The sequence below is a fragment of the Synechococcus sp. ROS8604 genome (assembly GCF_014279655.1).
Taxonomy (GTDB): domain Bacteria; phylum Cyanobacteriota; class Cyanobacteriia; order PCC-6307; family Cyanobiaceae; genus Synechococcus_C.
Genome location: NZ_CP047946.1, coordinates 391,558 through 445,325 on the forward strand (window position 1 = coordinate 391,558; position 53,768 = coordinate 445,325).

Here is a 53,768-nt window from a genome sequence, read left to right on the forward strand (position 1 = left end):
ACAACGGTGTGGTCGCAAGCCTGACGGCCAGCAAAATGAGCCATCGAAAGATCAGGAGCTTGAGTGCGCACTGTCGAGGAAGCCTTGTAGAAACTGATTTTCTAAATCACACCTTGCATATTCATCGGCGTGCCCATGAGTGGTATTCCGCTGATCACGGTGAGCTTTTGTATCGCAACGATGGATTCATTGAAGAGGTGAGCACCACGTCGATTGAGCCGCTTTACGCCGAGTTGGAGCATTTTTTGCAGTGCGTTCGCGGCCGTGAAACCCCTGCCGTGGATGGCCAGCAGGCTTCTCGTGCCCTGCGCCTCGCCGACCTCATTGAGCAGGCGGTGGAGCGGCCTGCTGGAGGCGTCACACTTTCTTCGCCTATTTGAGCCTTCTGGGAATGACTTCGATAGGACCGATTTGAGACGCTGGCCCATTCAGAGAATTGTTGAGATCTTCAGTTTCCTGTCAAATCTGATTTTGGACCAGATAGTAAGTCAAGGTTATTGAAACTTAAAGCCTTTGCTGAGAAATATAGGTTGTCTCGTTTTGCTGAATTGTCTATACGTTATCCCGATTGTTTGAACTTTTCCAAAGTGAACTTCTTTGATTAAATTGTTTACGATTACAGGTTTCACCTGGATTGAATTAGGGAGACTCTGTACATCAAAAGCTGCTGCGACGGTAATACCTGCCGAATGAACACAGGAGAAATGATCAGACTGGGCCAACCTCTTTGTTGAGCTTATATTTATGGCTGTATTGATAAAAGCTTTGCGTGAGCTTGGAAGGACTGCAAAGCCTTGATTGTTATCCCCAAGGCTGTTGATGTTGATTTCTCTAAGTGAAGAATGAAAATGCTACCCCTTCTAGCCATTCCTCACTCAGCAAAAAACCTTGATGGTCCCCAGTGTGATGAATAAAGGATCGGACACTGGTTAGAGCAGCCCTGAAGGAGAGGTGCTGAGATGTGCACTTGAATCAAGTGATGCATAGTAGATATATTAAATTGTGTTGGCTTAGTTATGCTAATGAATAGACCGCAAGATATCAATTTTGTTATAGTTACGTCTCTTTTGGAGGAAAAGCAGGCTCTTCAAAATTGCTTAGGTATTGAATTTGAAGCAATAGCGAAAAATAGAATTCACTACAATTTGGGCACAGTAAAGCATAAAAAACGAGCTATCAATGTTGCTATAGTCCAGCCGATTGACATGGGGCCAATACCAGCGGCTGTCATTGCTACAAAATCAATAATAGAGTGGCAGCCTGTCGTCATTGCGATGACCGGAATATGTGCAGGGAAATATTACTGTCTAAAGCTAAGTCTTCGACCACATAGCCGGAACGTACAAAAATGGCTCTATTACACCCTTTCAGCAATCAATAGGCCAAGATCAATGGGTACTGCAATTTATTCAATCAATAATAGATGACGAAAAATATAGAAGAGATCTCTTTGAGTCACCCTAAACCTAAAAGCGCTACTGGAAAAATTGATTCCCACATCGGACCAATGGCATCTGGCAGCTTTGTTGTCAAAGACTCGGAATATATAAAAGATCTTCTTGACAAGGCCTCTAAGCTTTATGGCATCAATATGGAATCTTATGGAGTTGCATCAGCAGCAAAAATTTGTAGTTCACCGTTCAGCAATGTCACGTGGTTGGTCACTAAAGGAGTCGTGGATTATGTTGATAATAAGAAGAAAGATGACTGGCATTCGTACTGTGCATTTGCAAGCACAAAATTTCTGATAATTATAATTAACGAAATGCTGAAGAGAGATAATGCTTGCGCATGGCTAGAGAATCAAAGAAAAGTAAAAATACTAAAAACCAGCGGCATCTGTCTGATTAATAGAATGGATTCGTTTGGCAAATAACGGAGAATAATGGAATCAGCGATCTGGGCTTGAGATTTGCCTAAGCCCCTTTTCTAGCACTTGTTTCTTCTCAGTCATGTGCCTAGTATCTTTCACTTAGGGAAGCTCTGGGAAGAATTGTTCTTAGCTGTCTAGGCAACGAGTAGCACGCTTTGAATAGGTGATCTGGCTTGGACGGTCTCAAAAATCTGTTCGCCGAGCCCATGCTTCTCAAGCAGATGGCGGAAGGTGAGGATTGTTGTCTCATCGAGGATCCGGTCGCTGATCAGCTCGATGCCAGCAAAGCGGCGCATGGTGGGCACCTCAATCAGGGCCTCTTCCAACGGCCTCCGGCCCACTCCGCTTCGCTCCGTAAACGCCGGGGCACTCAGGGAATACCACTGCTGCAGCAGGTGAATCAGCAACATGGTGCCGAGCGGATAGGGAGGCCGCCCTCTTTTCTTGCTCGCCTTGGTGTATCGGGGCTTGATCAAAACTATCAGCGCCTGCCATGGCACGATCGCCTCAATCTCAAGGAGAAATTTCTCACGCTTGGTCTGCTTCTTGTCTGTGGTCAGCTCGTAATCTGAGAAGCCGAGCTGCTTGCCACCCATCAATCCAGTTCTGGATAGCGATCACAGGTCCATTGTCGCGTGGATCGCCTGGGTTTCCCAGCGTCTCCTTAGCAGCAGAGTGAAAGTTGATGAGTATTTGTCACGATATATTCTTTTTGTCCTGCTCGCTAAAATAGTGATTTTGAGAGAATTGTAGATTGATCTATTTTGGACTCTGCATTAAACTATTTCAGAAATTAGTGGACCTAGAAGCTATTTCTACTTTCGGTATGAGCATGATCTGAGACAGAAAAAGATATTACTTTGCAAGCAAATAGTGTCAATAATACTTGTTTTTTGGACAGCAAGTTAGGCGCTGGGTTCATCATTGATTAAATTGTGTTGCGTCGTTTATGTTACATTGGTTTTATCTAGTCAATGAATGAAGATGGCTGATCAAAACTTGAAAGCTTCCCAGGTTTCGTATCCTTGGTACGATTCGAGATGGCTGCAAAAATACAAGCTTGCATGTCGTGCAATCAGCAGTCATCATCCAGGTAGGCTGCAGGAATTCAAGAATGCATTCAATGCTCTCAGAACTCGATCTGATTTTAAGACATTAGAGTATAAATCAATTTTTGACGAGAGCACTCTTACAAGGATACGTGAAATTATTAAATCAATTCGTCCAACAGAAATTGAGTTGCATGAGCTTAGGGATTTTCGACGCTTTATTCTGCATGATCATCCTTATATGACCATGTTGCAGAACAACTTAATTGATTTAGTTAGCGAGGGAGCTGGAGAGGAAGTTGAACCGGCTTATAATTTTCTGTGTCTTTATCGTTCCGGTGGTGTTTGTAAGGTGCACATGGATGCGCCAGTAGCTAAATGGACTTTAGATGTTTGCGTCGAACAGGATGAACCTTGGCCTATTTACTTGAGCCAGGTTTTGGATTGGCCTGAAAATTATATTCAACCGCGTGGTGATTGGGAAAAGCAAATTAAAATGTCCTGCGCTAACGAATTTGATAGTTACTCTCTGGATGCAGGAACGGGAATCCTATTCTCTGGTAGTAGTCAATGGCATTATCGGGATAAGAAACCAATGTCTTCATCCCCAAAATTGTCACCTTTTTGTGATTTAATTTTCTTTCATTATATCCCAGTCGGAATGAGTGAGATCGTAAAACCAATGAATTGGCATCGAATCTTTGATTTGCCCGAGCTCTCCGCTCCTTCCTTTGAATGTGATTAACATCTATCCTGATAGATATTAAGGATTAATATTCAGGAAGGAAAGGGACTATTTGCATGCTTAAGTTTTGCAATCGTGATAAGTAGATTGATTTCTTTTCGGCGCAGGCTATTATATTTTGTAATCGATTGCTTTTCTGCTAATGATTGACCATGTCAACGCAAAAAATAGTTACGTTGGGTCAATTTTACGTAAAATTGTTTCAATTGTTGTTGAGGCGGGTGCCGAGCTTCATCCCTCTCTCCTGATAGTTGAAAAAGATGGTGAATTATCACTGCATTCAAGTATGCCTTTGAAAGTAAAAGATTATGCTCAATTGTGCAGTCTTCCCCGTGTCTTGTTGTTGCCTACGAATGGAGCAGACTGGCAGATTTGCTCTGAACAATTATTCTTAAAAAGGGCTCCTGATTCTTTGAGTTTAATTCAAGAAGAGTTGCTTTGCCTTCATGTTGAAATTTACAATGCAACATGTAAGATAAAAAATAGTTCCAAGCATAATCTCTCGCAGCTTGTTTTGGAGCGGCCAGAGATATTGGAAGCTGTTCAACAGATCCAGCCTTATAGGACATTCGATTTATCATTAGCCGATCAGTTTGTATCAAACCGATTGTGTTGGATTGATGATGTATCCACAAGCGCAGAACATGTGGAGCAGATAAATAATTCGGATTCAGGGGAGCCTGGGATCTTTCCAATAATGGATTTTTTGAATAATCATCATGATGCAGGTAATTTTGAGTTTGATGACTATTCAGTTAAGATGGAAATTTCCAGGCCAAATAATACTAGTGAATGTTTTTTGCGTTATGGAGGGCGGCGTGACGTACTCGACTATGCATTAGGAATGGGTTACTTCGACCAAACATCACCGTATGCACACTCCGCTCCGTTTTCAGCCGAACTGAACCATCTTGGTGCTCTTCAGATTGAATCTTTACTTTCAAGACCTAAAAGTCGTTTTGATCCACCGCATGTCCAATTTACAGATGATGGCATCCGATTAAGTCATTTCACATGTCATCTAAAGAAGCCCAATCGCTCTCTTCTGGCCTTTTCTTTAGCGATTGAGGGGCTTTCGCGTCGCTCTGGCGGCACACCATCAGAGGCCAAAGAGCTTATATTGCTTGCAAAGGATGCCTTACTTCAAGAAAACCTGATTCGTCTTGAAAAATTACGATCAGCTGCTAATCCTTATGCCATTCATTGTCCCTCGGCCCAATTGTTGATGGATGCTGCACGGCGGCAGGCGAATATTCTTCAGGTTGTTTTGGGGTCGAGCTCAAGAAAAACTATTAATTATACTTTTCCACGCGATTGAATTTTCTTTTAATGTTAATTTGATTAAGAATAAAGTTTTTGAGTTGTCCCAGAATTCGAATCGATATTTTTTTATTGTTGGTCGAGGTAAATTGCTATTGGCAAGCACAACTGTTAGTGGTGAATACCGTATATTCTATAATGTTAAGATATGGCAATCGTCGTTAGCATTAATGCCTGGGGTGAGCTCCTTGCCTAAGCTTGTAAGCCAAGCGTGAGGAATTCGGAGATCTTTCCTTACTGCTGTCATTCCTATGTGAAGTTCATTTTGTACGCCTAGAATATCAAGTAATACTCTGCCAAGAGTCGACCGACTTAGGCAACTAGAAAACATCTTGGAATGGCAGCTTCTCTGCATTATAAGGCTTTTGACTCTAGGGATTAAAAAAGCAATCAAACGCTTTTGGCTCTTTAGCGTTAATTTTTTCCAAGGCCTGTTTTTGATTAAATTAAAAACCACATAGTCAGGAAGTAAATTGATAAGAAGCCATATGTTAGCGTCTGCCAGACTGAAGAATAGATACGAAGCGGGCCTTAAGTTCATCGATTTATTGCTTTGATCATGCCTTTATTTACTGCTTCTTGGAGGAAATTAGCTGTCTCTTTCGTGCATTGATCAGGTTCAACGTCGAATTGGTTCAGCAATTCAGAGATGATGTCTTCTATAGTTTTAGGTACGCTTATTGCATTCCATATGGCAGTCCCTGATGAATTCAAATTTAAATATTCCGCAGTGGAAGGATCAAAGAGGCATGCCGTGCCATCCAGCTCGGCAGAGCAAACATCAGAACTCCGAGAATAAAGCTTCATGAATCTAAGTTTTTCATTATTTTATTGGGCTGTGATTCCTTGTCAAGTTCTTTGAAACGTTTTCGCGCGGGATATTAATCAAAGACCCGACTAAAAGTGGTGTGCGGAATTTTTTTTAAGCCGCTGAAAGTACTTGTGCCTCTAGCTCCTATGTTCCCTTGCCTTAAACGCCTGTTTGAGCAATCTCTTTGCGTTGTCAACGTAAAGAGATTAATTATCTACTTGATGCTCTAATCGAGCAATTGCGGCGTTGGGTCTCTGAGGGGATTCTCTCCATTGCTTATGGCCTTAAGTCTCGGCTGATTGCTGCCTTTGATTGTTGAAAAGCTTGTTGAACTTGGAGATGATATTTGATGGACTGATTGTGCTTTGATTGCTTTTATTTGTGTCATTTGCTGGCAGGCTACGATTTTTAAGACTTATTTGTTATTATAGTATTCCTTCTTGTTCGGTTAGTTCACGCATTGCTTCGATCAGCCATCGGCGGCATCGAGCAGGGGATGCTTGATAAAACTGACTCCAAGCCGCGGCTTTGTGTTGGTTGTAGCTGCCAATGTCTTGATCGGGATGGGTGCTTTGCCAGCCCACACGCACGGCATGGCCAATCACCACATCCAGTGCAATGTCGTCCTCAAATCGCATGTCAGGATTAGTCATCGCGAAGGCCATCAGAGAGAGCAGGCTTTCCGTGCACAGTTGGCGGTACTCAGCAGCTTCAATACGACTGAGCAGGTGCTCGACCTGAATGGCGAAGTTGCGTTCGCCTGGGGTTTTTTCCAGCACCAAAGCGCTGGTTAGACGGTTGCGTCGCTCCAATTTGTCTCCGATTACCAGCCCACGGCAGTGATGCAGGAGGGACCAGATGCCGGCATAGAACTCCTTCGGGACTTGTTGCAGGGAGCCCAAGCGCATGCGGTGTTGCAGCCAGTCGGATCCGCTGGGTCGTTCCTCAAGGGGCTCAGGCACGGTCCACTGCACATGTCCGCGCAGGTGAAGCAGCTCTCGTCGCTGTAGGGCTGCGCGGGCGTGGTCGACGTCGTTTAGCAGGGCTTGAAGGCGCAAGCTGATCGCATGGGGGGCTTCGCTGCACAGGGCTTCAAAGGCTTCGTCCTGACTCAGTTGCCTCTCGGCTGCGAGTTCTGAGGTGAGCAGAAGCAGCAATTGCCCCAGCTGCAGGGTGAGCGTGCCCTTGAGTTTTTCTGGTTCTCGGCGGGCAAGGCCATCAAGAGCCACGAGCAATTCCTGCTGCAGCATCCGTTCTCGGCCGTCATTGCCACAGGTGCGTTCAATCAGCGCGGCAATGGCCGGGCTGGAAGCCGGGGCGCTGAGACGGGAGTCGCTGGTGTAGTTCCTTCCCACCACCACTTGCTTTTGGCGGCTGAGTAGGTCGATCACAGCATCCTCAAGCTGAGGATGGACCTGCCCCATTGCACCTGCACAGCGGCGTGCCACATTCCAGTCACCCTGGCTCAGCCCGCGGTGGTAGATCTCCTCCAGCAGGGTGACCAGCTCAATCGGTGTGCCTTGAGGGCCACTGAGAATCGCTCGAGGCCCCAGTTGGCGCTTGAGCAGTTCAAGCACTTCGGCTTGTTCTCGGAGCGAGTGGCTGCTCCAGAGGCGATTGCGGAGCTGAGCGAGGGGGATGTCATCGAGCTCCTGCTCCTGGGCTGCGGTGAGGTCGCTGAAGTCGGTGGAGTCTTGTAGGTAGCGCGCTGCATTGCTCCGTTGCTGGGCGTTGCTCTTGGCAGTCGTGGTGGGCAGCGTCACCCACTGAGCGCTGAGAGAGAGTGTTTCAAGGTCGCTGAAGCAAACAGGAACATCCTCGATGCGTCCGGATTGCAGACGCGTGGTGAGATCGACCAGCAGCTCAGGGTTGTTCTCAAGAAGGTTGGCTTCCACTGGGATCAGCAAGAGCGGTGAACCTTCACCGCGCCAGTGCCGCTGCAGCAGGTGCAGTTCATTGATGACCGTTTCCATGAGCTGGCGTGGGTCATGACTGACGAAAAAGGTGTCTTCTTCCAACACGGCCGGTAGGACGGCAAGCTGCTCGTCGCCCTGGCGGTAGAGGCGGGCTGTGTCCGAGGTGTCGGCTCGGAGCATCGGCTGACCGCTCAAGCGCAGAGCTTCATCTGCCCCGACGGCGCCGAGGCGATCGTTGAGGTTGCTGGATGGCACCACCTGGATCGGGCAGGCCTGTGGATCGCTGACCGGGAGCCCTCGTGCCTTGAGTTCAGCGGCGAGGGAGCTGTTGGTGGGTGCAAGGGCCACCAGAACCTGTTCGGCGCCGATCTCGGCGGGGAATCGGCGGCCGCAGGGATCCAAGTCCCCTGGCTCGATCAGTCCTGCCATCAGCATGTCCCCCAGCCAGGCAAGGCTCTGGGTCCAAAGCAAAGGCACGTTCTCGTTGGCTAGGCGTTGTTGGCTTCCTGGTGCCCGTCGTTCCAGTTCCACCGCACTGTCTGGGACCAGATAGAGCTCGGGGTAGAGCTGCTGTCCATGGCGTTCGACCTGCAGGATTTTGAGCCGTTCTTGCCAGTAATGCGCGTCGGTCCAACGCTCTTCGCAGCAGGCTGTCAGCTGCTCATAGGCCAAAAAAAGAGGCCATTCCGATTCCACGCCTTCGAAATTCACGAGTTCGGCCCGTTCGTAATGCAGCCGACTGACGTCTTCGACAACGGTTTGATGGCCGTCGCGGCGGAAGCGTTTGTATCCATAGGGGCCACCGAGCTCGCGGCGGATGCGTTGGACGGTTCGCTCCACCAGCTCGTGCTCTTCCACCGCCCAGGCTGGGTAGCCGATGATCGAGAGACAGGCGCTGTCGACCTCCTTGCTGGCGGATTCCCTGGGCAGAAGTCCTTGCAGGGCCCGACGCAAGCGGACGACAGCCCCTTGCGGCACCAGCACCTGCACCGATCCATCCCCGTGGGAGCTGAAAAGATCCACGCCATCAAGGGCCTCAAGTGCCGCTTTGGCCATGCCAATGGAACTGGCGTTGCGTTCGGGCAAGCCTTGATTCCCCTTGTCTCCCCGCTCCCAAATTCCGTAGTCGGGCACTCGGTAGGCCCGGGCTACGTAGTAGACGAGGTTTTGGATGAACGCCACTTCATGGCGATTGCGAATCACGGCGAGACCGCCGCGGCTGAGTTGAGCGAGCTGCAATAAGAACAGCGATGTCGCATCTAGTTGCAGATGTCCCCAGCCGTCATCGGCCACAACCTGATCGCCATTGGCGCTGTTGTATTTGGCATGCAGGGCGTCGAGCGGATCGAGGCTGTACTTGAAGCGCTCCACTTTTGAGGCTTGGCGCATCATGCTGTTAAGCAAGCCGCGCATCAGCCCCAGAACCCGTTGTTCGAGTTCCCAGCTGCGTTGGCTGCTGCCTCCGTGAAGGCGACGATGGGCGATCGCCAGGCCCCAAACGCACTGAATCGAGTACACGCAATCGCGAACCCAGGCGTCTCCGTAGTTTCCGTGCACGGTGTTTGCCGTGCTCGCTGGAAGCAATCCGCTCACGGGATGCTGACGTTCTAAGACCACCGCTTCGATGGCCAGATCCAGGCTCTTTAGTTTTTCAAGGCGTAGCTCGTGCTGCTCCTGAGGGGTCGGATGCGACAAAACCGTGGCCTTCCAAGCGACCGGATCTAGATTCTCGCTCGCAGTCGATTTAGGGATGGACATCACCAGCATCGGTCCGCGTGATCAACGTCGCTTCCAAGTGCTGGGGGTGCCAGTCGATGCTTGTCGCGATGTCACGGCAGCAGCCATCGGTGTGCATGCCGACGGGGGAGGTCAGCTCGTGACCCTGAATGCCGAAATGACGATGGCGGCACGTGCCAACCCACGCTTAGGCGCCGTGATTGCTGACGCCGATCTGGTGGTCCCCGACGGTGCAGGCGTTGTTTGGGCTCTTCGTTTGCAGGGTGTCCGGGTTCGCCGAAGCCCTGGCATTGAACTGGCGTGGGACTTGTTGGCTTATGCCGAGGCCCATGGTTGGTCGGTGGCGCTCGTGGGGGCTGCGCCGCAGGTCATGGAGCGCCTGTGTGATCGCTTGGTGGTGGAGCGGCCTGAATTGCGCCTGGTGCTGGCGCAACATGGCTATCTCAGCGAGGAGAAATGGCCTCAGCTGGAAGCCAACTTGTGCAAGCTGAACCCAGATTTGGTGCTTGTTGCTCTTGGCGTTCCCCGTCAAGAAGTTTGGACTCAGCGCTTGAAAGCCACGCAAACCGGCATCTGGATGGGTGTGGGTGGCAGCTTTGATGTCTGGGCTGGCCTCAAGGAACGGGCACCACGATGGGCCAGCCATTTCCAGGTGGAATGGCTTTACAGGCTTTTGCAGGAACCAAGCCGTTGGAGGCGTTATCTCGCCCTACCCCAGTTTGTTTGGGCTGTTTTGGTCAGCGGAAGCCGACGGAAGCCTGCCAAACAAAAGCAAGCAACAGGAAGAACAAGGGAATGATCGGCAGGATGTCGATCAGCGGACCAAAGGCTTGATAGGCCTCAGGTAGCTGGGCCAGCAAATCGAGGGTGTAAGCAGCCATCCCGGCGAATTCAGGGTCGGAGCACGGACGCTACCACGTGTGATGGGCTCTGGAGCTCGGCTCCCACGGAGCGAAATCCTCTGAAAAGCAACCATCACGAATGGCTTGCCCCATGGCGGTGGTGAATCGGATCAGATGGGTGAGGTTATGGAGACTCAAGAGTGTGAGTCCGAGCAGTTCCTCACTACGGATCAGATGGTTCAGGTAGGCACGGGTGTGATGGCGGCAGGCCGTGCATGGGCAGCTTGCGTCTAAAGGGGTGTGGTCGTGCCGGAACCGAGCATTGCGCAGGTTCCAGCGCTCGCCTCCCACCAAGGCGGTGCCATGTCTGCCGAGACGGGTGGGCAGAACGCAATCAAACAGGTCAATCCCATTGGCAACGGCGACGGCCATCTCGCGCAGGGTGCCAATGCCCATCAGGTAGCGGGGGCGATCCGCGGGTAACAGGGGTGTGACCTGACGCACGATCTGATGCATCTCCTCCACCGGTTCGCCAACGCTGACGCCGCCGATGGCGATGCCGGGCAGGTTGAAGTCCGCCACCGTGCGTGCGCTGAGATCGCGAAGGTGGGGAAAACAACCCCCCTGCACAATCCCGAAGAGGGCTTGGTCGTCGCGTTGATGGGCGTCTGCACAGCGGCCCAGCCAGGCGTGAGTGCGCCGACAAGCTTCCGCAACATCGTTCTCGCTGGCTGGATAGGGCGGACATTGATCGAAGGCCATGGCCACATCGGCGCCAAGGCGCATTTGGATCTGCATCGACCGCTCGGGGGTCAGCAAGATTCGGCTGCCGTTGCGAGGGTTGCGGAAGTCGACCCCTTCATCGTCAATCCGGTTGAGATCGCCAAGGCTGAACACCTGGAAGCCACCGGAATCGGTCAGCATCGGTCCGTCCCAGCCCATGAACCGATGCAGGCCGCCGGCGTCGGCAACGATCGCTTCCCCAGGCTGGAGATGCAGGTGATAGGTGTTGGACAGCACCATTTGAGCGCCGGTCTCTGCCAATTGAGAGGTGGTCACCCCTTTCACGGTGCCCAGCGTGCCCACGGGCATAAATCGTGGCGTCGTGACGGGACCGTGAGGTGTGTGGAAGCATCCACAGCGAGCAGCCGTGTGTCGGCAAGAGGCCTGAATCTCGAACTGGAACACAGGCCCTCGGGCAACGGACCAATTTACGGTGAGCCCTGTTGGTGCATGGGTCGAGGTCATGGCTTCAGCCCCCTTCTGGCTGCGCGATTTCGTGGGTGCCTGGATTTTTTATTCGGTGCTGCCGGCCTGGCCCTGGCCGCAGCCTCGCTTTGAGCGCATCGCCCGCTTTGCGCCCTGGATCGGCTTGGTGATTGGCGGACTGCAGGCGGGATTGTGGTGGCTTTTGTCCGCTTTGGGATGGCCTCAAGTCGCGCTCGTCCCAGTTGTTTTGGCCTTGGGGTTGTGGTTGACCGGTGGGCTCCATTTCGATGGACTGATCGATACGGCTGACGGTCTCGCTGCAGGACCGGAGCGCTGCCTAGAGGCGATGGAGGACAGCCGTGTGGGTGCTAGTGGTGTGCAGTTGTCTGTCCTGGTGCTGTTGCTGCAATTTGCTGCTTTGGTGCGTTTGGGCTCCCTGGCGCCAATCGCCTTAGTGGTCACGAGCTCTTTGGCAAGGGTCTCGCCCCTTTGGGCGATGGCGCGTTTCGCTTATTTGCGCGTGAATGGAACGGCTGGGTTTCACCGTCGTCACCACCAGGGTCTTGGCGATGCTGTCCCAACCCTTGTTTTGTTGGTGGTGATGAGCCCCCTGCTTGGGCAGCTGCCGCTCTTAACGGTTCCTGTTTGTTTCCTTAGTGCACTGATTGGCGCTGAGTGGCTCGGCCGGCGTCTAGGGGGGATGACGGGAGATGGCTATGGAGCTGTTGTGATGCTCAGCGAGACCTCTAGTTTGTTTTTCATCGCCCTGTTGGCGCCTTTGCTGGGCTCGGGGGGAGGCTGAGAAGGAAGGCATTGCCGCGGCTTGGCAGGCTCGGGTCGAGCTGGTTCGGTGTGGTGTGTAAAACCAGTGATCCACCCCGTTCTTCGGCGAGATGTCGGGCGAGTGCGAGGCCTAGTCCGGATCCGGATTGATCCCTGCCGCTGCTGCCCCGTTCTCCTTTGCGGAAGATCAGCTCTTGTTCTTGATCCGGGATGGGAGGTCCCCCGTCCCAGATCAAGATGCCGCGTTCCAGCAGGCTGAGTCCGAGTGGACAGCCTGTAGGGCTGTATCGAAAGGCATTTTCCAGCAGATTGGCCACGATCTCTGAGATCACGGCATCGTTATCTGGCCGAATTTCTTGTGTCCAGGCAGGCCAGTTGGCTGGTGTTTGCCAGACGCGGTTCTGGAGGGCTGCGGTTGCGGCAGCCCGTTCAATCAGGGGTTGGAGGAGGCGTTCGATCGTGAGCCCTGGGCCCTTCGTTTGCACCTGAGGAAGTAGCAGTGGGGCGGGGGCCTCGGGGCGATGCGGCAGGTTTGCTTGACCGATCAGGTCCAGGGATGTGATGTAGCGGTCGAGCTGGGCCTGCTCTTGAAGGAGTCCCGTTACCAGTGGGCGTTGGAGATGCTCGGGCCCCAAGCGACGGAGCAGAAGCTGGGCATAGGTGCGCAAGGCTGCCAGTGGGTTGCGCAGCTGATGCACCACAAGATTCAGCTGTTGGCGTTGCTGATGGAGCTCCTCCCGTAGGCGACTGCGTTCGAGTTCCAGGCCAAGGCTGTAAGCCAAGGCTGAGGCGCTGGCTTGCAGGCGGCGATCGAGTTGGTCGGACCATTCCGTCTCGCGCTGCTGCTCTGCCCTGATGACTCCCAGCAAGAGGTCGTCATGACGAAGGGGAAACCAGTGACGCTCTGGCGCTGGAATGCGCAGGATGGGGTCGTCGGCAATCTCTGGTAGGCGGCCACCATCGGGAGGCCATTGATCCAGCATCGTGAAGCTGGGCGCATCTCCTTCACTGCTTTGCGCGATGTAGACAACGAGCTTGTCCAAAGCCTCGTCGCCAGAAAAACTCTGCAGTTGTTGCTGGACCAGGGTGAGGAACCGGTTGGACAGCTGCATTCGTGAAGTTGTGTGCCTGGATACAGCCGGGGAGGCAACTCAAGACCTGACCGTCTTGCCAATTCTGGGAAAAGTCTTAAGATCAGATGATCGACCGACGGCGCTCTTCATTGCGGTGCCGGTTTCCTGTCGATTCTGCTCGGGTTGCACTTTCGTTGCTACCAAGGTTACAGCAGAGGTTGATGTGTCTCCTGTTGTCATCGGTTTTATGCCGTTGAAAGCGATGGTGTTTGTCGGTTTGTCTCGCAGCTTTGGTTGCGCGATCGACCCCCCGATTCGCTGACGTCACGATGCTCTTTTGAGTGTCTCACTTGATCGAATGCCGTCTCAAAACGGTGCCGGTCTTTCTTGACACCCCCCTCTCACTCCCTCAACAGGGATTTTTGCCCAATGTCCAAAAAACGGAAGAGGATTAGTCGTCGTCGCCTCGCTGGCCAGCGTGTGCTCGCACACGTGCCGACTCACCATCTCGAAACTGGTGAACACAAGCCTGTGACAGCGGCTCGTCGCTACATCGCTGAGGGCGTGCTTATGCCCCCGGCCCTAGTCAACGTTCGCCGGAACGAACACACCACAGATCGATTCTTCTGGGGTGAAAAAGGACTTTTCAGTGCTCAGTACGCTGAGGAAAATCATTTCCTGTTCCCTTCCCTCCGTTCCATCGTTGATCACGTTGGTGAAGAGGTCATTTTTGAAGGCCTAGATCTGGCGTCTGACGATTGGGAGGAAATGGAAGAGTACGAATACGCCTTCGTCTGATTCCCTTTCATTTCAACTCTTGATCGCAAAGCCCTTAAGCGTTCTGAGCTGTTTGATCCAGCCAGCGCTTGAGGGCTTTTTTCATCTCAGCCTGAGCCTCAACGGGGATGGCATGCCCATTCTCAAAACTAAACAGATCACAGACTTGCTTGCTGGGCGACAGCTCGTTTTTTAGCGCTAAGGCTGCGGAATGCGGCACAACATCGTCATGCCGTCCATGCAGAAGAAGCACAGGAGGGCGAATCACAGGAGTTTGCCAGTGGGGATGGGGATAGGCACTGCATGCGATTAATCCGGCGAGCGGTAAGTCACAGCCCGCGGCCATGGCCATCGCGCCTCCTTGAGAAAAGCCCAACAGCACGGTTGCTTCCAGTGGGATCTCCGCCGAGCCCAGCTTGTTGATGCGTTCTTTTAACCCTTCAACCGCTGCTGGCACGGCGGCCCAGTCGGCTGGGAAGAGGCCGTACCACTGGCGTCCTGAGCCTTGGGTTTGCAGTTCGGGAGCTTGAAGGGCCACCAGTTCGAGGGGTGTCGCGATCGCCTCGGCGAGCGCTTGTCCCAGGGGCATCAGGTCGCCGGCATCGGCGCCCCAGCCATGAAGAAGAACCAGGCGTGCCCGAGCCGGTCCTGAGGGTTGGCAGAGTAGATCGGCGGCCATGGCATCAAGTGCGCGGTTGCTGCGTAGGTTGGCTCAAGCCCAGTCTTTCGTCCTGCTGTCATGGCTCCAACTGCCTTGCTGAGCGTGTCTAATAAGCACGGGGTGGTGCCCCTGGCTGAGGCTCTCCATCGGCTCCATGGCTATCAGCTGCTGTCCAGTGGTGGAACAGCCAAAGTCCTTGAAGAGGCTGGATTGCCTGTCACACGCGTGGCTGACCACACCGGTGCTCCTGAGATTCTTGGCGGTCGCGTTAAAACACTCCACCCTCGAATTCATGGCGGAATCTTGGCGCGAAGAGGAGATCCGGTCCATGAGGCCGATCTCCTCGAACAGAAGATCGATCCCATCGATGTGGTGGTGGTGAACCTTTATCCGTTCAGGGAAACCGTCGCAGACCCTGATGTGAGCTGGAATACGGCCATTGAGAACATCGACATCGGCGGACCCACGATGGTTCGCTCTGCGGCCAAAAATCATGCCCATGTCGCGGTGCTCACCAGTCCTGAGCAGTACGACGGTTTTTTGCAATCGCTGTCGAGATCGGCTGGAGGCGTGGACGCCAATGTGCGCCGGCAGTTGGCTTTAGAGGCGTTTGCCCATACGGCGGCGTATGACGTCGCGATCAGTCGTTGGATGCAAGCTCGCCCTGAGCTGCAACCCGCTGTGGATGCCAGCTCTTCCGTCGAGGCCAAAGCTCCAGCCGAAGCCCTGCCCTGGCTCGAAGCTCTGCCGCTTCGGCAGACGTTGCGCTACGGGGAGAACCCCCACCAGAAGGCGGCTTGGTTCAGCAGCAGCGTGGGCTGGGGGGGTGCCAAGCAGCTTCAGGGGAAGGAACTCAGCACGAATAATTTGCTCGATCTGGAAGCGGCCCTGGCCACCGTTCGTGAGTTTGGTTACGGCTCAGAGGGCCTTCATCGCGCCGAACAACCGGCGGCTGTGGTGGTTAAGCACACCAATCCCTGTGGCGTGGCGGTGGGTGATGGCGTGGCGACCGCCCTCACCCGGGCTCTCGATGGTGATCGAATCAGTGCCTTCGGCGGCATTGTTGCTTTGAATGGCGTGGTTGATGGCTTAGCGGCTAAGGAGCTCACAAGCTTGTTCCTGGAGTGTGTTGTGGCGCCTGGGTTTAGCCCAGAAGCGCGTGAAATTTTGGCCGCCAAAGGCAATCTCCGCCTCCTCGAGTTGGCGCCTGAGGCCATTGATGCGGCAGCCAAAGACCATGTCCGCAGCATTCTTGGTGGTGTTTTGGTGCAGGATCTCGACGATCAACCGATCGATCCTTCCGCTTGGACGGTGGCGAGCCAGCGTCAACCCACCACGGCTGAATACGCCGATCTCCGCTTTGCTTGGCAGCTCGTGCGTCACGTGCGCTCGAATGCAATTTTGGTCGCACGCGATGGACAGAGCCTGGGTGTGGGGGCTGGTCAGATGAATAGGGTTGGCTCTGCCCGACTGGCTTTAGAAGCTGCTGGTGAGCAAGCGCTGGGGGCTGTGCTCGCCAGTGATGGCTTCTTCCCTTTCGATGACACCGTTCGCCTCGCCGCAAGCCATGGAATTAAGGCTGTGATCCATCCAGGCGGCAGCCTTCGGGATGCCGACTCGATCAAAGTCTGCGATGAGCTCGGTTTGGCCATGGTGCTCACCGGACGCCGTCACTTTCTTCACTGAGAACGCGGGCACCTAATCTCGATTCACTCGTCCACTCAACGAACTGCCCCATGACCCTGCCAGCTTTGCCTTTTGCCGCCAGCTTCATGCACCCCCTGATGATGTGGGGGCTTCTCGCTGCGGGTGGCTATTCGATGTTTCTTGGCATCAAAGCCAAAAAGGTTCGGACAGGGACCCCAGAGCAGCGCAAGGCCCTGCTGCCAGGCAAGTTTGCCCAGCGTCATTACCGCTGGGGAAGCGTGATCCTTGCGGTGATGGTGACCGGAATGATCGGTGGGATGGCGGTGACGTATATCAACAACGGCAAGTTGTTCGTGGGCCCGCATCTGCTCGTGGGCTTAGCGATGACCGGAATGATCGCCCTTGCCGCGTCCTTGGCTCCCTTCATGCAGCAGGGCAATGTGATTGCCCGTAAAGCTCACGTTGGGCTGAACATGGGCACCCTCACGTTGTTCCTGTGGCAGGCGGTGAGCGGAATGGAGATTGTGAACAAGATCTGGGTGAACCGCTGATCGTGTTCAGCTGATCGTGTTCAAAAGGCTGCCCGCCTTCTGGGTGGGCATGCCAAACCTTGGCTTGCATGGAAATCTTCTTGCACTTTCCAGGTGAGACGCCTGGAAATTTGCCGCACAATTTGGCGCAAAAGGTGATCGCCACTGGACTGAACCAGCCCGTCAGGGAGCAGGGTGATCATCTTGGGCAGGTGAATCCAAACGGATAGATCAAGATCCCAGCTCACCGCCGTGAGCTCTTCGGAGGCGTCACTCGAGCTGTTGTCCTCAAGGCTGAGGTTGGCCTGGAAATCAACGTCGTACAGATCCGCTAGGGCTGGATCTTGATTGCTGAGAGGCACCGTAGAGATCGCGTAATTACCAGCGTTCTGCGGTAAGAGGCGCAGGCCGATCGTGGGTTCTACCTCAAAACCGAAGTTGCCAAAGCGTCCGAGCGTGAGGGCATAGGCCTGCTCGTCAATGGCTTTCACCTCCATGGGAGAGGCACAACGGCGAAACCAGCCTTCGTGCCGATCGAGGTAGGCCCCGACGGTTTGAAAGTCAGCACGCATCTCCATGCGATCGCGAAATTCACTGCGATAACAGCGGACTTGACGGCTATCGCTACCGCGCAATGTGTCGGTTGAGGGTCTCGTCAAGAGCAGCACGTAGGCAGGTCCCCGGTTGGAGAAGTCTCCATGATGAACCAATGTAAAGGGAGCTGGGGGTCAGTTTTCGCTCAGGGCGATCAGTCTCTGAATGACATGCTCCACGACCCGATCTGGCGTGGAGGCCCCGGAGGTGATTCCGACGGTGACGGGCCCCTCGGGCAGGAACAGCTCTTCAAGGGTGAGTTCTTCGCCAAGGGGCTTGTGTTCAATCGAGTTGTCGGAGTGAATGCGCTCTGGAGTATCGATGTGGAAGGAACGGATCCCTCGGCTAACGGCAATTTCTTGCAGGTGGGTCGTGTTGGAGGAGTTGTAGCCCCCAATCACCACCATGAGATCCACGGTTTCATCAACGAGCGAGAACATGGCATCCTGCCGCTCCTGAGTGGCGTCGCAGATGGTGTTGAACGCTAAAAAATGCTCGTTGAGTTCTGTGGGCCCGTACTTGCTGAGCATGGTGCGCTCAAACAAGCGGCCAATTTCTTCGGTCTCACTTTTGAGCATGGTGGTTTGGTTGGCCACACCCAAGCGTTCAAGATCACGATCGGGGTCAAAGCCTGGGGAAGAAGCGTTTGAAAACCGTTTCATAAACGCTTCGCGATCGCCATTCCCGAGAATGTATTCAGCGACAAGCCGAGCTTCCTCGAGATCGAGAACAACGAGATACGTACCGGCAAAGGAACTCGTTGCCAGCGTCTCTTCGTGTTTCACCTTGCCGTGAATGATCGAGGTGAAGGATTGCTTCTTGTGCTTCTCCACCGTTGTCCACACCTTTGAAACCCATGGACAGGTGGTGTCAACAATGTGGCAACCACGCTCATTGAGAAGTTGCATTTCCTGAACGGTTGCACCAAAAGCCGGAAGGATCACCACATCGCCCGAGGCCACGCCAGAAAAATCCTTAACTCCACCCTCGACGGAGATGAACAACACGTCCATTTCCCGCAGGTGGTCATTCACCGATGGGTTATGGATGATTTCGTTGGTGATCCAGATCCGTTCTTGCGGGTAGTGACGGCGCGTTTCGTAAGCCATGGCGACAGCCCTCTCCACGCCCCAGCAGAATCCAAACGCTTCGGCAAGGCGGACCTGGAGACGGCCATGGGTTAAGCGATACCCGTTGTCTCGAATGGACCCGATCAGGCTGCTCTGGTAAGCCTGCTCCAAACTGCCTGCCACCTCTTCGGCTCGACCGAAGCCTCGCCGGTTGTAGCGGTCGGAATGATGCAGAGAGCGTTTGAAGGCGTGAGTATCCATATCTGTAACAGCAATGAATCAACTCTATGGGCTGTCTGGCACTAGCGACTGACGCAGAGGCCAATAAAAAACCCTGTCCCAGGATGGGACAGGGTGAAGCGCAGATTAAATGCTTCGAATGAAACGGATTATCGGCCTGATGACACGAAATCTGGATAGGCCTCCATGCCGTGCTCACCAATATCCAGCCCTTCCGTTTCTTCCTTCTCGGTGACTCGGATGCCACCGAACAAACCACCGATGACAGACCAAGCAATCCAGCAGGTCACGATCGTCCAAATGGCATAGGCCGCACAGCCCAGTGCTTGGATTCCAAGCTGGCTGATGCCACCTCCCACGAGTAAGCCCAGTGGTGAGCCATCGCCCTGGATGTCAAAACCCCAAAGACCAACCACCAAGGTTCCCCAGACGCCACAGACGCCATGGACGGAGAAGGCTCCAACAGGATCGTCGATGCCTGATGCGTCAAGAGCTGATACGGCGAAGACGACAATGATTCCGCCGATCAGACCAGCAACCCATGAGCCCACAAACGTGAGGTTGCCGCAGCCTGCCGTGATGCTGACCAGGCCGGCAAGGATGCCGTTGATGATCATGGTCAAATCAGGTTTCCCTGATGTCATGGTTGAAATCACGGTGGCTCCGATCGCGCCACCAGCTGCAGCCAAGGTTGTCGTTACGGCGACGTAAGGAACCCACTGATCCATAGCGAGCTGGGATCCGGGGTTGAATCCATACCAGCCAATCCAAAGAATCAGCGCCCCAAGAGTGGCAATGGCCATGTTGTGACCAGGGATGGCCTGAGGCTTGCCATCAATGAATTTGCCAAGACGTGGGCCGAGAAGCATCGCTCCAATCAGTCCTGCCCAGGCTCCAACGGAGTGAACAATCGATGACCCAGCAAAATCAATAAATTCTTTGTCTCCAACGGAATTCAGCCATCCGCCATTCCATTCCCAGCTCCCTGCTATGGGGTAGATGAATGCAGTGAGAATGAGCGAAAACACCACGAATTCGCCAAATTTCACGCGCTCAGCCACGAGTCCTGAGACGATTGTTGCTGCCGTACCAGCGAAAGCTGCCTGAAACAAGAAGTCAACACTTGGAACAAGGCCTGCTTCTGAGATCAGTTCTGGAGTAACAGCGGGATCAAAAAACAACCCATTGAAGTAGAGCCAGCCAGCGGCTATGGCATCGCCATACATCAATGAATAACCAACGAACCAATAGGCTGTTACCGCAAGCGCAAAGACAAACAGGTTCTTAGCGAGAATATTGACGGCATTTTTCTGGCGACACATGCCCGCTTCCACCATGGCGAAGCCGGCGTTCATGAAAATCACCAGGATCGTCGCCACCAACAACCAAAGATTGTTAGCTAAAAAGGCTGCGCTGAGTTCTGGCATCTCTGCGGCATGAGCCGAGAGGTTGAACAGTCCAAGCCCGAACAGGGCCAATGGCACGCAGCCAAGCCACAAGAGTGAGCGATTGGTTTTAAATCCGCGGATGCTTTGGAGAAGCAGCATCGGGCCCTCCAAGAGGCTTGCCTCTTGAAGGAGAGATTTGCGTCGCCTAGTAGGCGACTCGTAAGCAGTTGTCATGGAAAAAAGCAGGACTGCAAATTGAGTTGGACAAGGGGTCCAAATTCACCAACCAAAAATGCTCGCTAGAGCACACTTCTCAAGTGGCTGTTGCTACCAAATCATCAATTGATACCTGTTCTCAGCCCTTTGGCTCCCGATCCATTACGGGCTGGAGGCCTTCCCATGTGATCTGATCAAGCTCGAAGTTGAAGCGGCACGGCAGCACTTCCACTCCTGCCCCAATGGCAACTCTGAACAGATCTCCGTAGTGGGGATCGGCGCTGTCGCCGGGGGCAAACGCATTGACATCCGGCCGGCTTAGGCAGGGAATCAAGACCCCTCTTGCCTCAGGAAGGAGCGCCATGAGTTCCTCCAGGTGTTTTTGTCCCCGTTCCGTCACCGTGTCGGGGAAGAGCGCAACGTCGCCGCAACTCCAGGTGGTGTTTTTAACTTCGACGTAAATGGGGCGTTGATCGTCTGCGCTGTCATCTGGAGTGAGCAATAAGTCGATGCGACTCCTGCGATTGAGTCCGTAGGGAACCTCGGCGCGGATCGACTTGATCGGGCCGAGTTGGGCTTGGAGTCCTCCTGCTTCAATCAAGGCCCGAATCAGTTTGTTCGGCAAGGCCGTATTGATGCCAGCCCAACACAGCGTTCCGTCGCTGCTTGGCACCTCTGCTTGCTCCCAGGTCCAAGCCAACTTGCGCTTCGGGGAAGGGGCATGACGGACCCGGACTCTTCCACCGGGATGGAGCACGCCTTTCATGGGCCCAGTGTTGGCGCAGTGGACTGTGACGACCTGTCCATCGTTGAGTTCCACTTCAGCCAGAAAGCGTTTGTAGCGCTTCAGAAGCACGCCTTCGCGGAGTGCGGGGAACTGAAGGATCGACGTGCCGGTCATGGCTGCTGGCTGAATCAGCCAATAGTGGCCTGGTACAGGGTTGAGAATGCTCTTTAAGAAGGGCTGTGAAGAGACGACGAATGGCGAGATCTCTAAAGCGCATTGCCCTGGTTGTGACCTACGGCACGTTGTTGAGCAAAGTTGGCGGCTTAGTGCGTCAGTTGGTGATTGCGGCAGCCTTCGGGGTGGGTGCTGCTTATGACGCGTACAACTATGCCTATGTGCTTCCTGGATTTTTATTGATTCTTCTGGGAGGGATCAATGGTCCATTCCATAGCGCCATGGTGAGCGTGCTCAGCCGCCGTCCTCGTGAGGAGGGTGCTCATATTTTGGCCACGTTGAACACGATGGTCAGCGCTCTGCTGCTGCTGGTAACGATCGTTCTCGTGTTGGCAGCTGATCCTCTGATCACGCTTGTTGGCCCTGGTCTCAGTCCGGAGTTGCACCGCATCGCCGCGTTGCAACTGCAAGTGATGGCTCCAATGGCTTTGTTGGCTGGTCTGATCGGCCTTGGCTTTGGATCGCTCAATGCTGCTGATGAGTTCTGGATTCCGGCGATTTCACCGTTGATGTCCAGCCTCGCGCTCATCGTGGGCATCGGTTTGCTCTGGTGGCAGGCGGGCTCTGCGATCTCAACGCCCGCTCTCGCGCTTTGGGGAGGGGTGGTGTTGGCCTTATCCACCCTGGTGGGAGCGTTTCTGCAATGGCTTCTGCAGCTGCCTGCTCTGATGAAGCAGGGGCTGGTTAAGTTGCGTCTTGCCTGGGATTGGCGGCATCCCGGTGTTCAGGAGGTTTGGCAGGTGATGGGCCCGGCCACCCTCTCGTCGGGAATGCTGCAGATCAACGTGTTCACCGATTTGTTTTTCGCCTCGGGGTTGCTTGGAGCGGCGGCTGGACTTGGTTACGCCAATTTGCTGGTTCAGACGCCGCTGGGGTTGATTTCCAACGCGTTGTTGGTGCCGCTGTTGCCAACATTTTCACGTCTCACGGCTCCGCAAGATCGCCCAGAGCTGATCGCTCGCATTCGTCAGGGCTTGATGTTGTCGACGGCTTCGATGCTTCCCCTTGGCGCCTTATTCCTGGCCCTCGCCACTCCCATCGTGGCGTTGGTGTACGAGCGGGGTGCCTTCAATCAAGGAGCGGTGGAGCTCGTGACGGGCTTGTTGATGGCCTATGGACTTGGCATGCCGGCCTATCTCGGCCGAGATGTGTTGGTGCGCGTGTTTTACGCCTTGGGCGATGGCACCACACCCTTTCGCCTTTCGGTCATCGGCATTGGCCTGAATGTGGTGTTCGACTGGGCCCTGGTGGGTGGGCCAACGCCTTGGGGACCGCAACTTCCCTTCAATTTCGGAGCAGCAGGTCTGGTGCTGGCCACCGTCTTGATCAATGTGCTGACCTGCGTTGCGTTGTTGTTAGCTCTGCAGCAGCGCTTGAAAGTCTTGCCGTTAAAGCAGTGGGGCTTGGATGGTTTGCGCCTCACGGTTGCAGCCGCTGGAGCTGGGATCGTGGCCTGGGGATTGAGCCAAGGGGTGCGTTGGCCCGTTGATCTAGTGGGCCGACTCTTGCAGGTAGGCCTGTCGGGATCGCTAGGGGGTTTGGTGTTTTTGGGGTTAGGGCAAGCCTTTGCTGTTCAAGAGGTTCGCGAGATCAGCCAAGGTCTGACGCGTCGCTTCATTCGTCGCTGAGGCGGACGTCTCGGTCTTCACGCACCTGGATCGGTAATTCGAGGTGTTGTCGACCGACGAGTTGGGGTCCTTGCACAGACAGGATGCGCGCTTCAATGCCGAAGTCTCGGAAAGCGGTTTCCATCTCTTGAATGAGCGCTTTTTCAACCTGAGCTTCGGGATCAACAACCTTCCCGATTAACCGTTCGCCGAGGCGGCCGATCCGTTGACGGATCACATCGCGGGCATTGGTGACCTCGATGATCAGCACGGCAGAGTCCAACAACGGTTCAATTTTATCGGCAGTGTCCTTCGAGAATCTCTTCGAGGTCTGAAAGTTGAGAGGACGGCAACAGACGCGCCATCGGCAATCGCGTACTTCCTCCCCCAATCGGCACTTGAACCGCCTCCAGGGCTTGTCGTGCTGCCACAACGGCGCCTTGGTCGAGCAGCGCACTGCATTCAATCGCAAGGGCTTCGGCTAAGCCGGCATCTCCCAAATACAAGTGCCATCCAGCCACTTGGATATAAAGACGGTCCGCCAGTGTTGAGGTGAGGGCCCGTAGATCAGCTGAGTCAAGAGTCATCTTTCGTTTGTGTCTGTATCGGTGTCTGCATCTTTGCCTGGGCGCAAACGGATCACCACCAGCAGGTGAACAATCAAGACCCCAAGCCAAGCTTCAGTCCATAGGTCGAGATGGCTCCAGGGGTGACGCATCTCTTGCACAAACCAAAGCCCGCTGTTGACGGCGGCAAATCCCCCGGCGTGGAGGCAGAAATTCACCACCCTGTTGAAATGCCTGTAGGTGGCATTGTTTGGATCGGCGGGCCCGTACCAGCGGAGCGGCATGGGATGACCCCTCGTAACTTCATCGATTTTGACGTGTTGTAGTCCGTTGGTTGACGAAGGGTGCCTTGATACGGTCAGATGGTGGCTTCCAAGCGCTTGTAGCTCAGCGGATTAGAGCATCTGACTACGGATCAGAGGGTCGGGAGTTCGAATCTCTCCAGGCGCGCTTCTGAAAACTGCCGACAGGGCAGTTTTTTTTTGAAGATTCGTGTGTCCAAGGGGCCTGTTCCCTACGATTCATGCATTGGTGTTTGAAACGCATGACAGATCGCTCCGCAGCCCCGATCAATGCATCTCTGAAGGCTGCAGACCCTGCCATTGCTGATTTGATCGATCAAGAGCGGATGCGTCAGGAGACGCATCTTGAGTTGATTGCGTCGGAGAACTTCACCTCCAAGGCGGTGATGGAAGCTCAGGGTTCGGTTCTGACCAATAAATACGCTGAGGGGTTGCCCCACAAGCGTTATTACGGCGGCTGCGAGCACGTGGATGCCATCGAAGAATTGGCAATCACCCGGGCCAAGCAACTCTTCGATGCGGCTTGGGCCAATGTTCAGCCCCACAGTGGCGCCCAGGCGAACTTCGCTGTGTTTCTTGCCCTGCTTCAGCCCGGTGACACGATTCTTGGGATGGACCTCAGCCATGGGGGGCACCTCACCCATGGCTCACCGGTGAATGTCAGCGGCAAGTGGTTCAACGTGGTGCAGTACGGCGTTGACAAAGAGACGCAGCGTCTCGACATGGAGGCCATTCGCAAGCTGGCTCTCGAGCACAAGCCCAAACTGATTATTTGTGGGTATTCGGCCTACCCGCGCTCGATTGATTTCGCGGCGTTCCGTTCCATTGCGGATGAAGTGGGTGCGTACCTGTTGGCAGACATGGCCCATATCGCCGGCCTTGTGGCGGCTGGGGTGCATGCAAGTCCAGTTCCTCACTGTGATGTGGTGACCACCACCACGCACAAAACGCTGCGCGGCCCCCGTGGTGGTTTGATCCTTTGCCGCGATGCTGAATTCGCGCGCCGATTCGACAAGGCGGTGTTCCCAGGCTCGCAAGGTGGTCCGCTGGAACACGTGATTGCGGCCAAGGCCGTGGCCTTCGGCGAAGCCTTACAGCCCGATTTCAAGGCTTACAGCCAACAGGTTGTTGCCAATGCTCAGGCCCTCGCGGCCCGTCTTCAGGAGCGATCGATCGATGTGGTGAGTGGTGGTACTGATAACCATGTGGTGCTTTTGGATCTGCGCAGCATCGGGATGACCGGCAAGGTGGCTGATCTTTTGGTGAGTGATGTGCACATCACGGCCAACAAAAACACCGTTCCCTTTGATCCTGAGTCGCCCTTCGTTACGAGTGGTTTGCGTTTGGGAACGGCGGCCCTTACCACCCGCGGCTTCGACGAGAAGGCCTTCCACGAGGTTGCTGATGTGATCGCTGATCGGCTTCAGAACCCTGAGGATGACGCCATTCAGGCGCGTTGTTTGGAGCGAGTGAGTGACCTCTGCAAACGGTTTCCGCTCTATGCCCCTGCTCTGGAACCGGCTCTTGCGTAACTGCCTGAGGTGCAGTGTCCCTCGGCCCATTTCTGCCTAATATTTGTTCTTAAAAGATTCTTTTTGGTGTCGTTCCGCCGGAGCTTTTTGTGACGTTTGCGAGCACTCCTCTCGCAGTCGCTTCGGCGAGTCTGGTGGTCGCGGCCGTCATTACGACGTTGCTCGTCCCCCTCGTGCGGCAGCTGGGGTTGAAATGGGGTCTGACAGATCAGCCCGATCCCCGCAAACAGCACACCACCCCCATGGTCCGATTGGGAGGCATCGCCTTGGTGCTGGGTTTTTGTTTGTCCCTGGGGGTGACTTGGTGGATGGGCGGTTTTGGGATGTTGGCTCCGGCCCGTGACCAGCTCATTTGGACCACGCTTGCGGGGTCTCTCTGCTTTTTTGTGATCGGTCTTGCGGACGATCTGTTTGCCCTGTCTCCTTGGCCGCGCTTGGCGGGTCAGATCGCTGTTTCGGTGGTTGTTTGGTCCCAGGGCGTCCGGATTGGAGCGATTGATCTGCCCTGGTTAGAGAGCAGTTCCGAAGCCTTGCTGCTTCCGGATCTGCTCAGCTTGCTCGCCACGGTGATCTGGTTGGTGGGGATCACCAATGCGATCAACTGGCTGGATGGTCTTGATGGCTTGGCTGCAGGTGTGGCTGGAATCGCAGCGGTTGGCTTGGTGTCCGTGAGCTTTTCGCTTCATCAGTCAGCGGCTGCTTTTCTTGCTGCCGCGTTAGCTGGAAGTTGTCTTGGCTTCCTCCGTCACAACTTCAATCCAGCGCGCATTTTTATGGGTGATGGCGGATCGTATTTTTTGGGATTCACCTTGGCCGCCGTCAGCATTGTTGGCCCGGCGAAAGGGCTCACAACGGTGAGCTTGTTGCTGCCGTTATTGATTCTTTCCTTGCCCTTGGCCGATATGTCGGCTGTGATCATGGGGCGTCTCAGCGATGGTCACTCCCCCTTTTATCCAGATCGCCGTCATCTGCATCACCGCCTGCTGCGTGCTGGCTTTAGCCATCGACGCACGGTTGTTTTGATCTACGTGTTCACGCAGTGGCTGGCGTCCTTGGCCATGGTGGTGGCCAACGTGGAAATGCGTTTTCTCTGGCTTGGGCTGGCGACGGCCATCCTTGTGGCCACGGTTGTGACCATCAATCGTCAGCGTCATCTCGAAGCGGCAATGGAACCTTCAGGCATGGAACCTTCAGACCCTGATCGCCATGTCTGATCGCTCGGAGCGTTCTGGTGTTGAGATCCTCTGTGTTGGGACGGAGCTTCTGCTTGGCAACATCCTCAATGGCAATGCGCGTTGGTTGTCGGAGGAGCTTGCCTCTCTTGGTCTCCCTCATTTTCGCCAAACGGTTGTGGGAGACAACCGTGATCGCCTGATTGCCCTGGTTCAGGAAATCGCGCAACGCTCCAGCGTGTTGATCGTGACCGGTGGGCTTGGACCAACCCCGGATGACCTCACCACGGAGGCGATGGCTGCTGCGTTTTCTGTTCCTTTGGAAGAGAGAGCCGACGTTTGGTCTGACATTCAAGACAAGGCCCATAGCCGCGGTCGTATCCCTGGCCCTGAAACCCGCCGTCAGGCGCTTTTGCCCGTTGGGGCCGAGGTTCTATGGAATCCAACGGGAACCGCTCCCGGCATGATTTGGACCCCGGTGCCTGGATTCACCGTTCTCACGTTTCCGGGAGTGCCCAGTGAGATGAAAGCGATGTGGAAGGCCACGGCCGCGCCCTGGTTCCGTTCGTCCGGCCTCTCGAAGGGTGTGTTTGTGAGCCGTCTCCTTCATTTCTGGGGAATCGGCGAATCCATGTTGGCCGAACAGGTGGCTGATCTGTTGGAGAGGGACAACCCCACCGTTGCGCCCTACGCCGGCCGCGGAGAGGTGAAGCTCAGGATTACGGCCTGCGCTGATGAGCCTGCGCAGGCTTGGCTGCTGGTGGATCAAACCGAGCAGGAGTTGCGCCAGCGCACGGGCAACCTTTGCTTCGGCGTGGATCAAGATTCGCTTGCCTCTGTTGTTTTGAAGCGGCTGGGGCAAGCCAGCCAAACCCTGTCTGTGGCTGAATCCTGCACGGGTGGAGGGTTAGGCGCTCAGCTCACAGAGGTGCCTGGCGCGTCTTCCGTGATGCTGGGTGGGGTGATCTCCTATGCCAATGCCATCAAGCGAGATCTGTTAGCTGTGTCTGAACAGCTGCTCGAGCAGCACGGTGCCGTGAGTGCGCCAGTGGCGGAGGCGATGGCGCTGGGTGTTCGTCGCCTGACGGGATCGGACTGGGCGCTTTCGGTCACGGGAATCGCTGGCCCTGATGGCGGAACGCCGGAAAAACCCGTGGGATTGGTGTTTGTTGCTGTCGCTGGACCCGATGGATGCAGCAGTCAGCGGTTGCGCTTGGGGAACACTCGCGGCCGGGAGTGGATCAGGACCGTCAGTGCTGGGGAGGTTTTGAATGCCCTGCGCTTGCGCTTAATCGCCAACGCTGAGAAGGCGTGCTCGGAGCAGTAACCCTAAAAAGCGAGATCCAGCGGATTGGATTGAACGCCATTTGCCTCTAGGGTTTTGAGTGAATTGTCGAGTGGGAATGAGCAGCGGAACCCTGTACGACAAGGTTTGGGATCTCCATCGCGTTGCGGAACTCTCTGGCGGCTCTACCCAGCTGTTGATTGGGTTGCATCTGATCCACGAAGTCACGAGCCCTCAGGCGTTTGTGGCCCTTGAAGACAAGGGGTTGAAGGTGCGTTGTCCGGAGCGAACGGTGGCGACCGTGGACCACATCGTTCCCACGACCAATCAGGCCAGACCCTTTGCTGATCCGTTGGCGGAGGAGATGCTCAGCACTCTGGAGCGCAACTGCAGCAAGCATGGAATCGTGCTCAATGGGATTGGCAGTGGTCGTCAAGGAATCGTGCATGTGATTGCGCCGGAGCTGGGATTGACGCAGCCCGGCATGACGGTGGCCTGCGGGGATTCACACACCTCGACGCATGGGGCCTTTGGGGCGATCGCCTTTGGGATCGGCACCTCTCAGGTTCGTGATGTGCTGGCCAGCCAAAGCTTGGCGATGAACAAGCTCAAGGTCCGCCGTCTGTGGGTTGAAAATCAGCTGAGTCCTGGGGTGTTTGCCAAAGATTTGATCCTGCATGTGATTCGGTCGCTTGGGGTCAAGGCTGGGGTTGGTTATGCCTATGAGTTCGCCGGACCGGCGATCGATGCTCTCTCGATGGAGGAGCGGATGACCCTCTGCAACATGGCGATTGAGGGGGGAGCCCGTTGCGGGTACGTCAATCCCGACCAGACGACCTTTGACTACTTGGAGGGCCGTCCCTCCGTACCGACTGGTGAGGCTTGGCAGCGGGCGACGCGGTGGTGGCGGTCATTGGCATCGAATGCCGATGCCGTCTTTGACGACGAGCTGCACTTCGATGCAGCGACGATTGCCCCAACGGTGACCTGGGGGATCACCCCCGGTCAGGGGATCGGCGTCGATGAGCAGGTTCCAATGCCTGAGCAACTGGATCCTGCCGACCGACCGATTGCTCAAGAGGCTTATCGCTACATGGATTTAACGCCGGGCCAGGCCATCGCCGGCGTGCCGGTGGATGTCTGTTTTATCGGCAGTTGCACCAATGGTCGCCTCAGTGACCTGCAGGCCGCCGCCGCTGTGGCCCGGGGCAGGCAGGTGGCTGCTGGGATCAAGGCCTTTGTGGTTCCTGGCTCCGAGCAGGTGGCGCGTGCCGCTGAGGCTGAAGGCCTGGACCAAGTGTTTCGCGATGCGGGGTTTGAGTGGCGTGAGCCTGGCTGCTCGATGTGCTTAGCCATGAATCCTGACCGCCTTGAGGGGCGTCAGATCAGTGCGAGCTCCAGCAACCGTAACTTCAAGGGGCGTCAGGGATCTGCTAGCGGCCGCACGTTGCTGATGAGCCCTGCCATGGTTGCTGCTGCTGCCGTGACCGGCCATGTCAGCGATGTTCGCTTGCTCGAGGCCTGATCTTCGGCTGTGGCGGCAGGGTGCCGCTCCGTGTTGCGTGTTTTGGTTGCTGTTTTCTTCCTTTTGATCCTTCATGTCGCAAACCCACGATTTCCCTCAAGGCCTGATCACCAAAATTGAAGGCCGCGCCCTTGTTTTGCGGGGTGATGACATCGATACCGACCGGATTATTCCGGCTCGATTTCTGAAATGCGTGAGCTTTGAAGCGCTCGGAGCGCAGGCGTTCGCGGATGATCGCAAGGAGCTCGAAGGACGCCATCCCTTTGACCTCCCTGAGCATCAGGGATCCTCGATTTTGGTAGTGAATGACAACTTCGGTTGTGGATCGAGTCGTGAGCATGCGCCTCAAGCCTTAATGCGATGGGGGATCAGGGCGCTGATTGGGGTGAGCTTTGCTGAAATTTTTTACGGCAATTGTTTGGCACTGGGAATCCCTTGTGCGAAGGCCAGTCAGGACCAGGTGCGCGCTTTGCAAGATGCCATGGCCCAAGACCCCTCAGCAATTTGGACCTTTGACTTGGAGACCTCAACCTGCAGCAGTGATCTGGGGCAATGGTCGATTGAAGTGGATCCGGGCCCGCGCGACATGCTCCTCTCCGGTCGTTGGGATGCGACGGGGCAGCTTTTGGCTCGGGATGCCGAGCTGCAGAGCACGCTCGATCGATTGCCTTACTTGAACGGGTTTTGCGTGGACACGGCAGACACTTGATTTAGTGTCTATGAAGCAAGAAGCGGCATCGACGTCATGACAGTTCTTCTTAGGCGCATCTGGTGTGCTTTTGGCTCGATGGCCCTGGTGCTAGGCACCTCGCCGGTTGTAGCAGGCTCTGTCACCGCGATTGCCGTGGAGCCTTTTGGCACCTCGCTGGAACGCTTGCTTGAGAGTGGCGCTTGCCAGGGATGTGATTTACGGGATGCGGATCTCCGCGGCCGTCATCTGATTGGGGCGGATTTGCGTGATGCTGATTTGCGCGGGGCCAAGCTCCATGGGGCAAATCTTGAAGGAGCTGATTTGAGTGGTGCCAGGCTTGATGGTGCTGGCTTGCAAGGGGCGATGCTCAGCAATGCCGATCTCTCAGGCACGGATCTGCGCCGTGCCGATTTGCGTGATTCGGTTGTGATCAATGCCTATGCGCCAGGGGTGCAGACCGAGGGAATGCAGTTTGCAGGCTCGGATCTCACTGGAAGTCACTTGATCTATGGCGGTGGTCCTGAACTTGAGGACGAGGCACCAGATTTTTAGAAAAGAACTTTAAAAGGGACGGTTGTTGAGCTCGTTCGAAGGGTTGTAGGGGACAAAAGGCACGCCAGTTCCCGTGAAGTTGAAGTCATTGAGGCGGAATCGGAAACCGCCGATGCCTTCATAAGGGTTGAAGTAAAAGCCGAAATCGTAGGCACGACGTTGCCAGCGCAACTCGATATTGGAATCGATCACATCACCGTAAAACGGTGATGCGGGATCAATATTTAAGCCAAGACCTGCATTAATCACCAAAGGTCCTGCGATCTGTTGTGTAACACCAAGACCCAAGGTTCCAAGGTCAATGGCTTGGTCAAAATCGAACGGGCTCGAACCTTGCTTAAGAGTGCCCCCACCCGTAATGGATAGTTGGGTGTAATCAAAGAATGGTTTACTAAAGGTGCCCAAGGTGAGGCTGGGGCCACCACTCAGGCTAATGGTGGTTTGACGTTCACCATCACCGTAAGCCGCTAATAAGGTGTTGACGTTGGTCCTGAATGTCAAGCCTGGGACGATAGCAATTGGGGAATAGCGATAAGCCTCTTGGGGCGTCAGGGCTGCAGGTTTGCCACGCCAAATTTGATAGCTGCTGTTCAAAGATCCGTAGAAGTTAGCGCGCCATAGATCTGTGAGATTTTCACTTTCAAATTGTTCGGCTTGATAATTTCCAGCGCCTACGCGCCAAATGTAGTTGTTAGACAGTTTGCCCACGTTGAAAGCACCTCTTTGCTCGAGAAAACTGCCGAAGGCGGAATAGACATCCGTTTCTCCTAAGGATCCGTTGTAGGCCTTGTAGCGATAAGCAGAAAAGAGTCTGGCCTTCACGTCGCCGAGCCAAGGGAGATCAACCGTCTTTTTCAGTTCACCCCAGAAGCGACTTCCATTGGCGAAGTTGTCAGGATTAAACGTGCTGATATCAGCATTGGCTTCTGCTCTCCATCCCCAGAGCTCACTGGTGAATTCAGCTTCGAGGCCAAATAAGTCGCCTGCCGTTGTGGGTTGGCTGACCTTTCCGCTATCGATTGAGCTACCTGGTTTGACGTAACTTTTGGTTGTGCCGTCAACCGCTCGTTGCAAGAGAAGTTGAGGTTGGAGGCTCAATAGTGTTTTTGGGTTGAGTTGAATTGGTCTGAGTGTTCTGCCGACAAAGAATCCGTCTCTGTCGTCATTGTCAATTCCGAAGACCCACCGATTTTCAACCTCTTCTTCTTTTGTGATGCGTTGCGTTCGGCTGACTGGGATCGGGAGTCGTTCCTCAACGATTAACTGATTGCGTGCACTCTCGATGAGAATGTCTCCATTGGGTTGTTCTTTGGCAACAACGTTTTCAGTGTCGATTCTGGTTTGTGCGGGTGTGAAGGGATCATTCGTGAACCCCATGCGATCTGCTGTCCAGCCTTCAGGTGTGAGCGAAACCTGGGCTGCTTGGATGCGCCAGCGGCTGATTTGGCCATCAATCAGTTGCGCTTTTCCGTAAGAAGGAAGTTGGTTGGGGCGAACCGATCCATATTTTGCTCTTTCTTGTACATCATTATTTGACAGGTCTACAAACTCATCGTTGCTGCCAAAGCGACGATCGATGGTGAACCGTTGTTGGAGCTGGATGCTGCTAATCCTTTGATCAATCATCGCGATCGCTTGTTCGCGCAGCGCTTCCTGTTCAGCTGGGGACATCCCCGCATAGCGCGACTGAGCAAGCGGTTGAACGGGCTGGACTGTTTGCTTCCCGCCCGTGCCGAGGGTGATTTCTTCGAGCTTTTCGTTGAGGGTGAGTAGGGGCTGGCGGGTGGCGCGATCAGGGTCTGGGCAGCCCAAGGGAGGCGGAACTTCGGCGATTTGGGTTGAAATGGGATCTTCGCCCCAGCGGTAGCGCAAGCCGAGCAGGTAGGCATTGCTTCCTTCTTTGACTCCGCTATAGGTGCCAAACGCGCCGGAGCGATGGTGAATCCTCCCCACAAATGAGAGCTGATCAGAGACGGAGGCTTCGAGCTCGAAGGCCAAGTAGTTCAGCAGCTGGGTGTAGTTCTCCCGATACGTGCGTTCGTAGTTACTCACCGAGGAGTTGAAACTGACTCCTTCCACAAACCCAAAGCTCAGCCAAGGCTGAAGCCAGAGTCGTGCCCCAAGCCCAAGGATGGCTTCTCCGAACTGTTGCTCTGGAGTGTCGGCATTGGGAACAGCCTGGTTGAAAGGTCCACCAGGTTGTTTGAACGCCTGATGGCCGAACAGATCGGCCTCCAATTCGAGCGCAAAAGGTCCAGCGCGCCAAAGCCGCTTTTGCATGCTGACCCCCAGAAGGTATTCCTCGCGCATGCGCCCGTTGAACAGGAAGGTGTCTCCAAAATTGGAATCAATCATCTGCCCGCCCCACGCGGTCACGGCCCACGGGTGAGGGTGCCAGTCGGGGATCGGCGGAAGCGGCACCGGGCAGGCCATGCCGGAGTCCGTTGACGTGCTGGTGTCTGCTGCTGCGGGTTCCGGGACTTCCCAGGTGAGCGTTGGTGCGAGCTCTGTCTCCCAGATGCTGTCTCCGCTCGGCTGATCGCTGATCTGTTCCGCGGTTCTGCCACCCAACTCCATATCAAGAGCGGTTGGGAAGCCAAGGCCTGAGCTCTCGAGGACAGGAAGGGTCTGCTTGGTCGGAGGTTCGACAGCCTGGGGTGAGGATTGGAAGCCTGCGGACAGCTCATCGAGTTCAAGGACGCCGTAAACGTCTTTGAGTTCTCCGCTGTTTTGAATCAGGCTGTAGCGGAACGTGCTCGCTTGGAAATACTGCGATCCTCGGCGTAAACGCACGCTGCCTCGGGCGTAGAGGGTGTTGAAGTTGATGTCAAATTCGATGCGATCGGCTTGGAGCAAACCACCGCGAAGCTCAGCTTGAACGTCGCCTTCGGCAACAAACACTCCGCGGCGAGCATCAAATGATTGTCGATCAGCCTTGAGATTGATCGCTTCTGGAGGTTTTGGAGACTCCGTGATCGGTGCGTTTACAGAGGGATCCCTTGGAGATTCGCTGAAGGGTTGAACCTCAAGCTCTGACTGCTCCGTGACCCCATCGGTCTCATCAGCCAAAGAGTCCACACGCTGAGAGTGGACGGGAACTCCCGTCAGCGCAGCGGCAACAGCCAGAGATCCTACGATCCTGGTGATGGGGCTAAGCGCCGACAAAAGAATGCAGCAATGGCCAGTGATCCTGCCATGTGCAAAGGCTCTTAAACGAGAGGGCTAACCAGTGCTCGGCGTGACCCTGTTAATGCGTGATCAATCTTCGAGATCTTTCCGGCTAGGGGTGCGGCTTGGGTCGCTGGCAAGGAAGCCAAAGACAAAGATGCCGAGAAAGAAAAAGACGACGGAATAAACCGAAATCTTGAGGGCAAGCATGGCAACCGACCGGCGTCTGAAATTTGATCGCCATCCTATGGCGGAATGATGAAATATCACGATGGAGAAGCCTCTGCACGCCCCGGGATCGGAGTGGATTGAAACGTTTCGATGTCGGAGTCGCGTTGATCTGCACCCCGGGTGGTGGCGACGTGGCGATCAGGAACGGAGTCCAGTACTGGCCGATCTATGGGGACGTCATCACCGTCCTGATTGGGCTGAGCGAGGACTTTTGATTTGGCCGCGAGGGGGCAATTGGTTGCGCCTCGAGCAGACCCTGGTCTGTCCAAGCCCTTGGATGCAGGCCAGCGCATCCTGCGAGAGATTGGTGCTCAGCTGGTGGGCTGATCACGTTCGCCTCCGTATTGATGGGGTCCTGGTGCATGAGGGAGACCTTTTTGATACCCGCTGCCGTTGGCTCCTTCCCGCCGATTGGAGGGAGCGTGGGGGCCTGCGGATTCAGCTGGATTTACGAAGCCCCTGTCATGACGATGGGGCTCTTATTGAAAGTGCACTCGTCCAGGAGCCTCTGATCCCCACCTGCGACGCGGATTGGGCCTTGCTGCCGGAAGCCTTGGCCCTGTCCTGGGCCAGCGGAGCGACGCTTCCGGATGCGCTGTTGTCTTGCGACCCGATGGGATCGGAGGCTGTTGGCTTGGTCGATCGCCACTTGGCGACATGCCCTAAGCCCGTGGGTGTGGTGCATTGGCTGGGCCACGCCCATCTCGATCTTGCCTGGCTTTGGCCCGTGGCTGACACCTGGCAAGCGGCGGAACGCACCTTTTGCTCGGCGCTCGATCTGATGGAGCGATACCCGGAGCTGCACTTTGCGCACTCCACCCCGGCTCTGTATGCCTGGGTGGAATGCCATCGGCCCGCCTTGCATGCGCGCATTCAGCAGGCCAGTCGTGAAGGCCGTTGGGAGCCGATCAATGGCCCTTGGGTCGAAACCGATTGTGTGTTGGTGAGTACGGCATCGCTCTCGCGTCAGTTCACGCTTGGACAGGAGGACAGCCAGAGGCGTTTCCCGGAATGGCGGCATGAGTTGGCTTGGTTGCCTGACAGCTTTGGGTTCGCTGCCGGACTTCCCGCCGTCGCGGTTGCCAGTGGAGTGCGCTGGTTCTGCACGCACAAGCTGGCTTGGAATGCCACCAACCGCTTCCCCCACCGTTTGTTTCGCTGGCGCAGCCGCGGAGGCGCTGAGGTTTTAGCGCTGATGCTGCCAGCGATTGGCACCGATGCTGATCCTGTCGCGATCGCACAAGAGCAGCGCGCTTTTCAAGCTGCGACTGGGGTGGAGCAGGCGATTTGGCTCCCGGGTGTTGGAGATCACGGTGGTGGTCCCACTGCCGAGATGCTGGAACAGCTCAGGCTTTGGGAGGGCCAGCCGCAGGCAGTGACCCAGCAGCCTGGAACGCTGCGCGCCTACCTCGATCACTTGGAGCCTTGGCGCTCCACCTTGCCGGTCTGGCGGGATGAGCTCTATCTCGAGCTGCATCGGGGTTGCGCGACCAGTCGGCCTGATCAGAAACGGCACAACCGCAGCCTGGAAAGGCTTCTTCGTGAAGCTGAACTGGCTGCCGCGCTGCTTGGGGCTCGGGCTGATCGGCTTGTGCCCAACCACGCCCAGGACAGCGATTGGCGCCCTCTGCTGTTCCAACAATTTCATGACATCCTTCCTGGCACCTCGATCCCCGAGGTGTTTGAGCAGGCTGAACCGATCTGGTGTGAGGCTCGCCGGCGTGCGGTGCGCTGTCGAGACCAGCTTTTAGGCCATCTGCTTGCGTCCAACGAGGAGGGGTTGGATTCCGATCCCCATCGCTCTCGTTGGACTTGGTGCGGCTTGCAGCCCCTGGCGCATTGGTCACCGTTGCTGCGCCTGCCGAAGGGGCATTGGTCCAGTGGTGGGCAGAGTCTTCCTGGGCAGGTGGCGCCTTCAGGCGGTGTTTGGGTTCAACTGCCCTCTAGTGAGGGCGTTTGCGCGCTCCCTCTGCAGCGCAGCCGTGAGCCTTTGGGCTCTGTCTTGCCCGTTCGTCATCCGGTGAGCGTGGAGGTGGTGTCGTCGGGACTGTGGAGGTTGAGCAACGGTCTGGTGACGGCAGATGTCGGCGTCCATGGGCTGGTTCAGCTGCTTGACGGCAAGGGGGTGCCACAGCTCAGCGAACCCCTGCGATTGCGGCGCTTTTCCGATCGAGGGGAGTTTTGGGATGCTTGGGATCTTGCCGCTGATTACCGCCAACATGTGCTGCCGATGGCCGAACGCTGGTCGGCAGAATTGGTGGAGTCGGGCCCTCTCACCGCCCGAATGGTGCTGCGCACGATGGCTGGACTGAGCAAGGTGCGCTTGGACCTCATGCTGCAGGCCGATTCTCCCTGGCTCGAGGCCCAGCTCAGCGTCCAATGGGAGCAGACCCATGAATTGCTGAGATTGGAAGTGCCGTTGAAGAGGCCTGCGGTGCGTTGGGCGGCCGATACGAGTGGTGGAGTGATCGAGCGACCAGCACAAGCCCGCACTCCCTTTGAAAAGGAGCGTTGGGAATTGCCTGTGATTTCATGGCTGGCTGCCGAAGCGGAGGCTCCTGGGGGTGGGATGGCTGTCTTGCTGGATGGCCCCCAGGGGGTCGATGCAAGCGATCGCCATTTAGGGGTGTCGCTGCTTCGAGGCCCAACCTGGCCGGATCCTTCTGCGGATCACGGATGGCATCGGCACCGCTTGGCCTTGATGCCAGCGGCGCTCGGTTGGAACCGTAGTGGTGTGCCCCAGGCAGCGATCCGATTCAGGGAGCCGGGTTGGCTCGGTCCTGTTGCGCTGGATCATCGCTGGCAAGGGCTTCCCGCTTTGCCCATCGGTCTGGTGCCGATTTCAGTGCGATCAGCCCAGGGTGAAGGACTCAGCGATCAGGCCGTTCAAATTGAGTTGCTCAATGCCGGTTCAGCGCGTCAGCGTTGGTTGCCTGGGAGCGATTGGACGCTGAGTGGCGTCGAATTGAACGAGCGAAAGACGGTCTGGGAAGTCCAACCTGGCCAGCTCATCAGCTTGGTTTTGGAGCGTGTTCAATCCTCGTGATCATCAAACGGATCGTCGAGGTTTTTGGATGGCGGTCCAAAGGCGGTGTAGACCCCCAATCCTGTTAACCCAAGCAGGGCCGCCAGCACCGCAATCGCCACTGACATGGCCGGGGACGAACTTTCCATCACAACTCTCCACAGGATCGACGCCTTTACGGGTCGTAGCACCTACAGTATCGAGACTTAATTCCACCCGAGACTTCAGCGCTGCCATGGCTCAACGCACCCGTCTGGGAGATTTGCTCCGCCCCCTCAATTCGGAATACGGCAAAGTTGTCCCTGGTTGGGGAACAACACCAGTGATGGGGATCTTTATGGCCCTCTTCCTTGTGTTCTTGCTGATCATTCTCCAGCTGTACAACAAGTCACTGATCCTCGAAGGAATCAATGTCAACTGGAACGGCTTGGGCCTCGGCTGATCTCAGCGAATGAATGTTTTCGGCATTGGCCTGCCAGAGATGGCCGTCATCGCGGCGGTCGCTCTTTTGGTGTTTGGCCCTAAACGGCTTCCCGAGTTCGGTCGCACCTTGGGAAAAACTCTGAAGGGTTTTCAATCGGCCTCCAAAGAGTTTGAGCGAGAAATCAATAAGGCCATGGCCGACCCTGAACCTGTGGCAGATCAGGCAAAAGTTTTAGAGGCACCCACAGAGGCCGCTGTTACGCCTGCGGTTGCGCCAAAATCAGAGCTGACACCCCCCTCTGATTGATTTGATGAATCGCGGTGATCTCCGCTTGGTGGTGGGATTGGGCAATCCAGGCAATCGTTATGCCAACACCCGCCACAACGTGGGCTTCATGGCCTTGGAGCGGCTGGTCTCTCGCGAGGGAGGTGGTTTTCGTTCGACGCCCAAGCTCCAAGGTCAGCTTGCTGATCTGGGCTCGGGAGATCGGCGATTGCGCTTGTTGATGCCCCAAACGTTCATGAACGACAGCGGTCGCTCGATTCGGGCTGCGCTCGATTGGTTCGGGTTTGAGCTCCATCAGCTATTGGTGCTCGTGGACGATATGGATCTGCCGCTTGGTCGTTTGCGTTTGCGCGCCCGCGGCTCTGCTGGTGGCCACAACGGCCTGAAAAGCACCATCCAGCATCTCGGCACCCAGGATTTTGGGCGTCTGCGGATAGGCATTGGTGCACCCGGGCAAAATCCCAGTGAGCGCAAGGCGCGAACGGTGTCGCACGTCCTGGGAAGTTTCAGTCGTGAGGAGGAGCCCCTGCTCGACAAGGTGCTGGTGGAGGTGGTCGATGGTTTGGAGCGGATTCAGCGGCAAGGTCTCGACCTCGCCGGAAATCACATCAATGGGCTTCAGTTGGCTCCCACCAACCCTGAGGCGTGATGGCAGCGCTCCCCGTTACCACCGCCCACTTAAGGGTTCAACGCCAGAGTTTTGCGGATCAATGTTTGGAGGGAGACGTCCAGGCCGGAGGCTTCAATTGGCAGTTCAGCTGGTTTTTTGATCGTGGCGAGTTGAGTGTGGAGCCGTCCTTGGGGCGCGCGTTGATTCAAGACGCGCTGCTTCGCTTTCTTGTGAAATCCGACTATGACCTGGAACCGGGAGGGGACTACACCTTCACCGTGAGAGCCCGGTTCTGAGGGGATCTGGACCCGGCCATTGCAATGGTCGATCGAGATAGTCCTCGAGGATGACGAGCGCGGCGATGGCATCGAGATCGCCCGATGGGATGCGTAGGCCTTTGGGAAGCAAGCGTTTCCAGCCCCGTGCCGGCCACAACTGCCAGTAACGCTCTCTGGCCCGCAGGGTGGTTCCCGTTTCGTCGACGACGCGGATCGGCAGGCTTGCAGGCAGTTGTTGTTGCCAGATCATGCTGCTGGTGCCATCCCCGATCACCAGTTCAGCAATCTGGGCGGTGTCCCCCTGAGCGTCCGCCATCCAGACGCGAAGCTGATCAAGGACCTCAGCGCTGGGGATCACCATCCCTTGAAGCACGGTGCTCGTGGCGGTGTCTGCGAGGAGCAATCCACTTTTGCTTCGGCCGGGATCCATGGCGACAACGCGAGTCATCGGCTGAGACGCAGCTGGATGGCGATGGGATCTGCTGTTTCGCTGCGGCGTAACGCCACCGCTTCCAGCCCCGCGAGTCCTCCGTTGCGGTCGATCAGCTCTTGGCCAAGCGCATTGATGGCATTGCCATCAAACTGCAATCCCTTGCTGAGAGAACCGCGTCTTTGCACCTCGGCCAATGTGGAGGCGAGGAGAAGGTTCAGCCGATTGCGCACGGCTTCAGGGTCGCGTTCATTGCTCGCCAGGGTAGTGCGTGCCAAGACCTCACCCTCCCTGGTCACCGTGACATTGGGACGCACTTCAGGGAAGGCGTAGACAACGGTTTCGCCCAGCAGCACATTGGCGGCTGAACGGATGTTCACAACCCAGGTGCCAGGTTTGCGAATCGTTTGTTCCAAGCGCTTGATGTCAGGCCTCGGAACCAACAGGATTTGACGCTCTGCCGGTTGGCCAGGCAGGACCTGTTGATAGGCCTGAAGATTGGCGTCTCGGAGCAACTGATCGATCACCGTTTTTGCCTGATCGGGGCGTTCGAGTTTCAGGGTCACGGTGGCAAGCGGCTGCCCGCTGCTGATGGCGACGTTGCCGCGCCGCAGCGCGAGGAGCGTGTCTTCCAGTTGATTGAGTTCTTTCTCGCCATCGCGAATTTGCGTACGCACAGCAGAGAGTTCCTGTTCGGTGCGTTGGATCTCGATATCTTTGGCATCCACGTCTTGGCTCAAGCGCTGTCGCTCCGCTTCCAAGGATCGGGTTTGCTCCTGGAGAGGCTTAAGGGTGCGACGCAGTTCTGCCGCGCGTTGTTGGGCCGTTGTGAGCTCCTTGCTGGCCTGCTCCTGAGCGCTTTTGCTGGTTTTGAGATCAGTGCGACTGCTCCTTAATTTGGCTTCGAGAGCATTCAGTTCAAACAGCCCAACCCTGAGTTGCCGACTGATCAAGAGCAGGAGTCCAAGGGAAAGCGCACTAATCAGACTGCCGGTCAACACCGTGATCACCACGGCTGTGCGCTTGGGACGCAGTCCAAGCAAGCTCAGCCGAGCTTTCCCCACGCGAGAGCCAAGGCGGTCCCCCAGGGTTGAGAGCACCCCTCCAAGCACAAGCAGGGCGAGAAGTAGAAACCAGCCGGTCACGGAAAATGAAGGATCAGAGTTCGGATGGGAGCTCCATCTTCACCTGCATGGTCAGCTGAACCGCTTGGCGAGAGCGATTGGATCGAGAACAGTGATCTTTTTGCGATCGATATCGACAAGGCTCGATGACTTGAGGTCCCCCAGGAGACGCGTGATCGTGACGCGTGTGGACCCGATCGCCTCGGCAATGGCTTGGTGGGAAAGGCGTAAATCGATGGTGATCCCCCGTTGACCAGGCACACCGAAATCTCGACAAAGCACCAGCAGAAAGCTCACCAGTCGAGACGACATGTCCCGATGGGTGAGGGTTTCGATCATCGTTTCGGTCTGGAGAATCCTGCTGGACAGCCCCTGCAACAACAGCAATCCCACACTGGTGTCGTCTTCAATGGCCTGCCGCACGGATGTGGCTGGAGCCGTCACCATCTCCACCCGTGTGAAAGCGATTGAGTGATAAAAACGATCGGATCGGTGACCTGTCAGCAACGACAGAACGCCAAACAAACTGTTTTCTCGCAACAGGGCAACCGTGATTTCTTCGCCCGATTCATAAACCCTGGAGAGGCGGACGGCACCTCGACGAATCAGATACACCTTTTCAGCGGGGTCGCCGGGGAAAAAGATGGTTTTCCCACGTTCCACCATTTCCGAGTTGGCACCATCGAGTCCCCGAATGACGTCTTGAAGGGTGCGACTAGCTGGAGCCGCTGGGGTTCCGAAACTCGAGCCCGCTGGGCGGATGGTTGGGGGAGCGTATCGGCTGAAGCCGCGGCTGACTTCGGCCATGGTTTCTACTCGTGTTCCGGGATGCTATGGATCAGCACCTCCTGCTCATGTAGCAAGGAACACGAAAACCCGCACTTTCACCTATTGGAGAGAGCCCAATTCTGATTCTGCATAATCTGCTTGAGCCCAGGCTCGGCGAGGTCCAGTAGGTCATTGAGCTGGTGACGACTAAAGGGAGCGCCTTCCGCCGTGCCCTGTAGCTCCAGCAAATGCCCCTCTCCGTTCATCACGACATTGAGATCCACATCGGCTTGGCTGTCTTCGCTGTAGTCGAGATCGAGTAGAGGGCGTTGGTGAATCACGCCAACGGAGACGGCGGCCACCTGGGATTGAACAGGATTGCTGCTGAGGACCCCTTGCTGAACCAGCCGTTCGCAGGCCCGTTGCAGCGCGACCCAAGATCCGCTGATCGCAGCGGTGCGCGTGCCTGCATCCGCCTGAATCACATCACAATCGATTCTCAACGTGTTTTCGCCAAGTGCTTCCATGTCGATCGCTGCCCGTAGGCTGCGGCCAATCAGACGCTGAATCTCCTGGGTGCGTCCGCTCAGTTTGAGGAGTTCACGGTTCTGTCGCTCTGGAGTGGATCCAGGGAGGAGTCGGTATTCGGCGCTGAGCCACCCCTGGCCTTGATCTTTGCGCCAGCGAGGCACTCCTTCTTGATGACAAACGCTGCAAAGAACAGCGGTGCGCCCGCTGTGGATGATCACGGAACTCAGGGCAAATCCCATCGGATCCCAGCTGATCGAGAAGGGGCGAAGCTCGCCCGGCTGACGTCCGTCATTGCGAGAGGTGCCTGTCATGAGCCCAAGGTGCGGAGATGCTTTGAGCCTGCCAGGTGGCTAGGCACACCATGGATGGTGTCAAAACACTTGTGTCTTGGCCTTTCACCGCTAGATTCATGCACATCCGGATTTGCCGGACATCGGCGAATGTGATGACCGTCAGCCTCAGCCCTACCCATCATTCCCGTGAGTCGCGGACTGTTGACCACAGGACTCTCGAGCAAGCAGGTCTCAGGCGACTCCCTTCTGTGGAGGTTCGTCCGCCGCTGCATTTGGTGGCTCCGGAAGGTCAGCTTCAGGTGCATACCGCCTCCTTTCGTGGGAGTTTTTCTGGTGTTCTGAGCCAGGCGCTGCGTGCGGCGGGCCTGGGTAGCCATGTCTTAATTGCTCAGTTTCTTAAGGGTGGAGTGGGCCAAGGCCCTCAGAGCAGCCTCACCCTCTGCGATCGGCTGAGATGGTTGCGCCCCTCCGTGACGGAATGCCTTTCAGATGCTGCTGATAGCCGCGATGACGAGGTCAAAGAGGCGGTTCAGGCGGTTTGGCAGATCTGCAAAACCCATCTTCTAGAAGGCACCTTGGATCAACTCGTGTTGGATGAGATTGGCTTGGCGATCGAGCTTGGCTATCTGACTCATGAGGATGTCTTGTCGGTGTTGGAGCAACGGCCATCCGCCATGGATGTGATTGTGACGGGGCCCGCGATCCCTGCAGAGATGATGGAGATGGCTGATCAAGTGACGGAACTGCGTCGAGGTTTTTAATGCTGAAGAACGATCGTTGGATTACGGATCAAGCCGATGCAGGCATGCTTGAGCCTTTTCAAAATGGGTTGGTACGCCACTTGGATCCGGATCAACGCAAGAGTCCGGTTCTTAGTTTTGGCTGCTCGTCGTATGGCTACGACTTGAGGCTCTCGGCTAAGGAGTTTTTGATCTTTCGCCATGTCCCAGGCACGATCATGAATCCCAAGCGATTCAACCCTGACAACCTTGAATCAACGCCTCTTCATCATGATGAGGATGGCGACTATTTCATCCTTCCGGCCCATTCGTATGGCTTGGGTGTGGCCCTTGAAATAATGCGCGTGCCACCCAATATCACGGTGATTTGCCTTGGTAAGAGTACGTATGCCCGTTTAGGCATCATTGTGAATACCACTCCAGCAGAGGCTGGATGGGAAGGACACCTCACCTTGGAATTTAGTAATAGTTCTGGCGCTGATTGTCGGATTTATGCCAATGAAGGGATCTGTCAGTTGTTGTTTTTCGAGGGTGATCCTTGTGAAACCACCTACAGCGACCGGCAAGGGAAATATCAGCATCAGCCAGAGCGGGTAACGCTGGCCAAGGTCTGAATGAATGGTTGTTAGGGAGCAAGCCTGGCTTTATGCAGTCTTGTTTTTTCGTACCAGCTTGCAAATTCTGGAGTCCAAGCTTTGAGATGGGGCCACATCAAATCGCAGAGTTCGCGGATTTCTTGCTGGGCATCCAGCTTGGCGCGTAGGTCCATGAAATGCAGGAAGGCCCTGAGCGTGAAGCTCACCACAAAATGTTGTCTGTAATCGAATGGGAGGATGCCGCGGGCATGTTCTTCGGCAAAACCAGCCTGAAGCAATTCCTGATAGCGAGCGGCACTGATTTTGCAGTGGCTTAAATCTTTTTGCCGCTCAGCTTCGCTGTAGAGGTATTTTTTGCCTTTTCGGTCGCTGTACTCGCCGACGGGGCGCAAATAAAACACTTCTTCGAGATCGAGTTCTCCGAGGGCAGCCCTGCAGATGCGATCGCCTGTGTAACGCATGGATTGCACATCAAAACTGACGCCCACCCGGTGCGTTCGTGCCTGTTGCATCACGGAATGGGGAAACCAGCCCACGTTCAACACAATCTGGGCATGCTCCATCGGTCCGTAATGGCCCCGCTCTCCAGCCAGGAGGCGTTTGACGCAAATTTCGCCAGCTTTGATTTCATCGGGCCATTGCGCGCGATCGGCTGCCACAAAGCCCTCGCTGTAGTCCTGGTGCATTCCCACGTACACGCACTGTTGCGGATTCGGGGTTGCGGCGATCAGGTCAACTCGAAAACGAGAGTCCATGGGGGTCGTCTGCGATGAACTGTTCATGTTTTGTCTAGCTGTGGCTGCGGGGGCCTGGGCTTGAAACCGTCTCCGCAGGGGGCACGCTGCTGGTCGAACCAACGCCAGCCAGCGCAGGCAACGGCGAATTGTCGATCAAGGCAACCGCCAATGCTTCCAACTCGTCTGCTGTTCGCGCCCCAAGCGAACGGCCGCGCATCACAGCGTCGGCTGAAAATAAATTGAGCTGTGGAATCCCTGTGACGTCATACAGGTTGATCAAATCGAGCCAGCGTGGATTATCGATATTCACCAAAACCACATCCAACTGATCGGCGTGTTTTTGTTCCGTCTGAAGCATCGCTGGCGCCATCGCTTGGCAGGCCTCACACCAATCGGCGTAAAACTCCAGCACGGTGGGCCGGGAGTTGTTGAGAGCGATCTCCGGATCGAGGGATTGCCTGGCCAGCTGGTCGAGAGGAGCTTCCTGGTTGAGACCATTGCGCAGCAGAAATAATCCAGCTGCGAGGACCAGTGCCGTGATGAGCAGCAACCCCTTTTGCAAGGGGGTCAAGGTGGCGGGGGCGGAACTGCCGGTCATGCCGGGAAGAATGGTGTAACTCACTTTGGCAGGCTGATGGTTGCGCTGTTGCTAGCGTTTGAAAGCCAATACCGTTGTTATGATCAGCTTTCTCGCTGATTTCATTTCCAGCTGATTTCATCAGTCGACCGTCGGCTACATGCTGATGTCTCTTTTTCGTTTTCTCTCACTGCCACTGCGGGCTCCCCTGCTGCTTGTGCTGTTTGGTGTGGCCATTTTTCTTGGTCATCACTGGTCGATTGAGAGTGAGCATTTGATTGCTCTGCAGAACGTGCCGCCCAGCTTGTTCTGGACGGTGGAGGTGTTGCAATCGCTCGTGATTGTGCTGATCTGCACGATGCCGGATCTTCTCCTACGTCAGCTGTCGATGCTCATGGCCTCCAGCCGCGTGCTCAGCCTGATCGCGACCCTCCTGCTTGTGATCATGGTGGGCCTTTATTTGCTCAGTCTGAGCCTGCTTTCCGATGTGCTGATCTTGGCGTCTGCCACCTTGCTGGCCCGGTTGGACCTCACCCGGATCAAGGTGGTGCCTCCGCCTCAAGTCATGGCTTTTTGGTTGGCGGCGGTGGTGCTGGTGGGCATTTGGTTGGGTCAGGATTTGCCGAACCCGCTGGCTTCAGCTGTCGCAGTGGTCGCTACCTGATCCGAGATAGGCCCAGAGATTTCCTAGGACTTTTTTGGTGTAAAGACGTGTTTCTGGGTAGGGGATGCGCTCCACCCATAACTCTGGATCTTGCTTCAGATCGGGGGTCACCCACCGACTGGCGGCGCCCGGCCCAGCGTTGTAGCTGGCAACGGCCAACACAATGTTGCCCTGCCATTGCCCCAGCAATTGACGGAGGTAACGCGCTCCGAGCTTGGCATTGCGTGTTGGCTCGCGTAGCTGCTCCTGGCTAAGGGAATCGCCAGCCAGTTCTTCCGCCGTGGCTGGCATCAGCTGCAGCAATCCAATCGCTCCGACGGGTGAGCTCACGCTTGGGGAGAAGCGGGATTCCTGCTTGGCGATCGCCATGAGCAGTTCAGATCGCACCGCCTCCTGTTGGGAGGCGGTGTCAAACACCTCCGAGAGCAGACGGGGATGCTGGCTGCGGTGCAGGAGCTGACGCTCCTCGCAGGTTTGATTGACCAGTCTCAAACTGGCGCGCCAAAGGCGACTCAGGCCTGTCCATGCGTCCCCCACGGCCACCCGAAGGCGACCTTCCACAAGTTTTTGGCTTGGATTGGATGGCTGATCGGATGGGGGTTGTTGATTCCGCCAGGTTTCCCAGGCTTCCTGGGTTTGGCCGAGGCGCCAGAGACGAGCCACGAATGGATCGCCACTTTTCAATGGCTCCCAGTGCGCTTGAAACGCATCGCTGAGATCTGCCGAGCGAGCGCTGGAGGCTTGATCAAGATCTGGCAGGTCTCCCCGTCCCAATCTCACCTCGGCGCGCCAGGTGTAATAACTCCTCGGATGGGTTTTGACCAATCGCTCCCAGATTTGTTTGGCTTGCGCTGTTTGGTCTTGCTTCGACAAGCTGAGCCCCAGCCAGAACTGCTGCCTTGCGGCCAAAGGTTCAGGAAGATCTGCGCTCGGAATGGCGTTCAGGAGTGCTTCTGCACGCTTCCATTGGTCTTTCAACAGGGCCTCGCGAGCCAGGTCCCACTGCAGTTGCCAGGCGGCTGGGCTGGTGGGCCAGCGCCTCAGAACGGCCATGGCATTCGCTAAGTCACCAAGGCGCACCCGGGCTGCTGCAACATCAGCAGAGCGTTCTTGCAAGGCTTTCGGCAGGGCATCCAATAGCGCCGGGTCGGGTCTCAGCGGTTCGCTGAGCAACGCTGCGGCCTCGAGGGCTTCCGGATCGTCTGGGTGGTTGATGGCGAGCTCGAGCAATTGCTGCTTTCCACGCGCTTGCTGTTCAGCGTTCCCTCGGAGCAGGACTCGACCAATGGCCAAGGCGCTGGCTGGAGTGGTGGGTGTGCCCTGGAGGCAGGCTTCCGCAGCACGGTTATCTCCAAGGGACGCGAGCCCTTGCGCAAGCGTGAGTCGATCGGTTTGCTTCAAGCCAGCGCCGCTGATCCTGTTGCAGGCTTCCCTGATCTGACTGGCAGCTCCTGGCCAGCGGGCACCCCAGCGGGCTAGATGCAAGGCGGCGATCGTTTGCTTGGGGGAATCCTTGTTGGTTTCTGCTGCTGCTGCCAAGGCGGCCGGATGGCCGGGGTGTTGTTGAAAAAGCTCTGTGTGGAGTGCTGGGTTGGTTTGCCCGAGGTGATAGCGGGCATCGGCACTGGCCGCACTGTCAGGGAAGCGTTGGAGCAAGTCCTGCCAGCGTTGCTGTGTCTCTGCAGTGCGCCTGAATTTGGCTGCAATTAACGCCTGCTGTTTCAGTGTGACGGCCGCCAGGGGATCGTTGCCCCAGCCTTGATTGGCCAGCAAGCGCTGGGATCTCTCCGCTGAATCGGGGCTGCGTGCTGCGAGCAAGAGAGCGGCTTCCCTCCGCTCGCTGGGATTCAGCGACCAGCGATAACGGGTCCAGAGCTCAGCGCTCGAAAGCGATGGTGTGAGTGGAGTGTGCAGGCGGCGCAAGACGGTCTGTCCGCCGAGGACGATCGCAATGGTGAGGAGTGGAGTTCCAGCCAGAAGCAGAAGGCCACGGGAGTGTTGAACGGTCAAGACTCGGCCGGAAACTGATGGCATTCTGTTCCCAGCGCACCGCATTGAGATGGCAAAGGGGCAAGGGCCGTGGCGCCCAGGGAGCGAGCAACGCCGTCGCTGTGCGATCGCCTGTGGTTTGGCTTTGCTGCTGTGGGGATTGCGTTGGCTTTGGCCCCTCCAGTTCGTGCCTGGCTGGCTTGTGGCAGGACTGATGGCGTGGGCGTTGTTGGAGGTGGCAGCCCTGTTGCTGGCCCCGCGTCGTTGGCTTTAGAACCAGCGGCCCCGCTTAAGATTGCATTCAGAATTGAGTTGTCATGGCTGAAGCTGCCATCCATCCTTTGGGGCATCTCCCGAAGCCAACGCAGATCAGCTTTGGGACGGACGGCTTGCGTGGTCGGGTCGACACCATGCTCACCCCGGCTTTGGCCCTTCAGGTGGGGTACTGGTGTGGACGGGTGCTTCAGGCAGAGGGACCTGTGTTGATTGGCATGGATTCGCGCAGCAGCGGCAGCATGTTGGTCGCCGCACTCAGCGCTGGCCTCACGGCATCTGGCCGAGAGGTGTGGACCTTGGGACTGTGCCCCACGCCGGCTGTGCCCGGTTTGATTCGCCGTTACTCAGCTGCCGGTGGCTTGATGGTTTCGGCGAGCCACAACCCTCCGGAAGACAACGGGATCAAGGTGTTTGGCGCCACTGGCAGCAAGTTGTCCCCTGAGCGTCAGCAGGCGATCGAAGCAGGCCTTTGTGGTGGAGACGGTTCTGGGATCGCGTTAGCGGCATCAGGAGTGGCCCGTCATCGCCCTGAACTTCTCGACGACTACCGCGCCAGCTTGTTGTCCAGCGTTGGGTCGCATCGACTCGATGGTGTCCCGATCGTGCTGGATCTCTGCTGGGGATCGGCAACAGCCTGTGGTGCAGAGGTGTTTTCTGCCCTCGGCGCCGATCTCACGGTGTTGCACGGTGATCCGGATGGCACCAAGATCAATGTGAATTGCGGTTCCACCCACCTGGAGCCTCTGAGCCGAGCGGTGATCGAGAAGGGGGCCGCCATGGGCTTTGGTTTTGATGGCGATGCCGATCGCATGTTGGCGATTGATGGCCAAGGACGTGTGGTGGATGGTGACCACGTCCTCTACCTCTGGGGGTCGGTCTTGCAGGCGCAGGAACAACTTCCGGATCAGCGCTTGGTGGCCACGGTGATGTCAAATTTGGGTTTTGAGCGGGCTTGGCAAGCGCGTGGTGGCCTGTTGGACCGGACACCGGTGGGAGACCAGCATGTGCATGCCGAGATGGTCCGCACGGGGGCAGCCCTTGGCGGCGAGCAATCAGGTCACATCCTCTCTTCCGTGAATGGGTTGGCCGGTGATGGTGTTTTGACCGCTCTTCAGCTGGCAAGCCTTTGCCATGCCCAACAGCTCTCCTTGGCCGAGTGGGTGGATCAGAGCTTTCAGGCCTATCCCCAGAAGCTGGTGAATGTGCGCGTCGAGAATCGTGAGCGCCGAAAGGGTTGGGCGGACTGTGCTCCTCTCTATTCCTTGGTTCAAGAGGCGGAGGCTTCGATGGCAGAAGACGGTCGCGTCTTGGTGCGGGCGAGTGGGACAGAACCCCTGCTGCGCGTGATGGTTGAGGCTGCCGATCAAGCGGTGGTCGATCACTGGACCTCCCGCTTAGCTGCCGCAGCAGATCAGCATCTCAATTCTGCTTGATCAGGACGTCTTGATCAGTGTTTTTTGATCAGTGCTTTTTGATCAGCAGCTTTCCAGAGCCAGGGTGAGCGCTCCATCGCAGGCGTCACCATTTCGATCCTCCCAGCGCGCATCAACCTGGCGACGGCGTAGGGATGCGTCCACAGCCTGTTGAAGGGGCGCCAGATTTAGGAGTGCGCCACCTCGAGCGCAGAGCCTGGGTTGGGGGAGCCCCAGGGATAACGCCACGGCTTGAACGGCTTCAGCAAGGGCATTGCCGGAGCGGTTGAGAATGGCCGCGGCTTCAAGATTGCCTGCCTCAGCGGCGGCGGAGACGAGGGGTGCCAATTGGGCGAGCTGAGCTGGTTGGAAATCGGGTTGCACAACAAAGGCCTTGATCTCTTCTGCTGTGCGGCAACCAAGGACTTCCCACAACTGGTTGCGTAGGGGGCTGTCTGGGAGTCGGCCATCGGCCATGCGCAGACTGAGCTGGAGCCCCTGATGGCCGAGATCAAAGGCAGCCCCTGCTCCATCCAGTTGCCATCCCCATCCGCCACAACGCTGTTCAAGCCCGCTGTCGTTGCGTCCAACCACGACCATCCCCGTGCCACTGATCAGCACAATGCCGGCATCGTTGGGGAACGCTCCGCGCAGGGCTGTGCGCTCATCGCCAGTGGCGATGCAGTGCGCTTTTGGCAGCTCGAGACTGACTGCTAACAGATCTCTGGCGCGGTTCTGGAGTGCGGTGCCCTGCTCCACTCCGCTGGCCCCAACGGCCGCAGCGGCGATCTCTAGGCCGCTGGGATTGGCGGCTTGCAGGCTGCTGCGAATGGCCTCCATGAACCGTGTTTCGCCCCCGGCGGCTTGGAGGTGGCTGACGCCAGTGCCCTTGCCCTCGCCTAGCGGTTGCCAGGTTCCGTTGTGCCAACGGCTCAGCTTGCAGCGGCAATGGGTTTGGCCAGCATCGAAACCAGCCAAGATCAGGGCATCACTCATGGGTTGACGCTCATGGGTAGGTCTGGGTGGTCTTGTGGGCCTGACTCAGAGTTGCCAGGCAAAACCAACCGATGATTTGCACTTCTGGCCTGAAGAAAATGGTGTCCGTGGCGCCTTGGATGACCAGCCCGGCGATGGCGGCCAGGCACCCCAGCCAGGGCAATGCCAGAGCAGCCGATGAGCGCAGAGCTCTGAGACCGTTGCGAAAACTGGCTCCAGCCAACCCGAGCGCGGCGATTAGGCCTGGAATGCCAGTTTCCACAAGCAGCTCCAGGGGAACGGAATAGGCGCTCAGGGCATTGAACTTGGGCTGTTGATACAGGGGGTAAATGGCATTAAAGGCAGCGTTGCCGGGCCCGATGCCCAGCCAGGGGCGGTCTTGAATCATCTCCACTGCGGCCAACCACACGTTGATGCGGAAGTTGTTGGAGCTATCACCTCGACCAGATAGCAGGCTGGCAACCCGCGTGCGGATGGGATCCACCTGCGTGACTGCGATCGCCAGGGCTACACCAGCCACCACCAGCAGGGCGATCGGGACGAGACGTCGCCACAGTTTTGGCCAGCTGCGGATGGCACGCAGCACGAGCAGCAGGACCAACACCCCAAGGGCCGCGAGCATGCCCAGCCAGCCCCCGCGGCTGTAGCTGAACAGGGTGGCTGTGGCTCCCAAGCCCAGTGCAACAGCTGCATAGCAGCGTGCCCCCCAGCCCTGCCAGCGGATCAAGGCAACGAGTGCCAACGGCAGGATCGGTACCAGATATCCCGCCAGCAGATTGGGGTTGCCAAGGGGGCCGTAGATCCTGATCGTGCCTGCCGTGATGGAGTTGGGATCGGCCCAGCGCGCCAGCTCCTCGGTGGGTCCGTAAAGCTGGCGCAAGGCCATCACACTGGTGAGGACTTCGCCGGCCAGTAGCGCGGCCACGAGGCGGTCCCACCACTCGGGGCGCTCGGCCAGCAGCTGTCGCATCAGGGCATAGACGCCGAGGTAGCTGAGCAGCTTGATCAGGCCTTTCGCTGCTGCGGCTGGAACGGGGGAGAACCCCGTGGCCAGCACGGCGATGCCAAGAAACACGAGCACCCAAGCGCTGATGGCACCGATGCGTTGCGGCTGGCTCACGCTGGACCAGAGGATCCACAGCGCTCCGCAGGCCAGAACCACAATCCCGAGCCCTGTTCGGGTGAGGAAGGGAAGTCCTGCGAGGAGAACCATGAGCAGGATGCTTGCCCACCAGCTCAGGCGCCTGCGCTGCTGATCAGTCGCGGGAAGCAAGCCTTGCCAGCGCAGCAACAGGGGTGGTGGGGCCGGAGCCTCAGCCATGGGGAGTGGGTGCGGTGTCTTTGGAATTATCAACCTGTTGCCAAGCCAGCTCCAGATCCCTTAATGCTGGAAGCGCGGCATCCGTGCGCTCAAACAGCACGCGATAGGTGGGTTGTCCTTGCTCCTGGACGTAGCGCTCCCGTTCCGTCGCCACGGGCAATGGGTTGCTGGTTCGCCATGGCCGTTGATCGTCTTTCGGGCGTTCAAAGCAGTTTGAGAGCTCCACCAGGCTCACCATCGGTTCGATGACGGCCAACACATCACTTTGCAAAAAAAGCTGTCGGCCGGGATGGAGGGCTGAGGCGATGGCGAGCAACAGGGCAGGTTGCAGCACGCGGCGCTTGCGATGGCGTTGTTTGAACCAGGGATCGGGAAACTGAATGCTGACCAGGTGTAACTGGTCTGGTAGCAACGCTGCCATCCAAGCCTCGAGGCTGATATTGGCATTGCAAAATAAAAAATGAAGGTTGTGCTGCTGCTGCCGGTCGCGATCGCGTTGGGCGGTTTGCACCAGGGGCCGGCGGATCTCAACGCCGAGATGGTTACGCTCGGGTTGCAACGCCGCCAGCTCCAACAGAAAAAAGCCTCGAGCGCAACCAATATCGAGATGGATGGGCAGGTTGGGATGCTCGAACAGTTCCTGCGGCGCCGGGAGTTCCAGCGGCAACTGAAAAAAGCGGCTGAGGGGATTGACGTGCTGGCGCATCAGTCCTCAGCTGACGCCACAAGAGGTGCGTGGCGGAGCAAGCCCCAGCAAGCGGTGTAGCCATGCAGGTAGGTGGTGTTGCTTAAGGGGCCGATTTCGCCATTGCAGAACGCGCCGGCGATTGGCAGATCGGGCAGAACGTCGCGAGCGATGGAGACATCACCGTTGGCTTCTCCGAATAGCCCACTGCCTCGGCCGAGGCAGGCAAACAGCAGGCCACAGAGTGGCGGCGGCGAGGGGCAGCGTTCTTGGCTGGCCTCTAGTAGCTGGCGTGCCTCCAGCCTTGATGACTGGGCTTCTCTGAGCTGAAACTGCACGTGTTGGCCTGGACGGACCCGCTCAGCCACGGCGACGGCGCCATTGCGTGGGTCGACGCCAATGAGATTGCGAACCAAGAAATCGCTGGGGCACTCCTGCATCAAATTGCGACGTTCCACACCAAGGAAAAGGGAGTGCTGCACCAGCTCTCTGTCTTCCGCATTGAGATCGGCCAGGACCCGTTGCAAGCAGGCCACTGGCGTGTCGCGACGATCGCCATCGCTGAGTTCCAATAGGACGTTGCGTTGGGCTTGCTCAATCGCAAACACGGGACCAATTGGCCGGCAGCCCTGGGCAACGACCGGATCGAGAACCCAGTCGCCGCCGATGCTCACTCCAGCTGCACCGTTGATGATCTGACCATCGAAGAGCAGGGATCCATGACTGGCGTTGTGGGGGGGCGGCAATCCCCCCGATGATTGCTGCGTTGGGATAGGCGTAATCCAGGCCACTGATCAGGTCATTGATCGCTCCACAGCTGGGATCGATGAACAGCAGCAGAGATCGGCTGTCTGCCGGGTCAACGCTGACCCAGTCCTGCCAGTTTTGAACCGGCCCATCAAGATCTGGGAGAGAGCCGGTGTCGAGTTGAAACGGCTTCAGCTGAGCTCCGGGGAGATTTAAGAGGGTGATGCTGAGGGCCGTGGTCTGTTCCAGCTCTTGCGATCTCCCGGCACTATCCGTTCCAACCACGCCACCTCCAACGAAGCCAATCCAGTGTTCTGCCTGCAGTCGCTGGCTGAGCAGCGGAAGCAACCGTGGCAGATCGCTAGCGAATTGGCTGGACACAAACACCAGGGCTAAATCGCCTTTCTCCGAGCCGAGTTGATTGGTGACATCTTTCGTTGCCTCTTCCAATGAGGCACAGCCACTGAGTGCCGTGCGGCACTTGGCCTGGGCTCCGGAGCCTCGGAACCAATCGAGGGGGTTGAACGGAACCATGTGTTGGACCCTACCAATCTTGAGGGCTAGGTCGATGGCGTCGATAATGGCTCCAACTCGAACCTGCCTGGTGCCTGATCTCCCTTACCGCAGTTTGGTTTGGCTTACCTATCGCTTAGGCGCAACCTTTGCCCTCGGTGTTCCGCTTGTTCTGTTGATCTGGGCAGGGGTTCGGCGTGAGCCAGCCATGGTGCGCTTGCTGGGTCTCTACTGGAAAGTGGCAAGCCTGTTGCCCATCAGTGTGTTGCTGCTCACCGATCGGCGTCCGATCGGATATGTGATGGCCTTCATTGCACCGGTGCTGATGGCGGTTTCGGTGTGGTTCTGGGTGGATCTCAATGAAGAATTGGCCGACAGTGCACCAGGGAGTGCCCTTCCTCTGACCGTTCGTATCTGGCGCTGGGCACTCACTGGATTCGCCTTGCTTGCGGCGGGAATGTCAGCAACAGCATTGCGCTGTGTGGATCAACTGACAGGTGCTGAGTGCTTGGCCTGGCTGGAAGGTCCCCAGGGACTGCATCGTGTCGCGGAGCGTGTGTTCGATTTCGTCTTCGGTGGTCAGTGGAGTGAGGCTGTTGCCGCATTCATTGGCTATGTGGCGTTAGTGGCGTATGTGGTGGGGCTCCTCCAGTGGCTGCTCGTGCGCCTGCCGC

57 protein-coding genes, 1 tRNA gene and 1 pseudogene (2 of these 59 only partly in view) are annotated in these 53,768 nt (G+C 56.5%); 30 read left to right on the plus strand and 29 right to left on the minus strand.

Features of this window, described 5'->3' with window-relative positions; translation table 11 throughout:
- From SynROS8604_RS01970 to SynROS8604_RS01980, 3 genes are all read left to right on the plus strand, one after another.
- Positions 1–380 carry the end of a Gfo/Idh/MocA family protein gene (locus tag SynROS8604_RS01970; protein WP_186544957.1) on the plus strand. Its footprint begins 625 nt before the window's first position, so 380 of the gene's 1,005 nt are visible here — the last part of the coding sequence; its start codon lies off the left edge, out of view; it ends in the stop codon at positions 378–380.
- Positions 381–1,022: 642 nt separating this feature from the next.
- Complete coding sequence (locus SynROS8604_RS01975) at positions 1,023–1,427, plus strand: hypothetical protein (RefSeq protein WP_186544958.1); 405 nt, start codon at positions 1,023–1,025, stop codon at positions 1,425–1,427.
- Positions 1,424–1,876 (plus strand): hypothetical protein, encoded by a 453-nt coding sequence (locus SynROS8604_RS01980; RefSeq protein ID WP_186544959.1) that lies wholly within the window; start codon positions 1,424–1,426, stop codon positions 1,874–1,876. Before SynROS8604_RS01975 ends, SynROS8604_RS01980 begins: the two co-directional genes overlap by 4 nt.
- A gap of 131 nt (positions 1,877–2,007) precedes the next feature.
- Here the strand turns inward: SynROS8604_RS01980 and SynROS8604_RS01985 are convergent, their stop codons facing one another.
- Positions 2,008–2,469, minus strand: a complete 462-nt coding sequence (locus SynROS8604_RS01985; protein ID WP_255445150.1) for a transposase — start codon at positions 2,467–2,469, stop codon at positions 2,008–2,010.
- 388 nt (positions 2,470–2,857) lie between these two features.
- Between SynROS8604_RS01985 and SynROS8604_RS01990 the strand changes: the two genes are divergently transcribed.
- Positions 2,858–3,667, plus strand: a complete 810-nt coding sequence (locus SynROS8604_RS01990; protein ID WP_186544960.1) for a hypothetical protein — start codon at positions 2,858–2,860, stop codon at positions 3,665–3,667.
- Between the two features lie 142 nt (positions 3,668–3,809).
- Positions 3,810–4,985 (plus strand): hypothetical protein, encoded by a 1,176-nt coding sequence (locus SynROS8604_RS01995; protein WP_186544961.1) that lies wholly within the window; start codon positions 3,810–3,812, stop codon positions 4,983–4,985.
- Positions 4,986–5,120: 135 nt separating this feature from the next.
- Here SynROS8604_RS01995 and SynROS8604_RS16190 read toward each other — a convergent pair whose 3' ends face one another.
- From SynROS8604_RS16190 to SynROS8604_RS02010, 3 genes are all read right to left on the minus strand, one after another.
- Entirely contained in the window at positions 5,121–5,528 is a 408-nt protein-coding gene (locus SynROS8604_RS16190; RefSeq protein ID WP_186544962.1) for a lasso peptide biosynthesis protein, read from the minus strand.
- Positions 5,525–5,794, minus strand: coding sequence for a PqqD family protein (locus SynROS8604_RS02005; protein ID WP_186544963.1), 270 nt, complete (start codon positions 5,792–5,794; stop codon positions 5,525–5,527). Before SynROS8604_RS02005 ends, SynROS8604_RS16190 begins: the two co-directional genes overlap by 4 nt.
- 429 nt (positions 5,795–6,223) lie before the next feature.
- Positions 6,224–9,472 (minus strand): glycoside hydrolase family 15 protein, encoded by a 3,249-nt coding sequence (locus SynROS8604_RS02010; protein WP_370586576.1) that lies wholly within the window; start codon positions 9,470–9,472, stop codon positions 6,224–6,226.
- Between SynROS8604_RS02010 and SynROS8604_RS02015 the strand changes: the two genes are divergently transcribed.
- Entirely contained in the window at positions 9,465–10,250 is a 786-nt protein-coding gene (locus SynROS8604_RS02015) for a WecB/TagA/CpsF family glycosyltransferase (protein WP_186544964.1), read from the plus strand. The genes SynROS8604_RS02010 and SynROS8604_RS02015 overlap by 8 nt on opposite strands.
- Here SynROS8604_RS02015 and SynROS8604_RS02020 read toward each other — a convergent pair.
- Both SynROS8604_RS02020 and tgt read right to left on the minus strand, forming a co-directional pair.
- Positions 10,189–10,332, minus strand: a complete 144-nt coding sequence (locus tag SynROS8604_RS02020; RefSeq protein ID WP_006853705.1) for a photosystem II reaction center protein K — start codon at positions 10,330–10,332, stop codon at positions 10,189–10,191. The genes SynROS8604_RS02015 and SynROS8604_RS02020 overlap by 62 nt on opposite strands.
- Positions 10,333–10,362: 30 nt before the next feature.
- Positions 10,363–11,481, minus strand: a complete 1,119-nt coding sequence (gene tgt, locus SynROS8604_RS02025) for a tRNA guanosine(34) transglycosylase Tgt (RefSeq protein ID WP_186545755.1) — start codon at positions 11,479–11,481, stop codon at positions 10,363–10,365.
- A gap of 58 nt (positions 11,482–11,539) precedes the next feature.
- Here tgt and SynROS8604_RS02030 point away from each other — a divergent pair, with 58 nt between their 5' ends.
- Positions 11,540–12,304, plus strand: a complete 765-nt coding sequence (locus SynROS8604_RS02030) for an adenosylcobinamide-GDP ribazoletransferase (protein ID WP_186544965.1) — start codon at positions 11,540–11,542, stop codon at positions 12,302–12,304.
- On the opposite strand, the gene SynROS8604_RS02035 is transcribed toward SynROS8604_RS02030, so the two are convergent.
- Positions 12,261–13,397, minus strand: coding sequence for a sensor histidine kinase KdpD (locus SynROS8604_RS02035; protein WP_186544966.1), 1,137 nt, complete (start codon positions 13,395–13,397; stop codon positions 12,261–12,263). The genes SynROS8604_RS02030 and SynROS8604_RS02035 overlap by 44 nt on opposite strands.
- Here SynROS8604_RS02035 and SynROS8604_RS02040 point away from each other — a divergent pair.
- Together SynROS8604_RS02040 and SynROS8604_RS02045 are read left to right on the plus strand one after the other, a co-directional pair.
- The gene (locus SynROS8604_RS02040) at positions 13,384–13,680 is read left to right on the plus strand and encodes a hypothetical protein (protein ID WP_186544967.1); all 297 of its coding nucleotides are present in this window, start codon (positions 13,384–13,386) and stop codon (positions 13,678–13,680) included. The genes SynROS8604_RS02035 and SynROS8604_RS02040 overlap by 14 nt on opposite strands.
- Before the next feature lie 107 nt (positions 13,681–13,787).
- The gene (locus SynROS8604_RS02045) at positions 13,788–14,156 is read left to right on the plus strand and encodes a DUF3155 domain-containing protein (RefSeq protein ID WP_006853701.1); all 369 of its coding nucleotides are present in this window, start codon (positions 13,788–13,790) and stop codon (positions 14,154–14,156) included.
- A gap of 34 nt (positions 14,157–14,190) precedes the next feature.
- Here SynROS8604_RS02045 and SynROS8604_RS02050 read toward each other — a convergent pair whose 3' ends face one another.
- Positions 14,191–14,814 carry an alpha/beta hydrolase gene (locus SynROS8604_RS02050; RefSeq protein ID WP_186544968.1) on the minus strand — a complete coding sequence of 208 codons (624 nt, stop codon included), beginning with the start codon at positions 14,812–14,814 and terminating at the stop codon, positions 14,191–14,193.
- Positions 14,815–14,874: 60 nt separating this feature from the next.
- Between SynROS8604_RS02050 and purH the strand changes: the two genes are divergently transcribed.
- Positions 14,875–16,482, plus strand: a complete 1,608-nt coding sequence (purH, locus tag SynROS8604_RS02055; RefSeq protein WP_186544969.1) for a bifunctional phosphoribosylaminoimidazolecarboxamide formyltransferase/IMP cyclohydrolase — start codon at positions 14,875–14,877, stop codon at positions 16,480–16,482.
- 50 nt (positions 16,483–16,532) lie between these two features.
- Complete coding sequence (locus SynROS8604_RS02060) at positions 16,533–16,994, plus strand: DUF4079 domain-containing protein (RefSeq protein ID WP_186544970.1); 462 nt, start codon at positions 16,533–16,535, stop codon at positions 16,992–16,994.
- 20 nt (positions 16,995–17,014) lie between these two features.
- Here SynROS8604_RS02060 and SynROS8604_RS02065 read toward each other — a convergent pair whose 3' ends face one another.
- From SynROS8604_RS02065 to sfsA, 4 genes are all read right to left on the minus strand, one after another.
- Entirely contained in the window at positions 17,015–17,641 is a 627-nt protein-coding gene (locus SynROS8604_RS02065) for a DUF1997 domain-containing protein (protein WP_186545756.1), read from the minus strand.
- Positions 17,642–17,701: 60 nt separating this feature from the next.
- Entirely contained in the window at positions 17,702–18,898 is a 1,197-nt protein-coding gene (locus tag SynROS8604_RS02070; protein WP_006853696.1) for a 4-hydroxy-3-methylbut-2-enyl diphosphate reductase, read from the minus strand.
- Between the two features lie 128 nt (positions 18,899–19,026).
- Entirely contained in the window at positions 19,027–20,499 is a 1,473-nt protein-coding gene (locus tag SynROS8604_RS02075) for an ammonium transporter (protein WP_186544971.1), read from the minus strand.
- A gap of 121 nt (positions 20,500–20,620) precedes the next feature.
- Positions 20,621–21,382 (minus strand): DNA/RNA nuclease SfsA, encoded by a 762-nt coding sequence (gene sfsA / locus SynROS8604_RS02080; RefSeq protein ID WP_186544972.1) that lies wholly within the window; start codon positions 21,380–21,382, stop codon positions 20,621–20,623.
- An 80-nt stretch (positions 21,383–21,462) separates the two neighbouring features.
- On the opposite strand from sfsA, the gene murJ reads away from it, so the two are divergent.
- Complete coding sequence (gene murJ / locus SynROS8604_RS02085; RefSeq protein WP_186544973.1) at positions 21,463–23,070, plus strand: murein biosynthesis integral membrane protein MurJ; 1,608 nt, start codon at positions 21,463–21,465, stop codon at positions 23,068–23,070.
- Here murJ and SynROS8604_RS02090 read toward each other — a convergent pair.
- Genes SynROS8604_RS02090 through SynROS8604_RS02100 form a run of 3 tightly spaced genes read right to left on the minus strand, consistent with a single transcriptional unit; the run spans position 23,057 to position 23,899 of the window.
- Positions 23,057–23,320 (minus strand): cytochrome-c oxidase, encoded by a 264-nt coding sequence (locus SynROS8604_RS02090; RefSeq protein WP_186545757.1) that lies wholly within the window; start codon positions 23,318–23,320, stop codon positions 23,057–23,059. The two genes, murJ and SynROS8604_RS02090, sit on opposite strands and share 14 nt — an antisense overlap.
- 25 nt (positions 23,321–23,345) lie before the next feature.
- Entirely contained in the window at positions 23,346–23,636 is a 291-nt protein-coding gene (locus tag SynROS8604_RS02095) for a DUF3181 family protein (RefSeq protein WP_186544974.1), read from the minus strand.
- Positions 23,633–23,899, minus strand: coding sequence for a hypothetical protein (locus SynROS8604_RS02100; protein ID WP_186544975.1), 267 nt, complete (start codon positions 23,897–23,899; stop codon positions 23,633–23,635). Before SynROS8604_RS02100 ends, SynROS8604_RS02095 begins: the two co-directional genes overlap by 4 nt.
- 92 nt (positions 23,900–23,991) lie before the next feature.
- Here SynROS8604_RS02100 and SynROS8604_RS02105 point away from each other — a divergent pair.
- From SynROS8604_RS02105 to SynROS8604_RS02135, 7 genes are all read left to right on the plus strand, one after another.
- Positions 23,992–24,065: transfer RNA gene (locus tag SynROS8604_RS02105), tRNA-Arg, on the plus strand.
- Positions 24,066–24,159: 94 nt separating this feature from the next.
- Complete coding sequence (glyA, locus tag SynROS8604_RS02110) at positions 24,160–25,449, plus strand: serine hydroxymethyltransferase (protein WP_255445152.1); 1,290 nt, start codon at positions 24,160–24,162, stop codon at positions 25,447–25,449.
- An 89-nt stretch (positions 25,450–25,538) separates the two neighbouring features.
- Positions 25,539–26,663: a glycosyltransferase family 4 protein gene (locus tag SynROS8604_RS02115; RefSeq protein WP_186544976.1), complete on the plus strand. Its 1,125-nt coding sequence runs from the start codon at positions 25,539–25,541 to the stop codon at positions 26,661–26,663.
- Positions 26,656–27,948, plus strand: coding sequence for a competence/damage-inducible protein A (locus tag SynROS8604_RS02120; RefSeq protein ID WP_186544977.1), 1,293 nt, complete (start codon positions 26,656–26,658; stop codon positions 27,946–27,948). The genes SynROS8604_RS02115 and SynROS8604_RS02120 overlap by 8 nt, the downstream gene beginning before the upstream one ends.
- 76 nt (positions 27,949–28,024) lie before the next feature.
- Positions 28,025–29,431 (plus strand): 3-isopropylmalate dehydratase large subunit, encoded by a 1,407-nt coding sequence (leuC, locus tag SynROS8604_RS02125; RefSeq protein WP_186544978.1) that lies wholly within the window; start codon positions 28,025–28,027, stop codon positions 29,429–29,431.
- 73 nt (positions 29,432–29,504) lie between these two features.
- Complete coding sequence (gene leuD / locus SynROS8604_RS02130; protein ID WP_186544979.1) at positions 29,505–30,140, plus strand: 3-isopropylmalate dehydratase small subunit; 636 nt, start codon at positions 29,505–29,507, stop codon at positions 30,138–30,140.
- A gap of 36 nt (positions 30,141–30,176) precedes the next feature.
- On the plus strand, positions 30,177–30,674 hold the full coding sequence (locus tag SynROS8604_RS02135) for a pentapeptide repeat-containing protein (RefSeq protein ID WP_186544980.1): 498 nt from the start codon (positions 30,177–30,179) through the stop codon (positions 30,672–30,674).
- A 9-nt stretch (positions 30,675–30,683) separates the two neighbouring features.
- On the opposite strand, the gene SynROS8604_RS02140 is transcribed toward SynROS8604_RS02135, so the two are convergent.
- On the minus strand, positions 30,684–33,839 hold the full coding sequence (locus SynROS8604_RS02140) for a DUF3769 domain-containing protein (protein WP_186544981.1): 3,156 nt from the start codon (positions 33,837–33,839) through the stop codon (positions 30,684–30,686).
- Positions 33,840–33,932: 93 nt separating this feature from the next.
- Positions 33,933–34,052, minus strand: coding sequence for a photosystem II reaction center protein I (locus tag SynROS8604_RS02145; protein WP_006042333.1), 120 nt, complete (start codon positions 34,050–34,052; stop codon positions 33,933–33,935).
- 61 nt (positions 34,053–34,113) lie between these two features.
- On the opposite strand from SynROS8604_RS02145, the gene SynROS8604_RS02150 reads away from it, so the two are divergent.
- A complete protein-coding gene (locus SynROS8604_RS02150; protein WP_186544982.1) occupies positions 34,114–37,119 on the plus strand; it encodes an alpha-mannosidase in 3,006 nt (1,001 codons plus the stop codon).
- On the opposite strand, the gene psbN is transcribed toward SynROS8604_RS02150, so the two are convergent.
- Entirely contained in the window at positions 37,107–37,247 is a 141-nt protein-coding gene (psbN, locus tag SynROS8604_RS02155; RefSeq protein ID WP_006853681.1) for a photosystem II reaction center protein PsbN, read from the minus strand. The genes SynROS8604_RS02150 and psbN overlap by 13 nt on opposite strands.
- Positions 37,248–37,333: 86 nt before the next feature.
- Here psbN and psbH point away from each other — a divergent pair, with 86 nt between their 5' ends.
- Genes psbH through SynROS8604_RS02175 form a run of 4 tightly spaced genes read left to right on the plus strand, consistent with a single transcriptional unit; the run spans position 37,334 to position 38,713 of the window.
- Positions 37,334–37,540 carry a photosystem II reaction center phosphoprotein PsbH gene (gene psbH / locus SynROS8604_RS02160; protein WP_006853680.1) on the plus strand — a complete coding sequence of 69 codons (207 nt, stop codon included), beginning with the start codon at positions 37,334–37,336 and terminating at the stop codon, positions 37,538–37,540.
- A gap of 9 nt (positions 37,541–37,549) precedes the next feature.
- Positions 37,550–37,828: a TatA/E family twin arginine-targeting protein translocase gene (locus SynROS8604_RS02165; protein ID WP_186544983.1), complete on the plus strand. Its 279-nt coding sequence runs from the start codon at positions 37,550–37,552 to the stop codon at positions 37,826–37,828.
- Between the two features lie 4 nt (positions 37,829–37,832).
- Positions 37,833–38,456, plus strand: coding sequence for an aminoacyl-tRNA hydrolase (gene pth / locus SynROS8604_RS02170; RefSeq protein WP_186544984.1), 624 nt, complete (start codon positions 37,833–37,835; stop codon positions 38,454–38,456).
- A complete protein-coding gene (locus SynROS8604_RS02175; RefSeq protein ID WP_006853677.1) occupies positions 38,456–38,713 on the plus strand; it encodes a DUF3146 family protein in 258 nt (85 codons plus the stop codon). Before pth ends, SynROS8604_RS02175 begins: the two co-directional genes overlap by 1 nt.
- Here SynROS8604_RS02175 and SynROS8604_RS02180 read toward each other — a convergent pair.
- From SynROS8604_RS02180 to rph, 4 genes are all read right to left on the minus strand, one after another.
- Positions 38,691–39,143 carry a resolvase gene (locus tag SynROS8604_RS02180; RefSeq protein WP_186544985.1) on the minus strand — a complete coding sequence of 151 codons (453 nt, stop codon included), beginning with the start codon at positions 39,141–39,143 and terminating at the stop codon, positions 38,691–38,693. The two genes, SynROS8604_RS02175 and SynROS8604_RS02180, sit on opposite strands and share 23 nt — an antisense overlap.
- Positions 39,140–40,270 (minus strand): DUF3084 domain-containing protein, encoded by a 1,131-nt coding sequence (locus tag SynROS8604_RS02185; RefSeq protein WP_186544986.1) that lies wholly within the window; start codon positions 40,268–40,270, stop codon positions 39,140–39,142. The genes SynROS8604_RS02180 and SynROS8604_RS02185 overlap by 4 nt, the downstream gene beginning before the upstream one ends.
- A 51-nt stretch (positions 40,271–40,321) precedes the next feature.
- Positions 40,322–41,056, minus strand: a complete 735-nt coding sequence (ntcA, locus tag SynROS8604_RS02190) for a global nitrogen regulator NtcA (RefSeq protein ID WP_186544987.1) — start codon at positions 41,054–41,056, stop codon at positions 40,322–40,324.
- Between the two features lie 77 nt (positions 41,057–41,133).
- Positions 41,134–41,859, minus strand: coding sequence for a ribonuclease PH (gene rph / locus SynROS8604_RS02195; RefSeq protein WP_186544988.1), 726 nt, complete (start codon positions 41,857–41,859; stop codon positions 41,134–41,136).
- A gap of 134 nt (positions 41,860–41,993) precedes the next feature.
- Between rph and SynROS8604_RS02200 the strand changes: the two genes are divergently transcribed.
- Positions 41,994–42,602, plus strand: a complete 609-nt coding sequence (locus tag SynROS8604_RS02200; RefSeq protein WP_186545759.1) for a cob(I)yrinic acid a,c-diamide adenosyltransferase — start codon at positions 41,994–41,996, stop codon at positions 42,600–42,602.
- The gene (gene dcd, locus SynROS8604_RS02205; RefSeq protein ID WP_186544989.1) at positions 42,602–43,195 is read left to right on the plus strand and encodes a dCTP deaminase; all 594 of its coding nucleotides are present in this window, start codon (positions 42,602–42,604) and stop codon (positions 43,193–43,195) included. Before SynROS8604_RS02200 ends, dcd begins: the two co-directional genes overlap by 1 nt.
- A gap of 11 nt (positions 43,196–43,206) precedes the next feature.
- Here dcd and thyX read toward each other — a convergent pair whose 3' ends face one another.
- Complete coding sequence (gene thyX / locus SynROS8604_RS02210) at positions 43,207–43,932, minus strand: FAD-dependent thymidylate synthase (protein WP_186544990.1); 726 nt, start codon at positions 43,930–43,932, stop codon at positions 43,207–43,209.
- Positions 43,933–43,966: 34 nt separating this feature from the next.
- Positions 43,967–44,512 carry a thioredoxin domain-containing protein gene (locus SynROS8604_RS02215; RefSeq protein ID WP_115070486.1) on the minus strand — a complete coding sequence of 182 codons (546 nt, stop codon included), beginning with the start codon at positions 44,510–44,512 and terminating at the stop codon, positions 43,967–43,969.
- A 139-nt stretch (positions 44,513–44,651) separates the two neighbouring features.
- On the opposite strand from SynROS8604_RS02215, the gene SynROS8604_RS02220 reads away from it, so the two are divergent.
- Entirely contained in the window at positions 44,652–45,155 is a 504-nt protein-coding gene (locus SynROS8604_RS02220) for a hypothetical protein (protein ID WP_255445154.1), read from the plus strand.
- On the opposite strand, the gene SynROS8604_RS02225 is transcribed toward SynROS8604_RS02220, so the two are convergent.
- On the minus strand, positions 45,129–47,189 hold the full coding sequence (locus tag SynROS8604_RS02225) for a transglycosylase SLT domain-containing protein (RefSeq protein ID WP_186544991.1): 2,061 nt from the start codon (positions 47,187–47,189) through the stop codon (positions 45,129–45,131). The genes SynROS8604_RS02220 and SynROS8604_RS02225 overlap by 27 nt on opposite strands.
- Positions 47,190–47,214: 25 nt before the next feature.
- Here SynROS8604_RS02225 and SynROS8604_RS02230 point away from each other — a divergent pair, with 25 nt between their 5' ends.
- Complete coding sequence (locus SynROS8604_RS02230) at positions 47,215–47,418, plus strand: hypothetical protein (RefSeq protein WP_186544992.1); 204 nt, start codon at positions 47,215–47,217, stop codon at positions 47,416–47,418.
- Positions 47,419–47,461: 43 nt separating this feature from the next.
- Complete coding sequence (glmM, locus tag SynROS8604_RS02235; RefSeq protein ID WP_186544993.1) at positions 47,462–48,853, plus strand: phosphoglucosamine mutase; 1,392 nt, start codon at positions 47,462–47,464, stop codon at positions 48,851–48,853.
- Between the two features lie 42 nt (positions 48,854–48,895).
- Here glmM and SynROS8604_RS02240 read toward each other — a convergent pair whose 3' ends face one another.
- The 4 genes and pseudogenes from SynROS8604_RS02240 to SynROS8604_RS02255 form a co-directional block, all read right to left on the minus strand.
- Positions 48,896–49,828 carry a BadF/BadG/BcrA/BcrD ATPase family protein gene (locus tag SynROS8604_RS02240; protein WP_186544994.1) on the minus strand — a complete coding sequence of 311 codons (933 nt, stop codon included), beginning with the start codon at positions 49,826–49,828 and terminating at the stop codon, positions 48,896–48,898.
- Positions 49,829–49,838: 10 nt separating this feature from the next.
- On the minus strand, positions 49,839–51,149 hold the full coding sequence (locus SynROS8604_RS02245; RefSeq protein ID WP_186544995.1) for an IctB family putative bicarbonate transporter: 1,311 nt from the start codon (positions 51,147–51,149) through the stop codon (positions 49,839–49,841).
- Positions 51,142–51,855 carry a tRNA (guanosine(46)-N7)-methyltransferase TrmB gene (gene trmB / locus SynROS8604_RS02250; RefSeq protein WP_186544996.1) on the minus strand — a complete coding sequence of 238 codons (714 nt, stop codon included), beginning with the start codon at positions 51,853–51,855 and terminating at the stop codon, positions 51,142–51,144. Before trmB ends, SynROS8604_RS02245 begins: the two co-directional genes overlap by 8 nt.
- Positions 51,855–53,115 (minus strand): annotated as a pseudogene (locus tag SynROS8604_RS02255) (FIST N-terminal domain-containing protein). Before SynROS8604_RS02255 ends, trmB begins: the two are co-directional and overlap by 1 nt.
- Positions 53,116–53,185: 70 nt before the next feature.
- On the opposite strand from SynROS8604_RS02255, the gene SynROS8604_RS02260 reads away from it, so the two are divergent.
- Positions 53,186–53,768 carry the 5' portion of a DUF3177 family protein gene (locus SynROS8604_RS02260; protein ID WP_186544997.1) on the plus strand. The gene runs 29 nt beyond the window's last position, so the window shows 583 of its 612 coding nt (coding positions 1–583); the start codon lies at positions 53,186–53,188; the stop codon falls past the right edge of the window.

What these genes read in the sequence shown, in the direction of transcription:
- SynROS8604_RS02175 (WP_006853677.1), top strand. Translation starts at nt 38,456, where the DNA reads ATGGCAGCGCTCCCCGTTACCACCGCCCACTTAAGGGTTCAACGCCAG.
- SynROS8604_RS02010 (WP_370586576.1), bottom strand. Translation starts at nt 9,472, where the DNA reads ATGTCCATCCCTAAATCGACTGCGAGCGAGAATCTAGATCCGGTCGCT.
- SynROS8604_RS02050 (WP_186544968.1), bottom strand. Translation starts at nt 14,814, where the DNA reads ATGGCCGCCGATCTACTCTGCCAACCCTCAGGACCGGCTCGGGCACGC.
- SynROS8604_RS02145 (WP_006042333.1), bottom strand. Translation starts at nt 34,052, where the DNA reads ATGCTTGCCCTCAAGATTTCGGTTTATTCCGTCGTCTTTTTCTTTCTC.
- SynROS8604_RS02030 (WP_186544965.1), top strand. Translation starts at nt 11,540, where the DNA reads ATGGCTTCAGCCCCCTTCTGGCTGCGCGATTTCGTGGGTGCCTGGATT.
- psbN (WP_006853681.1), bottom strand. Translation starts at nt 37,247, where the DNA reads ATGGAAAGTTCGTCCCCGGCCATGTCAGTGGCGATTGCGGTGCTGGCG.
- dcd (WP_186544989.1), top strand. Translation starts at nt 42,602, where the DNA reads ATGCTGAAGAACGATCGTTGGATTACGGATCAAGCCGATGCAGGCATG.
- SynROS8604_RS02225 (WP_186544991.1), bottom strand. Translation starts at nt 47,189, where the DNA reads ATGCCATCAGTTTCCGGCCGAGTCTTGACCGTTCAACACTCCCGTGGC.
- SynROS8604_RS02095 (WP_186544974.1), bottom strand. Translation starts at nt 23,636, where the DNA reads ATGACTCTTGACTCAGCTGATCTACGGGCCCTCACCTCAACACTGGCG.
- SynROS8604_RS01990 (WP_186544960.1), top strand. Translation starts at nt 2,858, where the DNA reads ATGGCTGATCAAAACTTGAAAGCTTCCCAGGTTTCGTATCCTTGGTAC.
- pth (WP_186544984.1), top strand. Translation starts at nt 37,833, where the DNA reads ATGAATCGCGGTGATCTCCGCTTGGTGGTGGGATTGGGCAATCCAGGC.
- SynROS8604_RS16190 (WP_186544962.1), bottom strand. Translation starts at nt 5,528, where the DNA reads ATGAACTTAAGGCCCGCTTCGTATCTATTCTTCAGTCTGGCAGACGCT.
- SynROS8604_RS02230 (WP_186544992.1), top strand. Translation starts at nt 47,215, where the DNA reads ATGGCAAAGGGGCAAGGGCCGTGGCGCCCAGGGAGCGAGCAACGCCGT.
- SynROS8604_RS02240 (WP_186544994.1), bottom strand. Translation starts at nt 49,828, where the DNA reads ATGAGTGATGCCCTGATCTTGGCTGGTTTCGATGCTGGCCAAACCCAT.
- SynROS8604_RS02060 (WP_186544970.1), top strand. Translation starts at nt 16,533, where the DNA reads ATGACCCTGCCAGCTTTGCCTTTTGCCGCCAGCTTCATGCACCCCCTG.
- SynROS8604_RS01975 (WP_186544958.1), top strand. Translation starts at nt 1,023, where the DNA reads ATGAATAGACCGCAAGATATCAATTTTGTTATAGTTACGTCTCTTTTG.
- SynROS8604_RS02075 (WP_186544971.1), bottom strand. Translation starts at nt 20,499, where the DNA reads ATGACAACTGCTTACGAGTCGCCTACTAGGCGACGCAAATCTCTCCTT.
- glyA (WP_255445152.1), top strand. Translation starts at nt 24,160, where the DNA reads ATGACAGATCGCTCCGCAGCCCCGATCAATGCATCTCTGAAGGCTGCA.
- SynROS8604_RS02200 (WP_186545759.1), top strand. Translation starts at nt 41,994, where the DNA reads ATGACCGTCAGCCTCAGCCCTACCCATCATTCCCGTGAGTCGCGGACT.
- trmB (WP_186544996.1), bottom strand. Translation starts at nt 51,855, where the DNA reads ATGCGCCAGCACGTCAATCCCCTCAGCCGCTTTTTTCAGTTGCCGCTG.
- SynROS8604_RS01995 (WP_186544961.1), top strand. Translation starts at nt 3,810, where the DNA reads ATGATTGACCATGTCAACGCAAAAAATAGTTACGTTGGGTCAATTTTA.
- SynROS8604_RS02070 (WP_006853696.1), bottom strand. Translation starts at nt 18,898, where the DNA reads ATGGATACTCACGCCTTCAAACGCTCTCTGCATCATTCCGACCGCTAC.
- SynROS8604_RS02180 (WP_186544985.1), bottom strand. Translation starts at nt 39,143, where the DNA reads ATGACTCGCGTTGTCGCCATGGATCCCGGCCGAAGCAAAAGTGGATTG.
- SynROS8604_RS02015 (WP_186544964.1), top strand. Translation starts at nt 9,465, where the DNA reads ATGGACATCACCAGCATCGGTCCGCGTGATCAACGTCGCTTCCAAGTG.
- SynROS8604_RS01985 (WP_255445150.1), bottom strand. Translation starts at nt 2,469, where the DNA reads ATGGGTGGCAAGCAGCTCGGCTTCTCAGATTACGAGCTGACCACAGAC.
- SynROS8604_RS02100 (WP_186544975.1), bottom strand. Translation starts at nt 23,899, where the DNA reads ATGCCGCTCCGCTGGTACGGGCCCGCCGATCCAAACAATGCCACCTAC.
- SynROS8604_RS02035 (WP_186544966.1), bottom strand. Translation starts at nt 13,397, where the DNA reads ATGCAGCTGTCCAACCGGTTCCTCACCCTGGTCCAGCAACAACTGCAG.
- SynROS8604_RS02120 (WP_186544977.1), top strand. Translation starts at nt 26,656, where the DNA reads ATGTCTGATCGCTCGGAGCGTTCTGGTGTTGAGATCCTCTGTGTTGGG.
- purH (WP_186544969.1), top strand. Translation starts at nt 14,875, where the DNA reads ATGGCTCCAACTGCCTTGCTGAGCGTGTCTAATAAGCACGGGGTGGTG.
- ntcA (WP_186544987.1), bottom strand. Translation starts at nt 41,056, where the DNA reads ATGGCCGAAGTCAGCCGCGGCTTCAGCCGATACGCTCCCCCAACCATC.
- glmM (WP_186544993.1), top strand. Translation starts at nt 47,462, where the DNA reads ATGGCTGAAGCTGCCATCCATCCTTTGGGGCATCTCCCGAAGCCAACG.
- murJ (WP_186544973.1), top strand. Translation starts at nt 21,463, where the DNA reads ATGGCGAGATCTCTAAAGCGCATTGCCCTGGTTGTGACCTACGGCACG.
- SynROS8604_RS02215 (WP_115070486.1), bottom strand. Translation starts at nt 44,512, where the DNA reads ATGACCGGCAGTTCCGCCCCCGCCACCTTGACCCCCTTGCAAAAGGGG.
- SynROS8604_RS02020 (WP_006853705.1), bottom strand. Translation starts at nt 10,332, where the DNA reads ATGGCTGCTTACACCCTCGATTTGCTGGCCCAGCTACCTGAGGCCTAT.
- SynROS8604_RS02150 (WP_186544982.1), top strand. Translation starts at nt 34,114, where the DNA reads ATGGAGAAGCCTCTGCACGCCCCGGGATCGGAGTGGATTGAAACGTTT.
- SynROS8604_RS02005 (WP_186544963.1), bottom strand. Translation starts at nt 5,794, where the DNA reads ATGAAGCTTTATTCTCGGAGTTCTGATGTTTGCTCTGCCGAGCTGGAT.
- sfsA (WP_186544972.1), bottom strand. Translation starts at nt 21,382, where the DNA reads ATGACCGGCACGTCGATCCTTCAGTTCCCCGCACTCCGCGAAGGCGTG.
- SynROS8604_RS02245 (WP_186544995.1), bottom strand. Translation starts at nt 51,149, where the DNA reads ATGGCTGAGGCTCCGGCCCCACCACCCCTGTTGCTGCGCTGGCAAGGC.
- SynROS8604_RS02165 (WP_186544983.1), top strand. Translation starts at nt 37,550, where the DNA reads ATGAATGTTTTCGGCATTGGCCTGCCAGAGATGGCCGTCATCGCGGCG.
- psbH (WP_006853680.1), top strand. Translation starts at nt 37,334, where the DNA reads ATGGCTCAACGCACCCGTCTGGGAGATTTGCTCCGCCCCCTCAATTCG.
- SynROS8604_RS02045 (WP_006853701.1), top strand. Translation starts at nt 13,788, where the DNA reads ATGTCCAAAAAACGGAAGAGGATTAGTCGTCGTCGCCTCGCTGGCCAG.
- thyX (WP_186544990.1), bottom strand. Translation starts at nt 43,932, where the DNA reads ATGGACTCTCGTTTTCGAGTTGACCTGATCGCCGCAACCCCGAATCCG.
- SynROS8604_RS01980 (WP_186544959.1), top strand. Translation starts at nt 1,424, where the DNA reads ATGACGAAAAATATAGAAGAGATCTCTTTGAGTCACCCTAAACCTAAA.
- leuC (WP_186544978.1), top strand. Translation starts at nt 28,025, where the DNA reads ATGAGCAGCGGAACCCTGTACGACAAGGTTTGGGATCTCCATCGCGTT.
- rph (WP_186544988.1), bottom strand. Translation starts at nt 41,859, where the DNA reads ATGACAGGCACCTCTCGCAATGACGGACGTCAGCCGGGCGAGCTTCGC.
- SynROS8604_RS02220 (WP_255445154.1), top strand. Translation starts at nt 44,652, where the DNA reads ATGCTGATGTCTCTTTTTCGTTTTCTCTCACTGCCACTGCGGGCTCCC.
- SynROS8604_RS02135 (WP_186544980.1), top strand. Translation starts at nt 30,177, where the DNA reads ATGACAGTTCTTCTTAGGCGCATCTGGTGTGCTTTTGGCTCGATGGCC.
- leuD (WP_186544979.1), top strand. Translation starts at nt 29,505, where the DNA reads ATGTCGCAAACCCACGATTTCCCTCAAGGCCTGATCACCAAAATTGAA.